We start from the raw sequence: 57,671 nt of genomic DNA on the forward strand, positions 1-57,671 counted from the left end.
GATGAAGCACGCTTTCCAGATCCAGATCAGGCTGCTCGCTGACCAGTTCCAGGTCAAACCGGTAAGGCTGGCTGATGGCCTCGGTGCCGCTGAACTCAAGGACCTTGAGTTCACTGGACACACCGTCGAGGGTCAGGGTGAAAGCACTTTGATTGGCAGGAGCGAACATCCGGTGTTTCTCTGCAAGTAGTGGGCGACCGATTCTGCACCAGCGCTTTGTCGAGCTGAACGCACCGCAGGCAAATCAGTAAATCCCTACGCGACAGGGTCGTTAATCTTCAAACACCCAGCGTCGAACCCACACCCGCACCGTGTTAGCGTAACCGTCATCAATCCCGCCACGAGAATGGAGAACAACATGGCCAGCCGCTACGCAAAAATCACTCTGACCCTTGCGCTGGCGGCCTTCGCCGCGCTCGTTGCCTTCAACAACATCACCGACTACGGCTCCAACTTCGCCTTCGTCAAACACGTGCTAAGCATGGACACCCTCTTTCCCGACAACGCCGCCCTGTACCGTTCAATCACCACGCCGTGGCTGTGGCATGCCGCGTATTGGCTGATTATCGCCGGCGAAACCCTGACCGCTGTGCTCCTGGCACGCGGCGCGTTGGCCTTGTGGCAAGCTCGGCAGGCCACCGCCGGTGAGTTCAACCAGGCTAAAAAATACGCCATCGTCGGCCTCACCCTCGGTTTCGTGGTGTGGTTCTTCGGCTTCATGGTGATTGGCGGCGAGTGGTTTCTGATGTGGCAATCCCACCAGTGGAATGGCCAGGAGGCGGCCTTCAAGTTTTATATGGCGATTCTTGGGGTGCTGATTTTCCTCAACCAATCGGACACTGATCGAGGCTGAATCAGCGCGCAAAAAAAACGGCCCGCCATCCAAAGGATGCGGGCCGTTTTCAATTCAACAGGCCATCAAGGCCCCGCTGATTATTTGTTGAGGTTGTAGTCTTTCTCGGCCGCATCAAAGCGCTCGACCATACCGGCAGTCGGCGCCCCAAGCTTGCTCACGAAGTAGATCGCCAAGCTGGCAAAGATAAAGCCCGGGATGATTTCGTACAGGCCCAGCAGGCTGAAGTGTTTCCACACGATCACGGTGATCGCACCCACCAGGATGCCGGCCAGTGCGCCGTTGCGGGTCATGCCTTTCCACATCACCGAGATCAGCACCACAGGACCGAAGGCGGCGCCGAAACCGGCCCAGGCATAGCTCACAAGGCCCAGCACGCGGTTTTCCGGGTTGGCCGCCATGGCGATGGCAATCAGCGCAACCAGCAGCACCATGGCACGACCGACCCACACCAACTCGATCTGCGAGGCGTTCTTGCGCAGGAAGGTTTTGTAGAAGTCTTCGGTCAGGGCGCTGGAGCACACCAGCAACTGGCAGCTCAAGGTACTCATCACGGCCGCCAGGATCGCCGACAGCAACACACCGGCAATCCATGGGTTGAACAGCAGCTTGGCCAGCTCAATGAACACACGCTCGTGGTTCTCCGTCACGGGACCGGCGACTTCCGGGTGTGCCGAGAAGTAAGCGATACCGAAGAAACCCACTGCCACGGTGCCGCCCAGGCACAGGATCATCCAGGTCATGGAAATACGACGTGCCTTGGCAATCGACTTCACCGAGTCTGCCGCCATGAAACGCGCGAGGATGTGCGGTTGGCCGAAGTAACCCAGGCCCCAGCCCATCAGCGAAATGATGCCGATGAAGGTGGTGTTTTTCAGCATGTTGAAGTTGTCAGGGTTCTTCGCTTCGATCGCCAGGAAGGTGGTGTCGACGCCGCCGGTGGCCAGCAGCACGATGATCGGGGTCAGGATCAGGGCGAAGATCATCAACGTGGCTTGCACGGTGTCGGTCCAGCTCACAGCCAGGAAACCGCCAACGAAGGTGTAGGCAATGGTCGCCGCAGCACCGGCCCACAGTGCGGTCTCGTAGGACATGCCGAAAGTGCTTTCGAACAGACGGGCACCGGCCACGATGCCGGAAGCGCAGTAAATGGTGAAAAACACCAGGATCACTACCGCCGAGATAATCCGCAGCAGGCCGCTTTTGTCTTCAAAGCGGCTGGAGAAGTAATCCGGCAGGGTCAGGGCGTCGCCGTTGTGCTCGGTCTGCACCCGCAGGCGACCGGCCACAAACAACCAGTTGAGGTAAGCACCGACGATCAGGCCGATGGCGATCCAGCTTTCCGAGAGGCCAGACATGTAGATCGCGCCCGGCAAGCCCATCAACAGCCAGCCGCTCATGTCAGAGGCGCCGGCCGAAAGCGCGGTGACCACGCTGCCGAGGCTGCGGCCGCCAAGAATGTAATCGGAGAGGTTGTTGGTGGAGCGATAGGCCATGAAGCCGATCAGCACCATTGCCGCGATATAGATCACAAACGTGATCAGGGTGGGATTACTTACGCTCATTGAGTTACGCCCTGGCTTTGTTTTTATGTAGCGGCGGTCTGTCAGGACGGCCACCCACTGGTGGGTAGACGAAGCTGAATGCCGCGCATTTATGACTGACGTTTCCCCAGGAAAGCCATCAGCCGATGAACCGAACCGGTGGAGGTGGTTGCACCTTGGTGCGCGAATGCTATTCAACAAAGCAAATAAGGTGCAACCAGTTTCTTGAGATTAAGTTGCACCTAGGTGTGTTTTTGGCAAAACAGCCTGTTTTTGCTCCTTTTCGGAGCAAAAACAGCAAAACTCAGAAGTAAATGCATCAACAAGAAGCCGAATCGGTCGAGGGGAATTTTTTTCCTGATGAGCAGCGTTCTTTTCCGGCAAAAAAAGGGTTGCACCCGGTTGCACCTCTTCCAGCGCAAAGCTAATCTTGCCGCCAGCTGATGCCACGCAGTCGTGGCACCCATGAGGATAAAAATATGGCTACGACCACCCTTGGGGTCAAACTCGATGACCCGACCCGCGAACGCCTCAAGGCCGCCGCGACCTCCATTGATCGCACGCCGCACTGGCTGATCAAGCAGGCAATTTTCAATTACCTGGAGAAACTCGAGGGTGGTGCAACCCTGAACGAGCTCAACGGCTCGAGCAGCAAGGACGCAGACGATGCCGGCGAGGTCCAGAACGACCACGCCCACCAATGCTTCCTGGAGTTCGCCGAGAGCATCCTCCCGCAATCGGTCCTGCGTGCGTCGATCACCGCCGCTTACCGTCGCCCTGAGCCGGAAGTGGTGCCGATGCTGATCGAGCAGGCTCGCCTGCCGGCACCAATGGCCGAAGCCACCAACAAGCTGGCCGCCTCGATTGCCGAAAAACTGCGCAACCAGAAGAGCGCCGGCGGCCGTGCCGGTATCGTCCAGGGCCTGCTGCAAGAGTTCTCCCTGTCGTCCCAGGAAGGCGTGGCACTGATGTGCCTGGCCGAAGCGCTGCTGCGCATCCCGGACAAAGGCACCCGTGATGCATTGATCCGCGACAAGATCAGCACCGGCAACTGGCAGCCGCACCTGGGGAACAGCCCGTCGCTGTTCGTCAACGCTGCCACCTGGGGCCTGCTGCTGACCGGCAAATTGGTCGCCACCCACAACGAAGCCGGCCTGACTTCCTCCCTGAGCCGCATCATCGGCAAGAGCGGCGAGCCGATGATCCGCAAGGGTGTCGACATGGCCATGCGCTTGATGGGTGAGCAGTTCGTCACGGGCGAAACCATCGCCGAAGCCCTGGCCAACGCCAGCAAGTTCGAAGCCAAGGGCTTCCGCTATTCCTACGACATGCTCGGTGAAGCCGCCCTGACCGAACACGATGCCCAGAAGTACCTGGCCTCGTACGAACAAGCCATCCATTCGATCGGCAAAGCCTCCCACGGCCGTGGGATTTATGAAGGCCCGGGCATTTCCATCAAGCTCTCAGCGCTGCACCCGCGTTACAGCCGCGCGCAGTACGAGCGCGTCATGGACGAGCTGTACCCGCGCCTGCTGTCCCTGACCCTGCTGGCCAAGCAATACGACATCGGCCTGAACATCGACGCTGAAGAAGCTGACCGTCTGGAGCTGTCGCTGGACCTGCTGGAGCGCCTGTGCTTCGAGCCGCAACTGACCGGCTGGAACGGCATCGGTTTCGTGATTCAGGCTTACCAGAAGCGTTGCCCGTATGTGATCGACTATGTGATCGACCTGGCACGCCGCAGCCGTCACCGCCTGATGATTCGCCTGGTAAAAGGCGCGTACTGGGACAGCGAAATCAAGCGCGCCCAGGTCGAAGGCCTGGAAGGCTACCCGGTCTACACCCGCAAGGTGTACACCGACGTTTCCTATATCGCCTGCGCACGCAAGTTGCTGGCAGTACCGGAAGTTATCTATCCACAATTCGCCACGCATAACGCCCACACCCTGTCGGCGATCTACCACATTGCCGGTCAGAACTATTACCCCGGCCAGTATGAGTTCCAATGCCTGCATGGCATGGGTGAACCGCTGTACGAGCAGGTTGTAGGCAAGGTTTCCGAAGGCAAGCTGAACCGGCCGTGCCGCGTGTACGCACCGGTCGGCACACACGAAACGCTGTTGGCTTACCTGGTGCGTCGCCTGCTGGAAAACGGCGCCAACACCTCGTTCGTCAACCGCATCGCCGACCAATCCATCTCGATCCAGGAGCTGGTGGCCGATCCAGTGGCCAGCATCGAGCAGATGGCCACGCTGGAAGGCGGCTTCGGCCTGCCGCACCCGCGTATCCCGCTGCCCCGTGACCTGTATGGCAGCGAGCGCGCGAACTCCGCCGGCATCGACCTGGCCAACGAACACCGTTTGGCGTCGTTGTCCTGCGCGCTGCTGGCCACCGCTCATAACAACTGGAAAGCCACGCCGATGCTCGGCTGCCCGTCGAGCAACGAAGCGGCTGCGCCGGTGCTGAACCCGTCCGATAATCGTGACGTGGTTGGGCATGTCCAGGAAGCCACCGTCGAAGACGTCGACAACGCCATCCAATGCGCCCTGAACGCCGCACCGATCTGGCAGGCCACCCCACCCGCCGAACGCGCCGCGATCCTTGAGCGCGCAGCCGATTTGATGGAAGGCGAGATCCAGCCGCTGATGGGCCTGCTAGCCCGTGAAGCCGGCAAAACCTTCGCCAACGCCATCGCCGAAGTGCGTGAGGCCGTGGACTTCCTGCGTTACTACGCGGTGCAGGCCCGTAACGATTTCACCAACGACGCCCACCGCCCGCTGGGTCCGGTGGTGTGCATCAGCCCATGGAACTTCCCGCTGGCGATTTTCAGTGGCCAAGTGGCTGCTGCGCTGGCCGCCGGTAACCCGGTGCTGGCCAAGCCGGCAGAGCAAACCCCGCTGGTGGCTGCCCAGGCCGTGCGCCTGCTGCTGGAAGCAGGCATTCCGGAAGGCGTCCTGCAACTGCTGCCAGGCCAAGGCGAAACCGTCGGCGCCCGACTGGTGGGTGATGATCGCGTCAAAGGCGTGATGTTCACCGGCTCCACCGAAGTTGCTCGCCTGCTGCAGCGCAATGTCGCGGGTCGCCTGGATGCCCAAGGTCGTCCGATTCCACTGATCGCCGAAACCGGTGGCCAGAACGCGATGATCGTCGACTCCTCAGCATTGACCGAACAGGTTGTGATCGACGTTGTTTCTTCAGCTTTCGACAGTGCCGGCCAGCGTTGCTCGGCCCTGCGCGTACTGTGCTTGCAGGAAGATTCGGCAGATCGTGTGATCGAAATGCTCAAAGGCGCCATGGCTGAATGCCGTCTCGGCAACCCTGAGCGCCTGTCTGTGGACATCGGCCCAGTGATCGACGCCGAAGCCAAGGCTGGCATCGAGAAACACATCCAGGCCATGCGCGACAAAGGCCGCAACGTGTATCAGGTCGCCATTGCTGATAGTGAAGAAATCAAGCGCGGCACCTTCGTGATGCCAACCCTGATCGAACTGGAAAGCTTCGACGAACTGCAACGCGAGATCTTCGGCCCGGTACTGCACGTGGTGCGCTACAAGCGCAAAGAGATCGACCAGCTCATCGGCCAGATCAACGCCTCCGGCTACGGCCTGACCCTGGGCGTGCACACCCGTATCGACGAGACCATCGCCAAGGTGATCGACAACGTCCATGCCGGTAACGTCTACGTCAACCGCAACATCGTGGGTGCGGTGGTCGGTGTGCAGCCATTCGGCGGCGAAGGCCTGTCGGGCACTGGTCCCAAGGCCGGTGGCCCGCTGTACCTGTACCGCCTGCTGTCGACACGTCCTACCGATGCGATCGAGCAATCCTTCGTTCGTGGTGATGTATTGGCCGCGCCGGATGTACGCCTGCGGGATGCCATGAGCCAGCCACTGACCGCCCTGCAAGCCTGGGCCGACAGCAGCAAACTCAGCGACTTGAGCGCACTGTGCGTGCAGTTCGCCACGCAGTCTCAAAGCGGTATCACCCGCCAACTGGCCGGCCCGACCGGTGAGCGCAACAGCTACGCCATCCTGCCCCGCGAGCACGTGCTGTGCCTGGCGGAAGTAGAAGGCGACCTGCTGGCCCAACTGGCAGCGGTACTCGCCGTGGGCAGTTCGGCGGTGTGGCCGGAGTCTGAATTGACCAAGGCACTGTTCGCACGTCTGCCAAAGGATGTTCAGGCGAAGATCAAGCGCGTTGCCGACTGGACCAAGGACGAGGTGATCTTCGATGCAGTCCTGCATCACGGTGATTCCGACCAACTGCGCGCGGTCTGCCAGCAAGTGGCCCAGCGTGGCGGCGCGATTGTCGGGGTGCATGGCTTGTCGCAAGGTGAAACCGGGATTGCCCTGGAACGCCTGGTGATCGAGCGGGCATTGAGCGTCAACACTGCGGCAGCAGGCGGTAACGCCAGCCTGATGACGATCGGCTAACTGAAGAAACACTGTCAAAAATGTGGGAGCGGGCTTGCCCGCGATAGCGGTGGATCAGCCAATTAATGTATTGGCTGACACTCCGTAATCGCGGGCAAGCCCGCTCCCACACTGATCGTGTTTGCAACTCTCTGCTGTTGTTCTGCCGCTGCATCACCCAAATCAATCTTGCTATCCAGCCTCTATTCCCGCACTTAGACTCAGGCGTATTCCCACACAGGTAAGCCGCCATGTCCGAGACGCTGCTCAGTTCCCGCAATCTGGCTTTCGAGCTGTATGAAGTCCTCGATGCCGAGGGCCTGACCCAGCGCGAGCGGTTTGCCGAACACAACCGCGAAACCTTCGACGCCGCCATCAGCACCGCCCGCAACATTGCCGAAAAATTCTTCGCACCGCACAACCGCAAGGGTGACGAGAACGAGCCGCGCTATGAGAACGGTCAGGCGATTCTGATTCCGGAAGTGAAGCCGGCCGTGGATGCCTTCCTCGAAGCCGGCTTTCTCAATGCCGCCCGCAGCTTCGAAGCCGGTGGCATGCAACTGCCGACCCTGCTGTCCCAAGCCTGCTTCGCCCACTTCCAGTCAGCCAACGCCGCCTCCACGTCCTACCCGTTCCTGACCATGGGCGCCGCCAACCTGATCGAAAGCTTCGGCTCCGAGGAGCAAAAACAGCGCTTCCTGCAACCGATGATCGAAGGCCGCTTCTTCGGCACCATGGCCTTGACCGAACCCCATGCCGGTTCGTCCCTGTCGGATATTCGCACCCGCGCAGAGCCGGCGGCTGACGGCACCTATCGCCTCAAGGGCAACAAAATTTTCATCTCAGGTGGCGATCACCCGCTGTCGGAAAACATCGTGCACATGGTGCTGGCCAAGCTGCCGGATGCGCCTGCCGGGGTGAAGGGCATTTCGCTGTTTATCGTGCCCAAGTTCCTGGTCAATGACGACGGCAGCCTGGGCCAGCGCAACGACGTGCTGCTGGCCGGGCTGTTCCACAAGATGGGCTGGCGCGGCACCACCTCGACGGCACTGAATTTCGGCGATAATGGAGACTGTGTCGGCTATCTGGTAGGCAAGCCTCACCAGGGCCTGAGCTGCATGTTCCAGATGATGAACGAGGCGCGGATCGGTGTCGGCATGGGCGCGGTGATGCTTGGTTACGCCGGTTACCTCTACTCGCTGGAGTACGCCCGGGAACGCCCACAAGGGCGGCTGCCCGACAGCAAGGACCCGAACACCGCGCCGGTATCAATCATCCAGCACGCCGATATCAAGCGCATGCTGCTGACCCAGAAAGCCTATGTGGAGGGTTCGTTCGACCTGGGCCTGTATGCGGCCCGCCTGTTCGACGACACCACGACGCTTGAAACTGAAGCTGAACGCAAACAGGCCCATGAACTGCTCGACCTGCTGACCCCCATCGTCAAATCCTGGCCCTCGGAGTTCTGCCTGAAGGCCAACGAACTGGCGATCCAGATTCTCGGGGGCCATGGCTACACCCGGGAATACCCGGTGGAGCAGTACTACCGCGACAACCGCCTGAACCCGATCCACGAAGGCACCCACGGCATCCAGTCGCTGGATTTGCTGGGCCGCAAACTGGCGCAGAACGGCGGCGCGGGCTTGAAGCAATTGATTCGACTGATCGCCGAGACCGGTGCGCGGGCACAGGCCTATCCATCACTCACGGCACTGCGTGAGCCGCTGGAAACGCTGGTCGCACGCCTGCAAGCCGTCACGCTTGGGCTGTTGACGGATCTTGCCCAAGGCAAGGTCAACAGCAGCCTGGCGAACTCGGCGCTGTACCTGAAAGTGTTTGGGCATACGGTGATTGGCTGGCGCTGGCTGGAGCAGGCGATACGCGCCGAGGAAGGGCTGGCCAAGGGCAATGCTGCCGATGTCGCCTTCTATAAAGGCAAGCTGCAAGCCGCCCGGTACTTCCTCACGTGGGAAATACCGGGCTGCCATCATGAACTGGCGATTCTTGAGGCACGGGACGATACGTGCCTGGGCATGCAGGATGAGTGGTTCTAGTCAGGGCTGACCGATTGCCTTGGAGATCACCTCGACCGTGGCGCTGACTTGCTCTTGGTAACGGTCGAGTTCCTGCTGGTGGCGCTGCTGCATTTCGATCTGTTCGGCACACAGGTTCAGCGCCGCCAGTACCAGCAGTTTGTCACCGATCAATGTCGGGTACTTTTTCTTGGTGATGGCCAGGGACGCCTTCAGCATGGTCACAGCGCTCATCAGCGTAGTGTCTTCCCCAACCGGTGCCTTGATCGAGTAATCCTCACCGAGAATCGAAACGACCTTTACCCCCTCGGTGCCTTGACTCATGCGCTGACAGGACCTGCGCTCACACGCTCAACCAACGCCTGAATACGCGCCGCGGTAGCGCCCTGTTTTTCTTCCTGTTCCATCAGGTTCAATTGCAGACTGTCGTTTTCATCCTTGGCGCGGGCCAGTTCTGCCTTGAGGGATTCGTTGGTGCCCAGCAGTTCCTGATTTTGCTGTACCAGATCGCTGACCAGTTGTTCCAATTGGCTGAGGGATGCTTCTAACATTTTGATTTCTCGGGCATTTTCAAAGGGCGGTGACGATAAAGAAAATTCACCTCGGATGCCAGGGTTATCCTGGCGCGCGGCCTTGATTTTACAGGGCAGGCCGCACTTTAGAGCCTTAGTGACTGCTTTTAGCCCATCTGGTTCCTGACCCCACCCTGATTCGCGTCAACTGCGACAAAAGAGCGCACCCCCTCAAGACTTTAGTCCCATGACCGATAGGTCATGGGACAACCCGTCTCAAAGCCGCACGGATCGCGCTTCTTCCAGGATGACAGCATGTCTCTTCGTAATATGAATATCGCGCCACGGGCATTCCTCGGCTTCGCGCTGATTGGCGCCCTGATGTTGTTTCTCGGTGTGTTCGCCCTGAACCAGATGAGCAAGATCCGCGCGGCCACTGAAGACATCACCCTGAGCAGCGTGCCCAGCATCCGCGCCCTGGACGAGTTCACTCAACTGACCCTGCGTCTGCGGGTGTTGTCCTATCGCTTGCTGACCAACCGCGAGCCGGACGTACAGCAAAAGACCCTGGAGGCCTTTGATGTGCGCAATCAGCAGATCCGCACCGCCCAGGGTATCTACGAAAAGCTGATCACCAGCAGTGAAGAGCGCAGCGCCTACGACGAGTACGTGCGGTTGCTGGGGCAATACCATCAGATTGAAGCGCGCATGAAGAGCCTGTCCCGGGCTAATCAAGTGGATGAGTTGCGGGTCATGCTGAACACCGAGCTGCTGAATAACTCCGAGCAGGTCAACACCGTTCTGAACCGCTTGCTGGATATCAACAACAAAGCGGCCATCGCCACCAACGAACAAGCGGCCAATCAATACGACACAGCGTTCAACCTGGTGGTCGTCCTGTTGGTATTCGCCACGGCGCTGACCCTGCTGTTCGCCTGGCTGCTGACCCGCAGCATTACCCAGCCGATTTCTCAGGCCCTGAGTGCGGCTGAGGAAATCGCCGAAGGCAACCTGACTCGCCCGATCAAGGTTGAGGGTGAGGACGAAGCCGGACGCCTGCTGTTGGCCATGGCGAAGATGCAGGAAAAGCTGCGGGATACCCTGCAACGCATTTCCGGCTCCGCCACCCAGTTGGCTTCGGCCGCTGAAGAGCTGAACGCCGTCACCGACGAAAGCGCCCGTGGCCTGACCCAGCAAAACAACGAAATCGAGCAAGCCGCCACCGCTGTCAACGAGATGACCAGCGCCGTCGAAGAAGTCGCCCGCAATGCCGTGAGCACTTCCGAAGCCTCGAAAAATGCCACCGCCTCTGCCGGTGACGGCCGTGACCTGGTACAGGAAACCGTCGGCGCCATCGAGCGCATGAGCAGTGACGTGCAGGCAACGGCGACACTGATCGGCAACCTGGCGGAAGAATCCCGAGACATCGGCAAAGTGCTGGACGTGATTCGCGGCCTGGCGGACCAGACCAACCTGCTGGCGCTGAACGCGGCCATTGAAGCGGCGCGTGCCGGCGAAGCCGGGCGTGGTTTTGCGGTAGTGGCCGATGAAGTGCGAGCCCTGGCCCATCGTACGCAGCAGTCCACCAGCGAGATCGAGCGGATGATCGGCAGTATCCAGGCCGGTACCGAACACGCAGTGGATTCGATGCGCAACAGCACCGAGCGCGCAGAGTCGACGCTGAATATTGCCAAGGGCGCGGGGATGTCGCTGGACACCATCAATACCGCGATTGTCGAGATCAACGAGCGCAATCTGGTGATCGCCAGTGCCGCCGAAGAGCAGGCGCAAGTGGCGCGGGAAGTGGATCGCAACCTGGTGAACATTCGCGACCTGTCGGTGCAATCGGCGACCGGTGCCAGCCAGACCAGTGCGGCCAGTAATGAGCTGTCGCGGTTGGCGGTGGACTTGAATGGGATGGTGGGGCGGTTCCGCCTCTAACTGACACCGCATCACGTTGTAGCCGCTGCCGAGGCACGAGGCTGCGATGCGGGCCGCAGGACCGCCCTCGGGGCCGCTTCGTCGGAATGCCGCACCAAACCCATCGCAGCCTCGTACCTCGGCAGCGGCTTGCCTGTTCGCGAGCAAGTCGAATCGTCGCACCGCCGCTCCCACATTGGCTCTGCGCTCGCCCCGCAAAAGCTTTTTGACAGCGCAGCATTTCAACAGGTTAGAATCGCTGGCACGCAGACTGCATGGTCAGTTTGCGCCCGTCTTTCCTGCTCGTGGAGTACTGCCTTTGAATGCGACGACCATCAACAGCCTGTTCTTGATCGGCGCGTTGCTGGTAGGTGCGAGCATTCTGGTGAGTTCTCTTTCGTCCCGCCTGGGCATCCCGATTCTGGTGATCATCCTGGCCGTGGGCATGGCCGCCGGTGTCGATGGCGGCGGCATCATCTTCGATAATTACCCGACCGCCTATCTCGTAGGCAACCTGGCACTGGCCGTGATCCTGCTCGATGGTGGCTTGCGAACACGGGTGGCGAGTTTTCGCGTGGCACTGTGGCCAGCCTTGTCGCTGGCAACCGTGGGGGTGTTGATCACCACCGGCCTCACGGGTATGGCCGCGGCCTGGCTGTTCGACCTCAACATTATCCAAGGCCTGCTGATCGGCGCCATCGTCGGCTCCACGGACGCCGCAGCGGTGTTCTCACTCCTGGGCGGCAAGGGCCTGAACGAACGGGTCAGCGCCAGCCTGGAAATCGAATCCGGCAGCAACGACCCGATGGCGGTGTTCCTCACCGTGACCCTGATCGACATGCTCGCCAGCGGCCAGACCGGCCTGCACTGGAGCCTGTTGGGCCACTTGATCCGCGAGTTCGGCATCGGCGGCTTCATCGGCCTGGGCGGCGGCTGGTTGATGCTGCAAATGGTCAACCGCATCAATCTGGCCAACGGCCTGTACCCGATCCTGGTGATTGCTGGCGGCCTGGTGGTGTTTGCCCTGACCAACGCCTTGCACGGCAGCGGCTTCCTCGCGGTGTACCTGTGCGGCCTGGTGATCGGCAACCGCCCTGTACGCAGCCGCCACGGCATCCTGCACATGCTCGACGGCATGGCGTGGCTGGCACAGATCGGCATGTTCCTGGTGCTGGGCCTGCTGGTCACGCCCCATGATTTGCTGCCTATCGCGCTGCCGGCCCTGGGCCTGGCGTTGTGGATGATTCTGTTCGCCCGGCCACTGTCGGTGATGGTTGGCCTGCTGCCCTTCAAGGCCTTCCACGGCCGGGAAAAAGCCTTTATCGCCTGGGTCGGCCTGCGCGGCGCGGTACCGATCATTCTTGCGGTATTCCCGCTGATGGCCGGCCTGCCCCACGCCCAGCTGTATTTCAACCTGGCGTTCTTTATCGTGCTGGTCTCATTGCTGGTCCAGGGCACCAGCCTGCCGTGGGTCGCCAAATTGCTGAAGGTGACGGTACCGCCGGAGCCCGCACCGATTTCCCGGGCGGCCCTGGAAGTGCATGTCACCAGCGAGTGGGAGCTGTTCGTCTACCGACTCGGCGCGGAGAAATGGTGCATCGGCGCGGCCCTTCGCGAGCTGAAAATGCCCGAAGGCACGCGCATCGCCGCGCTGTTTCGTGGCCAGCAACTGCTCCACCCGTCGGGTAGTACCGTGCTGGAGGTCGACGATTTGCTCTGCGTCATCGGCCATGAACACAACCTGCCAGCCCTCGGCAAGCTGTTCAGCCAGGCACCTCAACGGGGCCTCGACCTGCGCTTCTTCGGCGACTTCGTTCTCGAAGGCGACGCCCAGCTGGGCGCGGTTTCGGCGCTGTACGGGCTCAAGCTCGAGGGTATCGATCCGGACATGCCATTGAGCCGTTTCATCACCCAGAAAGTCGGTGGTGCACCGGTGGTGGGCGACCAGGTGGAGTGGAACAACACCATCTGGACCGTCGCAGTCATGGACGGGAACAAGATTGGCAAAGTCGGCGTCAGATTCCCCGAAGGAAGTCGCCCGGGCCCCGGACTCTTCCTCTAAACTGCGGGGCGATGACGCGCCATTCGACGTCAGGCCGCCCCCTCTATTCCATCTTGCTCGACCGGTCTCTATGACAACCCTGCGCATTTTTCTAGCTACTGCCCTGCTGGGCCTGAGTCTCTGTGTCGGCACCGTGCAAGCGGCCGATCCGCCCAGCGCCGAGTCCGTCCAGCAAACCCTGGACAAGCTGCCCGACCGCAAACTGCCGGATGCGGACATGAAGGCCCTGCAGAGCATCCTGCAGCAGACCTTGACCTTCCTGGGTAACCAGCAGGACTACCAGCAGCGCCTGGTCGATCTCAAGCGCCAACTGGAAGACGCGCCACGCCGGACCATAGACAACCAGCGCGAGCTAAGCCGTCTCAAGGCCACCAAGGTCATTCCGGTCACCCAACGCTACGCCAGCCTGCCGGTGCCGCAGCTTGAACAACTGCTGGTGCAGCGCAGCACCCAGCAAGGCGACCTGCAAAAGGACCTGGCCGACGCCAACAGCCTGACCATCGCTGCCCAGACCCGCCCCGAGCGCGCCCAGACCGAAATCAGCAGCAGTCAGACGCGCATTCAGCAGATCAACGCCATCCTCAAACTGGGCAAAGACAATGGCAAGACCCTCAGCGGCGACCAGCGCAATCAGTTGAACGCCGAACTGGCATCCCTTAATGCCCTGATTCCCCTGCGTCGCCAGGAGCTGGCGAGCAACAGCCAACTGCAAGACTTGGGCAACAGCCAGCATGATCTGGCGCTGGAAAAAACCAGCCGCCTGGAGCAGGAAATCCAGGACCTGCAAACCCTGATCAACCAGAAACGCCTGGCCCAGTCCCAGGAAACGGTGACCCAGCAATCCATCGAGGCGCAGAAAACCGGCGGTAGCAGCTTGCTGGCCACCGAAAGTGCCGACAACCTCAAGCTGTCCGATTACCTGCTCAAAAGCACTGACCGGCTCAATGAACTGACCCAGAAGAACCTGCAAACCAAACAACAACTGGACACCGTGACGCAAAGCGACTCGGCGCTGGATGAGCAGATCAACGTGCTCAAGGGCAGCCTGTTGCTGTCGAAGATTCTTTATAAGCAGAAACAGGCGCTACCGCGCCTGACCGTAGATCGCAACCTGGCGGACGACATTGCCAACATTCGCCTGTACCAATTTGAAGTCAACCAACAGCGCGAACTGATCAATCCACCCAGCACCTACGTCGACAACTTGCTGGCCACCCAGCCGGCGGACCAGGTCACCCCACAACTGCGCCGTACCCTGCTGGAGCTGGCTGACACCCGTAGCGATTTGCTGGAGCGACTGAGCCGCGAGCTGAGCGCGCTGCTCAACGAATCCATCACCCTGCAACTGAACCAGAAGCAACTGTTGAGCACCGCGACCAACCTGCGGGCGACGCTTGATGAACAGATGTTCTGGATTCCCAGCAACAAGCCGCTGGACGCCGAATGGCTGGAAACCGTGCCCTCGCGCTTGAGCAAACAGGTCACCACCCTGCCCTGGGCCTCCAGTGTCAGCGAGCTGTACGACGGCTTGACTCAGCGTCCCCTGCTGTTCCTGCCTCTGCTGCTGTTGATTGGCGCCCTGCTGTGGCGGCGTAGTTACCTGTACGCCCGACTGAAGAAAATCCACCTGGACATCGGCCATTTCAAGCGCGATAGCCAGTGGCACACGCCCGTAGCGATCCTGGTGAATATCCTGCTGGCGATGCCAGTGGCCCTGGGCCTGGCCCTGTGTGGCTATGCACTGCAAATCGACGCACGCGGACAAAACGCCAACCTGGGCGCAGCTCTGTTGCAAATTGCCCAGGCATGGATGGTGTTCTACACCGCCTATCGGATCCTCGCGCCGGGTGGCGTGGCCGAACTGCACTTCCGCTGGGAGAAGCCCCAGGTCGAATTCCTCCAGGGCTGGATCCGAAAGCTGGGGCTGGTGGTACTGGCACTGGTGGCCGTGGTGGCCATTGCAGAGCACCAACCCGCAGCCTTGGCCGACGACGTACTGGGTATCGGCGTGGTATTGGCCTGCTATGCACTGATGGCATGGCTGCTCAGTCGCCTGCTCCTCAACAGCCCGACCCATGAAAAAGCCTCGCTGTTTCGCAAAGCCGTGGGCCTGCTCTTCACCGCGCTGCCCATCGCTCTGTTTATCGCGGTGTGCTTTGGCTACTACTACACCGCCCTCAAACTCAGCGACCGCCTGATCAACACCCTGTACCTGCTGATGTTCTGGCTGGTGATCGAAGCCACCTTCGTCCGCGGCCTGGGGGTTGCGGCCCGGCGCCTGGCCTATTCCCGCGCCCTGGCCAAACGCCAGGCCGCCAAGGAAGCCGGCGACGGCGAAGCGGTGATCGAAGAACCCACCCTGGACATCGAACAGGTCAACGAACAGTCCATGCGCCTGATTCGCCTGGCCCTGCTCGGTGGTTTTATCGCGGCGTTGTACTGGGTCTGGAAAGACCTGATCACCGTATTCTCCTACCTGGACAACGTCACCCTCTACGAATACACCAGCGGCACCGGTGCCAACATCAGCATGGTGCCCATCAGCATCGGCGACCTGCTGGGTGCATCGATCATCGTCGGCATCACCTTTGCCCTGGCGCGCAACCTGCCCGGTCTGCTGGAGGTCCTGGTGCTGTCAAAGCTGGACCTGGCCCAGGGCAGCGCCTACGCCACCACCACGCTGTTGTCGTATGTGATCGCCGGTATCGGCTTTGTCACCACCCTCTCCACCCTCGGCGTGAGCTGGGACAAGTTGCAATGGCTGGTGGCGGCGCTATCGGTGGGGTTGGGTTTTGGTATGCAGGAGATTTTCGCCAACTTCATCTCCGGCATCATGATCCTGTTCGAACGCCCGGTGCGGATCGGCGACACCATCACCATCGGCAACCTGTCGGGCACAGTCAGCAAGATCCGCATCCGCGCCACCACCATCACCGACTTCGACCGCAAGGACATCATTGTCCCGAACAAGACGTTCATTACCGGACAACTGATCAACTGGTCGCTGACCGACACCATCACCCGGGTCACCCTGAAGCTCGGTGTGGACTATGGCTCCGACCTGGACCTGGTGAAAGCATTGCTGCTGCAGGCCGCCCGGGAAAACCCGCGGGTGCTGAAAGAGCCGGAACCCCACGTGTACTTCCTCAACTTCGGCGAAAGCACCCTCGACCACGAACTGCGCATGCATGTACGCGACCTGGGCGATCGCAACCCGGTGATCGATGAGGTCAACCGCTTCATCAACCGTGAGTTCAAGAATCACCACATCAACATCTCGTTCCGGCAGATGGAGGTTTACCTGAAAAACCTCCACGGCCAGGAATACAAGCTGGTGGAAGTAGACCCGCCCAACAAGCCTGCAAACGACGCCTCGGGGCCTGCCACACCGCCGACCAAACTCGACTAAACGCGTTATCCCCAGCAGAATGTTCGGACATTCTGCTGGGAGATGGCCGTTGAAAGCCCTCGACGAACTGACCTTCGACAACCGCTTCGCACGCCTGGGCGATGCGTTCTCAACCCACGTGCTGCCCGAGCCCATCGACGAGCCGCGCCTGGTGGTTGCGAGCGAAGCTGCCATGGCGCTGCTCGACCTCGACCCAGCCGTTGCCGAAACACCGGTATTTGCCGAACTGTTTGGCGGGCACAAACTCTGGGCCGAGGCCGAGCCGCGGGCGATGATCTATTCCGGGCATCAATTCGGCTCCTACAACCCGCAGTTGGGTGATGGTCGAGGGTTGTTGCTGGGCGAGGTCTACAACCAGGCCGGCGAGCATTGGGACCTGCACCTCAAGGGCGCCGGGCAAACCCCGTACTCGCGCATGGGCGATGGTCGCGCGGTGCTGCGTTCCTCGATTCGCGAATTTCTGGCCTCTGAAGCCCTGCATGCCCTGGGCATTCCCAGCAGCCGCGCACTGTGCGTGATTGGCTCGACCACACCGGTGTGGCGCGAGAAACAGGAGCGCGCCGCTATGGTCTTGCGCCTGGCACCGAGCCATGTGCGGTTTGGCCACTTCGAATACTTCTACTACACCAAGAAACCCGAACAACAGAAGCAACTGGCTGAGCACGTTTTGTCGCTGCACTTCCCTGAGTGCCTGGAACAACCCGAACCGTATCTGGCGATGTTCCGCGAAATCGTCGAGCGCAACGCCGAGCTGATCGCCAAATGGCAGGCCTATGGTTTCTGCCATGGGGTGATGAACACCGACAATATGTCGATCCTCGGTATTACCTTCGACTTCGGGCCGTTTGCCTTCCTCGACGACTTCGATGCTCAGTTCATCTGCAACCATTCCGATGACCAAGGGCGTTATTCGTTCAGCAACCAGGTACCGATTGGCCAGTGGAACCTCAGTGCGTTGGCTCAGGCGTTGACACCCTTCATCAGCGTTGAAGCCCTGCGCGAAACCCTCGGCCTGTACCTGCCGCTGTTCCAGGCTCACTACCTGGACCTGATGCGTCGCCGCTTGGGTTTTACCACTGCCGAAGACGATGACCAGAAACTGGTGGAGCGACTGCTGCAACTGATGCAAAACAGCGGCGTTGACTACACCTTGTTCTTCCGCCGACTGGGGGATGAATCGGCAGCACTAGCTGTGGCTCGGTTGCGCGATGACTTTGTCGACCTCAAGGGGTTTGATGCCTGGGCTGACCTGTACAAAGCCCGTGTCGAGCGGGAAGCCAATGGCAGCGAAGAACTGCGGCGTGAGCGGATGCACGCGGTTAACCCGCTTTATATCCTGCGTAATTACCTGGCTCAGAACGCTATTCAGGCGGCTGAGTTGGGGGATTACAGCGAAGTGCGCCGGCTGCATGAGGTACTGACAAAGCCGTTTGAAGAACAGGTTGGAATGGAGCAATACGCGCAGCGGCCGCCGGATTGGGGCAAGCATTTGGAGATCAGTTGTTCCTCTTAAAGACGATCAGGCACCATCGCCGGGCATGGGCCAGTGCTCAAGATCATAGGCTTCGATCCAATCACCGATGATGTCCACCAGACTCATCAGCGGGTTGGACTCATCTTCTCCAATCAGGTCCAGTAACTCATCAAGAGCCTGGGCCAGAACATCATAATCACTCTCGGTTTTAGGTTTGCACAAAAGGGGCGAAACAAAAGGCCAATGCTTGATGGCTTGTTTGACGAGTTCGCTCATGATTAATCCTCTTTCGGTTGTTCCTTGATAAATCGCGGCGCTGGCTCCAAATAGATCCCATTGCCCATTTAAGCGGAGCCCACCATGTCCGATCCTCTGGTAATTCCCTGCCCCCACTGCAACGGTCTTAACCGCATCCCTGCCGAGCGCTTGGGCGATGCGCCTAAATGCGGGCGCTGCAAGCAGCCGGTATTGCTGAGCAAACCTTTTGAGCTGAAACAAGGCGACTACGCCAGCCAGATCAAAGGTGATCTGCCGCTGTTGGTCGATGTGTGGGCCGAGTGGTGCGGGCCGTGCAAGTCATTTGCACCGGTGTTTGAACAGGCGGCCGGGCAACTGACGGGAAAATGCCGATTGGCCAAGCTCGATAGCGAGGCCAACCAGCAACTTTCCGCGCAACTGGGTATTCGGTCGATTCCTAGCCTGATTCTGTTCAAGAATGGCCGGGAAGTCGCGCGCCAGAGCGGGGCGTTTCCGTTGCCGCAGTTGATGAGCTGGTTGCGTAGTCAGGGCGTTTGAACCACAGGCGCTTCGCGGTCCATCATTTGGCCCACCAGCAATACGCCCAGCTCGCTCAATTGATGAATAGCCAGAGCTACATCGCGGTGTTCACCAGCGAGGTCGTTAGAAAGATTGAGCAACAGGGTGCGGACCGAGGAGAAGGTTTCGTAACTGTTGAGGATCAGCGTTTCAGTAGGAAGGTTGGGGGTGGCGGTGAAAAGGCTGGGAGTAGTTTTAAACATGAACGATGCTCCAGGATTGAGCCGCCATCACATCGCTACTAAACAAAGGGGTGGCAGCTGTACGCAGGTTAGTAGACCGGGGAACATCGCAAAGACCGGCGCACCCGAAGGTGCCCTACGCACAGCCGCCATCAAACACAGACGAGGCTCATGCACTTTACGACGCTCTGACGGGCTACTAAACCCGATCACTGAGATTTCAGTGACCGAAGAACCTTAGAGACGCCCATCCAGGCGCACAAGCCGGCGGATTCTGGCGTCACTGTAGGCAACGACGCAAGACAGCGATTTCCCTGTAGGAACAAAGACCCAATGTGGGAGCGGGCTTGCCCGCGATGAGCATCGGTATCTACACAACTTCGAAGACTTGGCTTTCTGTAGCCGCTGCCGAGGCACGAGGCTGCGATGCGTGTCCGCAGGACCGCCCTTGGGACTGCTACGCAGCCCATCGCAGCCTCATTCTTCGGCAGCGGCTACAACCGTGATCGCAGCGATGCGGCGACCCGACAAGCCAGCCCCCACATTTGTTATGTGTTGCCCGTAGCGATCACGCGTTTTCCAGCAGGTTATGCAACTCCACAAACTGCTGCGTCAGCTTATGCCGTGGGTCCAGGTGGATCAGCGGCATATTCGCCTGGTGCGACTCACGCATCCGTACCGAACTGCCCAGGTACACCGGCAACACCGGCAAACCTTCGGCGATCAACTCATCCAGCATCTGTTGCGGCAGGCTCGCCCGGGCCTGGAACTGGTTGACCACGATGCCTTCCACCTCAAGACCTTCGTTGTGGTCTTCCTTCAGCTCTTCGATTTCCGCCAGCAGGCCATACAGCGCCTGGCGCGAAAAACTGTCGCAATCGAAGGGGATCAATACACGATCAGCGGCAATCAGCGCAGAAACCGCATAAAAATTCAGCGCTGGCGGCGTATCCAGGTAAATCCGCTCGTAATCCTCGCTCAATTCATCCAGCAGCTTTCGCAGCTTGTTGATCTTGTGCTTGGCCTCAAGCTTGGGCTGCAAGTCCGCCAATTCCGCCGTGGCCGTGATCACATGCAGGTTATCGAACGGGGTTTCGTAGATATCCACCTGGTTTTTCTTCGAAAACGGCCCGGAAGACAGGGTTTGCTTGAAGAAATCGGCAATGCCCATCGGAATGTCATTACCCGTCAGCCCGGTGAGGTACTGGGTCGAGTTGGCCTGGGCATCGAGGTCCACCAACAGGGTTCGATAGCCTTCACTGGCGCTGACCGCCGCTAGGTTGCAGGCAATGCTGGACTTGCCGACACCGCCTTTCTGATTGAACACCACGCGCCGCATGGAAAAACCTCCGTGTATCAATGAATGATCGAGTGTAGAGGGCAAAAGCGCCCGTTAGCTACCTTGTTCATCCATGTACTACAAAGGCACCCGTTTGATTCCGCGCAACAGCAGTGCGCGAACACGGTGCGAACCGGAAAAGACCGACAACTCAGGCCATCCCTCATAGATGACAATCGGCAATCAATTCCAGCACTTTGTAATGACCTGTGAACAATTTTTTACCAAAATTTGCTAGAACCCAGTCGCACCGGGATAATGCGCCCCACTCGGCCATTGCTCCCTGTCCCGTTAATCCGGGCCAACCGCCGCACAAGGAAGCCCGCAGGGGCGGGAAATCTTCTCAGTGATCAATTTCAACATCGCCCAATGGCGCGCCTGGGCCCCCGGGCTCGAAAGCGCGGACGACTGGCGCGCCTGGTGTCAGGCCCCGGTGTTGCTGGCCAGCAGCGAAGCCGCCCCCGATGTGTCATTCCTGCCTGCCATGCAACGCAGGCGCCTGAGTCGCCTGGCGCGGATGGCGTTCAGTGTCGGCTGGCCGCTGGCCGAAGGCCTGCAGCACCTGCCACTGGTGTTTATTTCCCGCCACGGCGAAACCCCACGCACCCTGGAGATTCTCAGCGACCTGGCCAACGACCAGCCGCTGTCGCCCACACAGTTCAGCTTGTCGGTGCATAACGCGGTGATTGGCCTGTGGTCGATCCTGCGCAATGAAACCAGTGAAATGACCGCCCTCGCCGCTGCGGGCGATGGCCTGGAGCACGGCATGCTGGAAGCCGCCGCCCTGCTCAACGAAGGCGCACCCGCCGTATTGCTGGTGATCAGCGAAGAAAAGCCCCCTGAGGCTTACGCCAGCTGGATCGACGACGTGCCATTCCCCTACGCCCTTGGGCTGCTACTGACACCGGGCGACGAATGGCAGCTGGAACTCACCGCCGCCACTGTCCAACCCTCCACCACAGCCCAGTGGCCCCATGCCCTGAACCTGCTGCGCACCCTGCTCAATGAGCAGAATGCCTGCCAACATGCCTGGAAGAACCGAGTATGGAACTGGCAACGCAAGCCCTGACCGACAAGCCTCGGCACGCCTACTACTGGCGTCTGTTCGCCACCGCCGCCAGCTTCACCGTGTTTGGCGTCGGCAGCCTGTGCCTGCGCTTGCTGGTATTTCCGCTGCTCAGTTGCTTGCCGGGTGGCGCCAGTCAGCATCAAAAGCGCGCCCGCCACACCATCAGTTGGCTGTTCTGGTGCTTTATTCGCATGATGCAGCGTTTGGGCATTCTCACTTACAACGTCGAAGGCGCCGAGAATCTTGGCCGCCCTGGCCAGATGATCGTCGCCAACCACCCGTCGCTGATCGACGTGGTGTTTCTGATCGGCCTGATGCGCCAGACCAACTGCGTGGTCAAGCAGAGCCTGTGGCAAAACCCGTTCACGCGCGGACCGGTGAGCGACGCCGGCTACATCAGCAATGACGGCAGCGCGGACATGCTCGATGCCGCTGCGAATGCCCTGCGGGAAGGCCAGACCCTGATCATATTTCCCGAAGGCACCCGTACCTCACCGGGCCAGATGCCGGCCTTTCATCGCGGGGGCGCCGCCATTGCCCTGCGGGGTGCGACAATCATCACCCCCGTGGTGATCACGGTCAGCCCCACCACTCTGACCAAGGCCGAACCCTGGTACCGCATCCCAAAACGTCGTTTTCACTTCAGTTTGCGAGTCGGTGCCGATATAGAACCACAGGCGTTTGCAGCACTGGGGCCCGCGCCCCAGGCTTCACGCAAGCTCAACGATTACCTGCACCAGTATTTTATTAAGGAGCTCGCCGAAGATGAGCGACCAACACCGCCTTGAGCACGACATAAAAGCGCTGATCATTGAGGCCCTGGGCCTTGAAGACATCAGCGTGGACGACATCGGCAACGAGCAAACCCTGTTCGGCGAAGGCCTGGGCCTGGATTCCGTCGATGCCCTGGAATTGGGCCTGGCCATCCAGAAAAAGTACGGCATCAAGATAGATGCCGACGCCAAGGACACTCGCAATCACTTCACCAACGTGGCCAGCCTCGCGGCGTTCGTCACGGCCCGACAGGCAGCTTGAGACCGTACCATGCAAACTCGTGACGATATTTTCAACACCCTGCGCGACGCCTTGGTGGAACTGTTTGAACTGGAACCTGAACGCGTCACCCTCGACGCCAACCTGTATCAGGACCTGGAAATCGACAGCATCGATGCGGTCGACCTGATCGACCACATCAAGCGCCAGACCGGCAAGAAAATCGCCGCCGAAGAGTTCAAGGCCGTGCGCACCGTGAACGACGTGGTCGAGGCGGTCTACCGTCTGGTCCAGCCGGCCGCATGAGCCGGCTGATCGGCCTTGGCCTGTTGCTGGCGGGGCTGCTGTACCCCTTTGCGGTGTATTTCGGTACGGAGCATTTTGCACCGTGGCAATTTGGCCTGCTGCTGGCCTGCCTCTGGCTACTGCGGGCGCTGACCGGTGCCCGCAACCCAGGCGCCCGCTGGATGGCGGTGGTGGCCGTTGTGTTTTGCCTGCTGCTGGCCTGGTTCGATAACCCGCAACTGTTGCGCTGGTACCCAAGCCTGGTCAGCGGCTTCATGCTGGCGTTGTTCGGCCTGAGCCTCAAGTATGGCCCGCCGATGGTCGAGCGCCTGGCACGCATGACCGAGCCGCAACTGCCCGACGTGGCGATTCGATATACCCGTCAGGTCACCGTGGTCTGGAGTGTATTTTTTCTGTGTAACGGCCTGTTCGCTGCCGCCCTCACACTGTGGGCGCCGCTGAGCTGGTGGACGTTGTACAACGGCCTGATCGCCTACGGGTTGATGGGGCTGTTGTTTGCCGTGGAATGGCTGGTACGACAAAGGATTCGAGGCCGCGTATGAATTGGTTGAATCTTGAGCACTTGCTGCTTGAGCCTGTGGCGCAGCGCCCAGTTACCCGTGCGCCGGCGTTGAATCATGCGCAACTGTGGGAACAATCCCTGAGCCTGGCGGCCGGGCTGCAAGCTCGTGGCATCCAGCGGCTGGCGGTGCATCTGGAAGATGCCGGCGTGTTGGCGACTGCCCTCCTGGGCGCCTGGCGCGCCGGAGTCAGTGTGCTGTTGCCGGCCGACCTGCAACCCCAAACCCGTCAACGCTGGGCGGACGACGTGGACGGTTGGCTGACAGAAGCCGCCGATCTCGACGCGCTCTACCAGGCACCATTGGCCGCCGCCGCCCTCGACCTGGATCATTGCCAATTAAGCCTGTGCACCTCCGGCTCCAGTGGCGAACCCAAGCGCATCGATAAAACCCTGCGGCAACTGGCCAATGAGGTTCAGGCGCTGGAAACCCTATGGGGCGCTGAGCTCGGTGAAGCCTGCATCATCGGCAGCGTTGCCACTCAACACATCTACGGCTTGCTGTTCCGGGTGCTGTGGCCGCTGTGTGCCGGGCGGACCTTTGTGCGCCAGCAACTGGCCTTTCCGGAAGACCTGCAGCGGGCCAGCCGCGAACAGCCGCACTTCGCCTGGATCGCCAGCCCGGCGCTGCTCAAGCGCATGGGCGACAACCTCGACTGGCCGGCATTGAGTGCGGTCAAGCGCGTGTTCTCCTCCGGTGGCGCCTTGCCAATGGAAGCCGCCAGTAGCCTGCAGCAACGCTTGCAGCAATGGCCGACGGAAATCCTCGGCAGCTCGGAAACCGGCGGCATCGCCTGGCGCCAGGGCGAGCAGCCCTGGCAGCCGTTTGCCGATGTGCAGATAAGCCAGAACGCTGACGGTGCCTTGCGCATCGCCTCGCCGTACTTGCCCGCCGGGCACATCGAGCAGACCGCCGACGCCGCGAAGATCCACGCCGATGGTCGCTTCGAGCTGTTGGGCCGCCTGGACCGGATCGTCAAGCTGGAAGAAAAACGCATCTCCCTGCCGATGCTGGAACAGGCACTGATGGATCACCCTTGGGTCGCGGAAACCCGCCTCGGGGTGGTGCAGGAAAACCGCGCCTCCCTCGGCGCCCTGGTGGTGCTCAAAGCGCCCGGCCTGCATGCCCTGCGTAATCAAGGCCGACGCACCGTCACCCAAACCCTGCGCCAGCACCTGAGCCAACACTGCGAAGCCCTGGCATTGCCGCGCCGCTGGCGCCTGCTGCGTCAGTTACCGCTTAATACCCAAGGCAAGTTGCCCCAGGCCGACGTCGAAGCGCTGCTGCTCGCGCCTCGGCCCAAGGCCCCAGAAGTGCTGGAGCAAGTGGAAACCAACGGCGAATGGACCCTGCAACTGGCGATCCCGCCGGACCTGGCCTACTTCAGCGGCCACTTCCCGCAAACCCCGGTACTGCCGGGTGTCGTGCAAGTGGACTGGGCGTTGAGCCTGGGCCAGCAGTTGCTCGACCTGCCGGGCAAATTCGCCGGAATGGAAGTGCTCAAGTTCCAGCAGTTGGTACGCCCCGACGACCGGATTGAACTGCACCTGCGCTTCGACCGCGAACGCAGCAAGTTGTACTTCTCCTACCGCAACGACACGGCCGCCTGCTCCAGTGGCCGGATAGTGCTGGAGGCAGACCATGTATAAGCCTGGTGAGTGCTACGCACTCAATCGCGGGCAAGCCCGCTCCCACTTTGGGTCGGTGTGGGAGCTGGCTTGCCTGCGATGCAGGCGACTCGGTACATCAGGGACGCCCGATCATGCATAACCCCTGCGCCGTGATCCCGGTCTACAACCACGAAGCTGCCGTGCCTGCCGTGGTCCGCAGCCTGCTGGACAGTGGCTTGCCGTGCCTGTTGGTGGACGACGGTAGCAGCCTGGCTTGCGCGGCGGTCCTGGCGCAGCTTGCGACCCTCAACAATGTCTCGCTGGTCACCCTGCCCACCAACCAGGGCAAAGGCGGCGCCGTGATGATCGGTTTTCGCGAGGCCGCACGCCTGGGCTTCACCCATGCCCTGCAAGTGGACGCGGACGGCCAGCACGACCTGCGGGCAGTCAGCACCTTCCTTGACGCCTCGCGCACCCATCCCGAGGCGCTGATCTGCGGCTACCCGGAGTACGACCACAGCGTGCCCAAGGGCCGCTTGTATGGCCGCTACCTGACCCACGTGTGGGTGTGGATCAATAGCCTCTCATTGCAGATTCGTGATTCGATGTGTGGCTTTCGCATCTACCCGCTGCGACCAGTATTGGCGTTGATGGACTCGGCCAACATCGGCAAACGCATGGATTTCGACTCGGACATTATCGTGCGCCTGTCGTGGCGCAACCAGCCGATGCTCTGGCTGCCCACCAAAGTGCATTACCCCGCCGACGGCCTGTCGCACTTTCGGATGGTCCACGACAACGCCCTGATCTCTTCCATGCACACCCGCCTGTTCTTCGGCATGCTGCTGCGTGCGCCGATGATCCTCTGGCGAAGGTGGCAGGCATGAGTGACAGCACCCGGCATTGGGCCGACCGCCAGGAGCGCGGCAGTTTCTGGCTGATGAAGCTCACCGCATTCGGCGCCAAGTTCCTCGGCCGTCGGGTGTTGAGCCCGCTCCTGTATGGCATCGTTTTCTACTTCTTCCTGTTCGGCCGCACCGCCCGACAGAGCGCCTGGCAGTACCAGCAGCGGCTGGCCGAGTGGAGTGGTCGCGACGATCTACGCCCCACCCATAAAAGAGTCTTCGGCCAGTTCATGGCCTTCGGCGATGCCTTGCTGGACAAGCTCGACGTATGGAACGGCAAGCTGCGCCTGGAACAGATCGAAATCGTCGACCCGGCGAAACTGCGCGACCAACTGCGCGGCGAACGCGGGCAGATGCTGGTGGGCGCACATCTGGGCAACCTGGAAGTGTGCCGCGCGCTGGCGGAGCTGGGTGAGAAAGTCACCATGAACGTGTTGGTGCACACCAAGCACGCCGAGCGTTTCAATCGCCTGCTGGGCGAAGCCGGCGCCAGCAATCTACGACTGATCCAGGTCAGCGAACTGGACCCGGCGACCATGCTGCTGCTCAGCCAACGCCTGGACGACGGCGAGTGGTTGGCGATCGCCGGTGACCGCGTACCGCTGCATGGCGGGCGTACGGTTCGGGTGGATTTTCTCGGCCACGACGCGGCGTTTCCACAAGGCCCATGGCTGCTGGCAGGCCTGCTGAAATGCCCGGTCAACCTGTTGATGTGCCTGAAGCACGAAGGCCGTTATCGCTTGATCATCGAGCCCTTCACCCAACTGATCGAATGGAAGCGCAGCAACCGCCAGCAGGTGATCGCCCAATGGACCGCCCGCTACGCCGAGCGCCTGGGCCAGTTCTGCCTGCAAGCGCCCCAACAATGGTTCAACTTTTACCCTTTCTGGAAGACCGATGACGACGCATCTTGAGCCGGTAACCTTCGGCGAACTCCCTCTGCGCATCGAAGACGTGCTGGCCCTGGCCAACCGCCAAGTGCCGACTCAGTTGCAAAGCGATGCCGAGTATCGCCAACGCATCGCCAAGGGCGCGCAGTTCCTTGATTCGCTGCTGGACAAGGAAGGCGTGATCTACGGTGTCACCACCGGCTATGGCGACTCCTGCGTGGTGGCCGTGCCATTGCAGCACGTCGAAGCGCTGCCGCGTCATCTCTACACCTTTCACGGCTGCGGCCTGGGCAAGCTGCTGGATGCACAAGCGACCCGGGCAGTACTCGCCGCGCGTTTGCAGTCGCTGTGCCATGGCGTGTCCGGTGTGCGCGTGGAACTGCTGGAACGCCTGCACGCGTTCCTCGAATTCGACGTGCTGCCACTGATCCCGGAAGAAGGCTCGGTGGGCGCCAGCGGTGACCTGACGCCGCTGTCCTATGTGGCCGCGACCCTGTCCGGCGAGCGCGAAGTAATGTTCCGTGGCGAGCGTCGCCAGGCCGCCGATGTACACCGCGAACTGGGCTGGGACCCGCTGGTACTGCGCCCGAAAGAAGCCCTGGCGTTGATGAATGGCACCGCCGTGATGACCGGCCTGGCCTGCCTGGCCTTTGCCCGCGCCGATTATCTGCTGCAATTGGCCACGCGCATCACCGCACTGAACGTGGTGGCGCTGCAAGGTAATCCGGAGCACTTCGACGAACGCCTGTTCGCCGCCAAGCCGCATCCAGGGCAGATGCAAGTCGCCGCCTGGCTGCGCAAGGACCTGGCCATCGACGCGCCAACCGCGCCGTTGCATCGCCTGCAAGATCGCTACTCCCTGCGCTGCGCACCCCACGTCCTGGGGGTGCTGGCCGACAGCCTGAACTGGCTGCGCTCGTTCATCGAGATCGAACTCAACAGCGCCAATGACAACCCGATCATCGACGCCGAAGCCGAACGCGTACTGCACGGCGGGCATTTCTACGGTGGGCATATCGCCTTTGCCATGGACAGCCTCAAGACCCTGGTGGCCAACGTCGCCGACCTATTGGACCGGCAACTGGCGCTGCTGGTGGACGTGCGTTACAACCACGGTTTGCCGAGCAACCTGTCGGGCGCCCCCGCCGACCGGGCGATGATCAACCATGGCTTCAAGGCCGTGCAGATCGGCACCAGCGCCTGGACCGCCGAAGCCCTGAAAAACACGATGCCCGCCAGCGTGTTTTCACGCTCCACCGAGTGCCATAACCAGGACAAGGTGAGCATGGGCACCATCGCCGCCCGTGACGCCATCCGTGTGCTGGAGCTGACCGAACAGGTCGCCGCCGCCACCTTGCTCGCCGCCAATCAGGGTGTGTGGCTGCGAGGCCAAGTCGCAGACGCGCGTCCTCTGCCACCGGCCCTGGCCGCGATGCATGAAGCACTCGCCAAGGACTTCCCGCCAGTCATCGAAGACCGCGCCCTGGAAGGCGAACTGCGCCTGTGCCTGCAACGCATCGCCGAGCAACACTGGAGGCTGCATGCGTAGCAAGGGCGTGCTGCACAGCGACACCGAAATCCTGGTGCCGTTTTTCGACATCGACACCATGAATGTGGTGTGGCACGGCCATTACGTGAAGTACCTGGAAGTGGCCCGCTGCGCCTTGCTGGACAAGATCGGCCATAACTACACGACGATGCTCGAATCGGGCTACGCCTGGCCGGTGATCGATATGCAGCTGCGTTATGTGCGCGGCGCAACCTTCGGCCAAACCCTCAACGTGCGCGCCAGCCTGGTGGAGTGGGAGAGCCGCTTGAAGGTCAATTACCTGATTACTGACCTTGCCAGCGGCGAGCGCCTGACCCGCGCCAGCACCGTGCAAGTAGCGGTGGAGATTGCCAGCCGCGAAATGCAGTTGGCCTCGCCCAAGGTATTTACAGACGCTGTCGAAAGGGCTTTGAAATGAGATCCAATGTGGGAGCGACGGTGCGACGATTCGACTTGCTCGCGAAGGTCGTCAACGATAACGCAGGCCGCCTGACACTGCGCGGCGCCCTCGGGTTTTTCGCGAGCAAGCTCGCTCCTACACTGTTCGCACTGTTTGGTTTTACAGGCCTGGCTCAGGCCTTCGACCTGCAACAACTTAGCGATCAGTTGGCCAAACCGTCGGTGATTCACGGCAACTTCATCCAGGAAAAACACCTGCGTGCCCTGCCGCAACCACTGACCAGCAAGGGCACTTTTGTTCTGGCAAAGGACCACGGCCTGCTCTGGCTGCTCAAAACCCCACTGCAACAGGACTACCGCATCAGCGCCCAAGGCATTGCCCGCCGGGACGCCAACGGCTGGCAATTGCTCCCGAACAAGAGCGCCGGTGCCGAGCAGAACCGCCTGTTCCTCGCCGTCTTGCAAGGCGACAGCAGCGGCTTGCAGCGCGACTTCGAACTGCAACTGCAAGGCGAGGCCAAACAATGGAAGTTGACCTTGATCCCGCGCTCGCTGCTGCTCAAGCAAGTGTTCACCCAGATCAATATCGACGGCGGTGAATTGGTGCAAAAAATCGAACTGCTGGAAACCCAGGGCGACAGCACCGTACTGCGCATGCAGGACAGCACCGGCAGCCAACCGTTGAGCGACGCGGAGCAACATGATTTTGCCGAGTGAACGCTGGTTGCCGCGCCTGTTCCTGATCCTGCTGGTGGCTGTTTTGGCCCTGGCAGGCTGGCAATGGCGCCATGGCGCGCCGCTGTCTGCCAACCTGATGGAGTTGGTGCCAGGCACCGCGCCGGATGCCCTGGAGCTACGTGCCGAACAGCGCATGCAGGAGCCGTTGAACCGCGAGATGCTGGTGCTGGTGGGGCACACCGATCGCCAACAGGCGGTGGCCATGGCTCAGCAGTTGGGCGAACGCTGGCAAGCCAGCGGCCTGTTTGAAAAGGTCCAGTGGAACCTGCAAGCCGACCTGCCCGCCCTGCGTCAGCAGTTGCTGCAAGGGCGGCTGGCGATGCTCTCGGCCAAGGACCGCGAGCAGTTGATCGAACACCCACAAGCCTTCATTCAGCAACGGGTGCAGGCGCTGTTCGATCCCTTTACCGGGTTCAGCCTGGTGCCGAGCCAGGATGATTGGCTGGGCCTGACTGGACGTATCCAGAACAGCCAGCCGCAGCACGGTTCGGTGCAACTGGACATCGGCAGCGGCGCCTTGATCGCCGATGCCGACGGCAAGCGCTGGGTACTGCTGCGCGCGCGCACCACCGGCAATGCCTTCGATATGAAACTGCCGCTGCAAGTGGCCGACTTACTCAAAACCAGCCGGGAACAGGCCAGCCAGCAAGGTGTGCAATTACTCGCAGCCAGCGGCTTGTTGTACGCCGCCAATGGTCAGCAGCAGGCCACCCGGGAAATCACCTGGGTCGGCGGCGGCGCGACGGCCGGGATTCTGTTGCTGCTGTTACTGGCCTTCCGTCGTTGGCGGGTGTTGCTGGCGTTTGTGCCGGTGTTGGTGGGCATGTTGTTCGGTGCAGTGGCGTGTGTCGCGCTGTTCGGGCATATGCATGTGATGACCCTGGTGCTGGGCTCCAGCCTGATCGGGGTGGCCGTCGATTACCCACTGCACTATCTGTCCAAGAGCTGGAGCATGAGCCCCTGGCGCAGTTGGCCGGCCTTGCGCCTGACCTTGCCGGGTTTGAGCCTGAGCCTGGCCACCAGTTGCATCGGTTATCTGGCATTGGCCTGGACACCGTTCCCGGCCCTGACCCAGATTGCCGTGTTCTCCGCCGCAGGTTTGGTGGGCGCGTATCTGTCGGCGGTGTGCTTGCTGCCGGCGTTGCTCAAGGGCGTCGAGCTGCGTCCGGCCCAGTGGCCGCTACGGATCGCCGAGTTTTTGCTGAGCGTGCGCGAGTCCCTGCTCAAGCGTTTGCCGAGCCCGGTGTTGCTGGTGTTGGTATTGCTGTTTTGCGCCGGTGGTTTGTGGCACCTGAACAGCAAAAACGATATCCGCCAGTGGATCGGCGCACCACCGCAATTGCTGCAGGAAGCCCAGGCCATTGCGCGCATTACCGGCTATCAACCCACCAGCCAATTCTTTCTGGTGCGGGCTGACAATCAACAACAGTTGCTGGAGCGTCAGGCAGCCTTGGGCCAGCGCCTGGATCAACTGGTGAACATGGACAAGCTCCAGGGTTATCTGGCGCTGAACCAATTGGTCAGTCAACCCAGCGAACAGCAGCAAGTACGCGAAGCCCTGAGCAAACTGCCGCAATTCTGGCAACCGCTGCTGGACCTCGGCGTACCGGCCAGCGCCCTGCAAGCCGAACTGGCGCACCTGCAAGCCCTGCCCACCGAAGACATCGACGCCGCCTTGAGCGGCCCGCTGGCCGAACCTTGGCGCCTGCTGTGGCTCGGCCCGACCGACACCGGCGTGGCGGCGATGGTCAGCCTGCAAGGGTTGAATAACCCGGCGCTGCTGCGAGTCCAGGCCCTGGATCTTCCGGGCGTGCAATTGGTGGATCGCCTGGGTGACTTGAACCGGGTATTCGCCGCCACCCAGATCAGCGCAGCCGAGTTGAAGCTGATGTCCTGCGTGCTGATCGTGCTGCTGTTGATCCTGCCTTTCGGCTTCGGTGGCGCCCTGCGTATTGTTGCCCTGCCGTTGCTCGCAGCCCTGTGCAGCCTGGCCAGCCTCGGCTGGCTGGGACAGCCGCTGACCCTGTTCAGCCTGTTCGGCCTGCTACTGGTGACCGCCATCAGCGTCGATTACGCGATCCTGATGCGCGAGCAAATCGGCGGTGCCGCCGTGAGTCTGCTGGGCACCTTGCTGGCGGCCGTGACGACGTGGTTGTCGTTCGGCCTGCTGGCGATTTCCAGCACGCCGGCGGTGAGTAATTTTGGCCTGTCGGTGAGCCTCGGACTGGCCTTCAGTTTTATCCTCGCGCCATGGGCTGGCCGTCAGGGACACACCCCATGAATTCGATTATCGCCAACGCGGCAAGGAGCCCTCGTGTCCACAGTTGAAATAGAGCGTCGCCAGGTGGTGGTGATTGGGGCCGGCCCGTCCGGCGCCATTGCTGCCGCCTTGCTCAAACGTAACGGGCATGACGTCTTGATCATCGAGCGCCAGCACTTCCCGCGCTTTTCCATCGGTGAAAGCCTGCTGTCGCACTGCATCGACTTCATCGAAGAGGCCGGGATGCTGGAGGCCGTCAACGCAGCGGGTTTTCAGGTAAAAACCGGTGCTGCGTTTGCCTGGGGCGAGCGCTACAGCGCCTTCGACTTCGGCGACACCTTCAGCAACGGCAAGCCCACCACTTTCCAGGTGCAGCGTGCTGACTTCGACAAGCTGCTGGCTGATCAGGCCGCGCGGCAAGGGGTGGAAATCCGCTACGGCGAGACGATCGTCGGTGTCGACTTCGCTGCGGGCAGCCGCTATCTGCATGTCCGTCGGGAGAACGGCAGCGAGTATCACCTCAAGGCCGGCTTCGTCCTCGACGCCAGCGGCTATGGCCGCGTGTTACCGCGTCTGCTGGACTTGGAAGCACCTTCGAATTTCCCGTTGCGCCAAGCAGTGTTTACCCACATCGAAGACCGCATCGAGCACCCAGGCTTCGACCGCACCAAGATCCTCGTCACCACTCACCCGACAAAGCGCGATATCTGGTTCTGGACCATCCCGTTCAGCAACGGCCGCTGTTCGGTGGGTGTGGTCGCCGCCAAGGAGCATTTCGACGGTCGCGATACCGACCTCGATGCCTGCTTGCGTAGTTTTATCAATGAAACGCCAAGCCTCTCTACAGTGCTGAAAAATGCCGTCTGGGATACTCCGGCGCGCACCATCGGTGGCTACTCGGCCAACGTCAAAACCTTGCACGGCCCGGGCTTCGCGCTGCTGGGCAATGCCGCTGAGTTTCTGGACCCGGTGTTCTCCTCTGGTGTGACCATTGCCATGCGTTCGGCGAGTATGGCCGCTGGCCTGTTGCATCGTCAGTTGCAGGGCGAACCTGTCGACTGGCAAACCCAGTTCGCCGAACCGTTGAAGCGCGGTGTCGACACCTTTCGCTGCTACGTCGAAGGCTGGTATGCCGGGACCTTCCAGGATGTGATTTTCCATCCCGGCAGTTCCCCGGCGATTCGCGGGATGATCAGTTCGATCCTCGCCGGTTACGCCTGGGATGAACGTAATCCGTTTGTCAGCGAACCCAAACGGCGGTTACGGATGTTGTCGGAAATTTGTGCAGGGGATGCGGTATGAGCAGTTCTTCTTATCAAAAAGGGTACTTGAGCAAAAACTACGTCGAGGAAACCAAGTTCGGTTTCTGGTTTCTGCGCAGCCACACCTGGCAGCACCATGTGTTGCGGGTAGCCATCAATGACCTGCGCGGCCTGTTCAGCGATCCACTGCCGGCGGCGCCGGTGCTGCTGGATGCCGGCTGCGGCCAGGGCAAGTCGTTCCAGTATTTGCAGCAGGTGTTTGCGCCTGAACGCTTGATTGGCCTGGACGCCGACCCCCACAGCCTGGAACTGAGCCGCGCCGAAGCCGCACGTCAGAACTTGGCCATCGAATTGATCGGCAGCGACTGCGCCACCCTCAAAGTAGCCGACGACAGTGTCGATATCCTGTTCTGCCACCAGACCTTCCATCATCTGGTAGAACAGCAGCGAGCGTTGACGGAGTTCTACCGAGTGCTCAAGCCCGGCGGCTATCTGCTGTTTGCCGAGTCCACCGAGGCCTATATCGACACCTGGGTGATTCGCTGGCTGTTCCGCCATCCCATGCACGTACAAAAAAGCGCAGAAGAGTACCTGGAGATGATTCGCGAACAGGGCTTCGAATTCGGTCCGCAGAATGTTTCGTACCCGTACTTGTGGTGGAGCCGCTCCACGGATTTCGGCTTGCTGGAACGCTGGGGCCTGCGTCGTCCGAAACCCTTCGGTGAGCGGGAAGAAACCCTGGTCAACGTGGTCGCCCGCAAACCCCTGGCAGGTGCCGGGCAATGATCCGCAGGCTGCTGATGGGTTGTCTGTTGCTGCTGAGCGCCTGCGCCAGCCAGCCACCGTTGCCGACCCATAACCCAAGCCTGGCCTTGCCGCTGCAATTGCACGTGGTGCGCGAGCAGGACGCCCAGCGCCAGGATTGGCTGCTGGTGATCCAACGGGAAGGCGGCGGTATTCGCTGGTCGATGATGGACCCGCTGGGCATCCCCCTGGCCCGGCAGAAGTTGATCAACGGTGCGTGGCAAGCTGACGGCTTGTTGCCCCCAAACCCTCAGGCTCGAGAGCTGTTTGCTGCCTTACTGTTTGCCCTGACGTCGGCGGATGAAGTCTCCACGCTGTATCCTGGCACTCAGGAAATGGACCTGACACGCACCCTCCCGTCCCGCTGGCAGGTCATTTATCACTCCTCCCTGGTGTTTCGCGTGAGCCTGCCGGGGCAACACCTGATCTACCACATCAGCCCGCTTGAGACCGCCCGATGACCGCCTACCTGAATGCGCTCGGCGTCATCTGTGCCCTGGGCCGCGACAAGCGTGAAGTCAGCCGCAACCTGTTTGCCGGTGACTGTTCAGGCATGCGCGATGAAGGCGGCTGGGTGCCGGAACGCGTGTTGCCGGTGGCTGGTGTGCATGGCGAACTGGCGGCAATCCCACTTGGGCTGGAGCCACAAAGCAGTCGCAATAACCAACTGTTGCTGGAAGCGGCGTTGCAGATCCAGGACGAGATCCAACACGCGATCAAGACCTTTGGTGCGTCGCGCATCGGTATCATCCTCGGTACCAGCACCTCGGGGATCGATGAAGCCAGTCGCGGTATCGCCCATTACCTGAGCAACCAGCAGTTCCCCAGCGACTACAACTATCAGCAACAAGAGCTCAGCGCCCCGGCCACGTTTCTCGCCGACTGGTTGCAAACCAGCGGCCCGGCCTATGTGATTTCCACCGCCTGCACCTCCGGCGCCCGCGCGTTGATGAGCGCCCAGCGCCTGCTGGATCTTGGCATCTGCGACGTGGTGCTGTGCGGCGGTGTCGACAGCCTGTGCAAACTGACCCTCAATGGATTCACCTCCCTGGAGGCGGTCAGCGGGCAGCGCTGCAATCCGTTTTCGGTCAATCGCAATGGCATCAACATCGGTGAAGCTGCTGCGCTGTTTCTCATGAGCAAAGTGCCGGGCCCCATCGCCCTGCTGGGCAGTGGCGCCAGCTGCGACGCCCACCATATTTCCGCCCCGGACCCGAGCGGCAAAGGCGCACTGTTGGCAATGGGCAAGGCCTTGGCCAGCGCCCTCCTGAAGCCTGAACAGATCGGCTACCTGAACCTGCACGGCACCGCGACCCAGCACAACGACGCCATGGAAAGCCTGGCGGTGGCCAGCCTGTTCCCAAACGGCGTGGCCTGCTCCTCGACCAAACCCATGACCGGTCACACCCTGGGCGCAGCCGGAGCGCTGGAGGCCGCGTTCTGCTGGCTGAGCCTGTCTGCCGACAACAGCGCCCATGCCTTGCCGCCTCATGTCTGGGACGGCCAAGCCGACCCTGCGCTGCCGGCCTTGCAGTGGGTCACACCCGCCGACCTCCTGGAAAAGCGCTGCCTGATGAGCAATTCCTTCGCCTTTGGCGGCAACAACGTCAGCCTGATTATCGGAGACGCCCCATGATCGATTGGCCGCTCGCCGAACTGCTGCCCCACGCCGGTGACATGATCCTGATCGATCAAGTCCTGGCGTTTGATGAAGAGCAGATTCATACCCGTCTCACCGTCAAGCCCGACGGCCTGTTCAACCGCCCCGACGGCAGCTTGCCGGCCTGGGTTGGCGTAGAGTTGATGGCACAAAGTGTCGCCGCCTACGCCGGTTGCCGTGCCCGCCAGCAGGGTGACCCAGTGGAGCTGGGGTTCCTGCTGGGCACCCGTAAATATGAATGCAACGTCGAGTACTTTCCCGCCGGCACCGAACTGACCATCCACGGTCTGCGCTCCCTGGAAGACGACAACGGCATGGGTGTGTTCGAATGCCACCTCACCGGGGACGGCATCCAGGCCAGTGCACGCTTGAACGTATTTCGACCGCCTCAGGTGGCCAATTATTTAGATGAATCGAAGGACACAACACCATGACTGAATCCGTTCTGGTTACCGGCTCCAGCCGTGGTATCGGTCGCGCCATTGCCCTGCGCCTGGCCCAGGCCGGCCATGACATCGTGCTGCATTGCCGCAGCGGTCGTGCCGAAGCGGATGCCGTACAGGCTGAGGTTGAAGCGCTGGGCCGTAAGGCCCGGGTGCTGCAATTCGACGTTTCGGATCGCGCCGCCTGCAAGCAAATCCTCGAAGCCGACGTGGAAACACACGGCGCTTACTACGGCGTGGTGCTCAATGCCGGGCTGACCCGCGACGGCGCGTTTCCCGCACTGTCGGAAGAAGACTGGGACGTGGTGATGCGCACCAATCTCGATGGTTTCTACAACGTGCTGCACCCGGTGATGATGCCGATGATTCGTCGTCGCGCTGCCGGGCGGATCGTATGTATTACCTCCGTGTCCGGGCTGATCGGCAATCGTGGCCAGGTCAACTACAGCGCGTCCAAGGCCGGCTTGATCGGCGCCGCCAAGGCCTTGGCTATCGAGCTGGGCAAACGCAAGATCACCGTCAACTGCGTAGCGCCCGGGTTGATCGACACGGCGATGCTGGATGAAAACGTGCCGGTGGAAGAACTGATGAAGATGATCCCGGCCCAACGCATGGGCACCCCGGAGGAAGTCGCCGGTGCAGTGAATTTCCTGATGTCGGCAGAAGCCGGCTATATCACTCGCCAGGTGCTGGCCGTTAATGGAGGCCTGTGCTGATGAAACGCGTGGTTGTCACCGGCATGGCCGGCATCACTTCCTTGGGCCGCGATTGGGACAGTATCGCCGCCAACTTTCGCGCCAATCGCAGCGGCATCCGGCGCATGGATGAGTGGGATCGTTTCAGTGAATTGAATACACGGCTGGCCGGGCCAATCGACGATTTCGTCGTGCCGGCCCACTGGACCCGCAAGCAGCTGCGCAGCATGGGTCGGGTCTCACGCCTGGCGGTGTGGGCAGCGGAACAGGCGTTGCAGGATGCCGGTTTACTGGGCGACGAATCGATCAAGGACGGGCGCATGGGCGTTGCGTGTGGCTCGTCCACCGGCAGCACCGACGAGATCAAGGCGTTCGGCAACATGCTGCTGAACTCGGTGGCCGAGGGGCTGAATGCCAACTCCTACGTGCGGATGATGCCCCACACCACGGCTGCCAATATCAGCATCTTCTTCGGCCTCACCGGGCGCCTGATCCCAACGTCCAGCGCCTGCACCAGCGGCAGCCAGGGCATCGGCTACGCCTATGAAGCCATCAAGTTCGGCCGCCTGCCGCTGATGCTCGCCGGTGGTGCCGAGGAGCTGTGTCCCACCGAGGCCATGGTGTTCGATGCGCTGTACGCCACCAGCCTGAAAAACGACGCCCCGCAAACCAGCCCGCGCCCCTACGACAGTGGCCGCGACGGTCTGGTGATCGGTGAAGGCGGCGGCATGCTGGTACTCGAAGAACTGGAACACGCCCTGGCCCGTGGTGCACATATCCACGCCGAGATCGTCGGCTTCGGCAGCAACGCCGACGGCCAGCACACCACCCGCCCCGAACAGAGCACCATGCGCCGGGCCATGGAACTGGCCCTGGAAGACGCAGGCCTGGCGCCTGCCGCCATCGGCTACGTCAACGGTCACGGCACGGCCACGGAACAGGGCGACATCGCTGAAACCTTGGCCACCAGCAGCCTGTTCGGCAGCCGCATGCCCATCAGTTCGCAGAAGAGCTTCCTCGGCCATACCTTGGGCGCCTGTGGCGCGTTGGAGTCCTGGTTCAGCATCGAGATGATGAACAGCGACCAATACGTGCACACCTTCAACCTCGACGAAGTTGACCCGCGCTGCGGCGAACTGGATTACCTGCGCAGCGCGTTCCGCGAGCTGCACAACGACTACGTGATGAACAACAACTTTGCCTTTGGCGGCGTCAACACTTCGCTGATCTTTCGCCGCTGGCCGTAAGCTTTTTTATTGATTGGAGAAAACGGAATGTCTTCCTTGCTACGCGCAACACTGATCACCCTGGCCCTGCTGACCACCGCCGGCTGCACCAACAAACCGGTGCTCAACACCCAGCACGACCTGCCGGCGCAGGTCAGTGACGAAAAGATGAAACAGACCATCGTCGCAGCACTGGAAAAGCGCGAATGGACGGTGCAGCGCTTCAGCCCGCAACTGATCCAGGCCGAGATCACCGTGCGCAATCAATTCCACGCTGAAATCGACATCCGCTACACCCGCAACAGCTACGCCATCACCTACCGCGACAGCCGTGACCTGGGCTACAAGGACGGCAAGATTCATCGCAACTACAACCGCTGGATCAGCATGCTGGACCGGGACATCTTGGCGGGGTTGCGTTCCACGGGTGCGAGTGAGGCAGGTTCGGCGGTACAGGTGTTCCCGCAGACCGGGACCGCCCAGTAACAGCGAAGATCAAAGGTGGGAGCTGTCGAGTCCCGGCGAGGCTGCGATAGCGGTGGGTCAGCCTGCATCAATGTTTGTAGTGCAGACGCCATCGCAGCCTCGCCGGGGCTCGACAGCTCCCACACTGGACTCACTTCGCTTGATGGATCTGTATTTCTTAGTGTACCGACATCAAGGCTTGTCCTCTCGCCACCAGCAACTCGACAAACGCCTTGGCCATTGGCGATCGCTGGTCCTTGCGCTGCACCAGCCACACCGCCGTCACCGCTTCCGGGTCCAGTAACGTCCGGTAGACCACGCCATCAATGCGCATTCGCTGATACGACGCCGGCAATACCGAAACGCCAAGTCCCGCTGCCACCAAGCCAATAATCGTCATCGCCTCCCCCGCTTCCTGGGCAAAATGCGGGCTGAAGCCGGCGTCACGGGCCAGGTTGAGCAACTGCGCATACAAGCCGCTGCCGTAGGTTCGTGGGAAAAACACAAAAGGCTCTTCGGCCAGTTGCGCCAAGTACAAACCGCGCTCGCTGCCTTCTACCAACGGATGGCCTGCGCTCAGCACGGCCACCAACGGCTCGCGCATCAACTCCACCACGCTCAACGAATCAGATAACGGTAACGGCCGCATCAGTCCCACCTGAATCGACTCATCCACCAACGACTCGGCCACTTGAGTGCTACTCATCTCCTGCAAATTGAGTTGCACCGCAGGGAACGCCTGGCGAAAGGCAAAGATCGCTTGTGGAATACTGGAGTTGAACGGCGCAGAAGACGTGAAGCCGATCTTCAATTCCCCCAGTTCACCTAACTGTGCCCGACGCGCCACATCGGCTGCTTTATCAACCTGGGCCAGTACCAACCGCGCTTCTTGCAGGAACAGCCTGCCTGCCTCGCTCAGCTCAACCCGACGGTTGGTACGCTCAAATAACCGTGCGCCGACCTCCAGCTCCAGCGCCTGAATCTGCTGGCTCAGCGGCGGCTGGGAAATACCCAGCACCTGCGCGGCGCGGCCAAAATGCAGCTCTTCAGCCACGGCGATGAAGTAACGCAGATGGCGCAATTCCATACAAATCCCATTAGGTCGTAAAAGCTATCAAACAGGTCGAACAATATATTGGAAAGAATCATTAGGGAGCTATATTCTTTTTTTCATTGCCAGCCCTGGCAGTCTTTCCTCCCCGAGGTCCCGCGTGAAATCTGCTGTCGCTCCAGTTGCTCAAGAACGCCCACCCACTGCCCTGGACGAGGTGGTGGCACAGCTCAATGAGCCGTACATCGAAAAAGGCACGCCGATGTTCATGCGCACGGTGCTGGCGCTGTTTTCCGGTGGTTTCGCTACGTTTGCCCTGCTCTATTGCGTGCAACCAATGATGCCGGCACTGTCCGACGAGTTCTCCATCAATGCGGCGCAGAGCAGCCTGATTCTCTCGGTCGCGACCGCGATGCTTGCCTTTGGGCTGCTGATCACCGGACCGATTTCCGACCGCCTTGGGCGCAAGCCGGTCATGGTAGCGGCGTTGTTCTGTGCTGCGCTGTGCACCATCGCCAGCGGCCTGATGCCGACCTGGGAAGGTATCCTGCTGATGCGGGCGCTGGTAGGCCTGTCCCTCAGTGGTCTGGCGGCGGTGGCGATGACTTACCTGAGCGAAGAGATCCACCCGCAACATATCGGCCTGGCGATGGGTTTGTACATCGGGGGTAATGCCATTGGCGGGATGAGCGGACGCTTGATCATTGGTGTGCTGATCGACTTCGTCAGTTGGCACACGGCGATGCTGATCATCGGTGCCCTGGCGCTGATCGCGGCCACGGTGTTCTGGAAAATCCTCCCCGAATCGCGCAACTTCCGCGCCAGCAGCCTCAAGCCCCGTAGCCTGCTGGACGGCTTCGTCATGCACTTCAAGGACGCCGGCCTGCCGTGGCTGTTCCTGGAAGCCTTCCTGCTGATGGGCAGCTTCGTCACCCTGTTCAACTACATCGGTTATCGCTTGCTGGCCGCCCCGTACGACCTGAGCCAAGCCGTCGTCGGTTTGCTTTCGCTGGTGTACCTCTCGGGCATCTACAGCTCGGCAAAGATTGGCTCCCTGGCTGATCGCCTCGGCCGCCGACGCGTGCTGTGGGCCACCATCGTACTGATGCTCGCGGGCATCGCCCTGACGTTGTTCACGCCGCTGGTGCTAGTGGTCGTCGGCATGTTGATGTTCACGTTTGGCTTCTTCGGCGCCCACTCGGTGGCCAGTAGCTGGATTGGCCGTCGGGCGCTGAAGGCCAAGGGGCAGGCGTCGTCCCTGTACCTGTTCAGCTACTACGCCGGGTCGAGTATTGCGGGCACGGCGGGCGGGTTCTTCTGGCACTTTGCCGGGTGGAACGGGATTGGCGGGTTTATCGTGGCGTTGTTGATTGGCGCGCTGTTGGTGGCGCTGAAGCTGGCGAAGTTGCCACCGCTGGGACAAGTGCGGGCCTGACGCGATTTGCTTTATGTGGGAGCTGGCTTGCCTGCTCCCACAGTTGTTTTGCGTGTTACTCGTGATACTGCGCCGACAACTCATGCACCGCCCGCAGGAACGCGCCTGCGTGCTCCGGATCCACTTCCGGGGTAATGCCGTGGCCAAGGTTGAACACGTGGCCGCTGCCCTTGCCATAGCTGGCGAGGATACGGCCAACTTCAGTGCGGATAGCTTCTGGCTTGGCGTAGAGCACAGTCGGGTCCATGTTGCCTTGCAGCGCAACCTTGTTACCCACCCGGCGGCGGGCTTCGCCGAGGTCGCAGGTCCAGTCCAGGCCCAATGCATCAGCACCCGCATCGGCGATGCTTTCCAGCCACAGGCCACCGCCCTTGGTGAACATGATGACCGGCACCTTGCGGCCTTCGTGTTCGCGGATCAGGCCGCTGATGATCTTGCGCATGTAGGCCAGGGAGAACTCCTGGTACGCCGCCGCCGACAGGTTGCCGCCCCAGGTGTCGAAGATCTGCACGGCCTGGGCGCCCGCCATGATCTGGCCATTGAGGTAGGAGGTGACCGATTGCGCCAGCTTGTCCAGCAGCAGGTGCATGGCTTGCGGGTTGTCGTAGAGCATGGCCTTGGTCTTGCGGAAGTCTTTCGACGAACCGCCTTCGACCATATAGGTGGCCAGGGTCCATGGGCTGCCGGAGAAGCCGATCAGCGGCACGCGGCCATTGAGTTCGCGGCGGATGGTGCTGACGGCATCCATCACGTAGCCCAGATCCTTGTGGGGATCAGGAATCGGCAGGGCTTCGATGTCGGCCAGGGTGCTGACGACTTTCCTGAACCGCGGGCCTTCGCCGGTTTCGAAGTACAGGCCTTGGCCCATGGCGTCAGGGATGGTCAGGATATCGGAGAAGAGGATGGCCGCATCCAGCTGTGGGTAGCGGTCCAGCGGTTGCATCGTGACTTCGCAGGCGAACGCTGGATTCATGCACAGGCTCATGAAGTCGCCGGCGTGGGCGCGGCTGGCGCGGTATTCCGGCAGGTAGCGACCGGCCTGGCGCATCATCCACACAGGGGTGACGTCCACGGGTTGCTTGAGCAGGGCACGAAGGAAACGGTCGTTCTTGAGGGCAGTCATGTCGGCATCCGCAAAAAAAGTGCGGGCATTTTCTCAGAGCGCGACGCAAAAGGCACGGCAAGAGCCGTGCCTTTTGTCTATCGGGTCAATTTGTCGCGGTGTCTTGCGAACTTGCTGACACCACAACCCCCACTGTGGAATGAGGTTTAGGTGGGAGCTGGCTTGCCTGCGATGCGGGCAACTCGGTCTTTCAGTAGGACCGAGGTGATGCTATCGCAGGCAAGCCAGCTCCCACAGTTGATCGCATTTCAGATTGAAACTTGATCAGACCTGCAGGTAGTCCAGGATACCTTCAGCGGCGTTGCGGCCTTCGAAGATGGCCGTCACCACCAAATCAGAACCACGAACCATGTCGCCACCGGCGAAGATTTTCGGGTTGCTGGTCTGGTGTTTGTACTGGCCTTGTTCCGGGGCTACAACACGGCCCTGACTGTCGGTCTGGATCTCGAACTGCTCGAACCATGGCGCCGGGCTTGGACGGAAACCGAAGGCGATGACCACCGCATCAGCCGGGATGATCTCTTCGGAACCCGGGATCGGCTCTGGGCTGCGACGGCCACGGGCATCCGGTTCACCGAGACGGGTCTCGACCACTTTCACGCCTTCAACGCGATCCTCGCCAACAATGGCAATCGGCTGGCGGTTGTAGAGGAATTTCACGCCTTCTTCCTTGGCGTTCTTCACCTCTTTGCGCGAGCCCGGCATATTGGCTTCGTCACGACGATACGCACAGGTCACCGACTTGGCGCCCTGGCGAATCGAAGTCCGATTGCAGTCCATCGCGGTGTCACCACCGCCCAGCACCACGACCTTCTTGCCTTTCATGTCGACAAAATCTTCCGGCGACTTTTCAAAGCCCAGGTTGCGGTTGACGTTGGCGATCAGGAAGTCCAAAGCGTCATACACGCCAGGCAGGTCCTCGCCGGCAAAACCGCCCTTCATGTAGGTGTAGGTGCCCATGCCCATGAACACGGCATCGTATTCTTCGAGCAGTTGCTCCATGGTCACGTCTTTGCCGATCTCGGTGTTGAGACGGAACTCGATGCCCATACCGGTGAAGACTTCGCGGCGATGGCTCAGCACGGTCTTTTCCAGCTTGAACTCGGGGATACCGAAGGTCAGCAGGCCGCCGATTTCCGGGTTCTTGTCGAACACCACCGGGGTCACGCCGCCACGCACCAGCACGTCGGCACAGCCCAGGCCCGCAGGGCCCGCGCCGATGATCGCCACACGCTTGCCGGTCGGCTTGACCTTGGACATGTCCGGGCGCCAGCCCATGGCGAACGCGGTGTCAGTGATGTACTTCTCCACCGAACCGATGGTCACCGCACCAAAACCGTCGTTAAGGGTGCAAGCACCCTCGCACAGACGATCCTGTGGGCACACCCGGCCGCAGACTTCCGGCAAGGTGTTGGTCTGGTGCGACAGCTCGGCGGCAGCGAGGATGTTGCCCTCGGCCACCAATTTCAGCCAGTTGGGAATGAAGTTGTGCACCGGGCACTTCCATTCGCAATACGGGTTACCGCACCCCAGGCAGCGGTGGGCCTGGTCGGCCGAATGCTGGGGTTTGAAGGGCTCGTAGATTTCCACGAACTCTTTCTTGCGTTGACGCAACAGTTTCTTCTTCGGATCTTTGCGCCCGACATCGATGAACTGGAAGTCGTTATTCAGACGTTCAGCCATGTTAAAACCTCATCAAACTCTTCAGGCGCATATCACTGCGGGTTGGCACGGATGCTGGAAAGCAACGATTTCAGGTTGGCAGCCTTGGGCTTGACCAGCCAGAAACGACGCAGGTAGTCATCGAGGTTTTCAGCGAGGTTACGACCCCATTCGCTGTTGGTTTCCTCGACATATTCGTCCAGCACATGCTGCAAGTGGTTACGGTAGGATTCCATCGCTTCGCCGCTGATCCGCTGGATCTCCACCAACTCGTGGTTGACCTTGTCGACGAAGGTGTTGTCCTGGTCCAGCACGTAGGCGAAACCGCCAGTCATGCCCGAACCGAAGTTGTAGCCCGTCTTGCCCAGCACCGCGACGAAGCCGCCAGTCATGTACTCGCAGCAGTGGTCGCCCGTGCCTTCAACCACGGTGTGAGCACCGGAGTTACGCACCGCGAAACGCTCACCGGCAGTACCGGCCGCAAACAGCTTGCCGCCGGTTGCGCCATACAGGCAGGTGTTGCCGATGATGGCACTGTCTTGAGTCTTGTAGACGCTGCCCACCGGCGGGACGATCACCAGCTTGCCGCCGGTCATGCCCTTGCCCACATAGTCGTTGGCGTCGCCTTCCAGGTACATGCTCAGGCCACCGGCGTTCCACACACCAAAACTCTGGCCCGCAGTGCCCTTGAAGCGGAAGGTGATTGGCGCCTTGGCCATGCCCTGGTTGCCGTGCTTGCGCGCGATTTCGCCGGAGATCCGTGCGCCGATGGAACGGTCGCAGTTGCAGATATCCAGGGCGAACTCACCACCGCTGGCGTCATTGATCGAAGAGATGGCCATCTCAACCATCTTCTCGGCCAGCAAGCCTTTGTCGAACGGCGGGTTGCGCTCCACCTGGCAGAACTGTGGCTTGTCTGCCGGGATGTGATCGCTGCCCAACAGCGGCGTCAGGTCCAGGTGTTGTTGCTTGGCGGTCTGGCCTTCGAGAATGTCCAGCAGATCGGTACGGCCGATCAGCTCTTCGAGGGAACGTACACCCAGTTTGGCCAGCCACTCACGGGTTTCTTCGGCAACATAGGTGAAGAAATTCACCACCATGTCGACGGTGCCGATGTAGTGATCCTTGCGCAGCTTCTCGTTCTGAGTGGCGACGCCGGTGGCGCAGTTGTTCAGGTGGCAGATACGCAGGTATTTGCAGCCCAGGGCGATCATCGGCGCGGTACCGAAGCCGAAGCTCTCAGCGCCGAGGATCGCGGCCTTGATCACGTCGAGACCGGTTTTCAGGCCGCCGTCGGTTTGTACCCGGACTTTGCCGCGCAGGTCGTTGCCGCGCAGGGTCTGATGGGTTTCAGCCAGGCCCAGTTCCCACGGCGCGCCAGCGTATTTGATGGAGGTCAGTGGCGATGCGCCAGTGCCGCCGTCGTAGCCGGAGATGGTGATCAGGTCAGCATAGGCCTTGGCCACACCGGCGGCGATGGTACCGACGCCAGCTTCTGCGACCAGTTTCACTGAAACCAGAGCCTTGGGGTTGACTTGTTTCAGGTCGAAAATCAGCTGCGACAAATCCTCAATGGAGTAGATGTCGTGGTGCGGCGGAGGCGAAATCAGGGTCACACCTGGCACTGCGTAACGCAGCTTGGCGATCAAACCGTTGACCTTGCCGCCTGGCAGTTGGCCGCCTTCACCGGGCTTGGCACCCTGGGCCACCTTGATCTGCAGCACTTCGGCGTTGACCAGGTATTCCGGGGTCACACCAAAGCGGCCAGTGGCGACCTGTTTGATTTTCGAGCTCTTGATGGTGCCGTAACGCGCCGGGTCTTCACCGCCTTCGCCGGAGTTGGAACGCGCACCCAGGCGGTTCATGGCTTCGGCCAGGGCTTCGTGAGCCTCGGGCGACAGAGCGCCCAGGGAAATACCGGCGGAGTCGAAACGCTTGAGGATCGATTCCAGAGGCTCGATCTCACTGATGGCCAGCGGCGTGTCCAGGGTTTTCACCTTGAACAGGTCACGGATCATCGACACCGGGCGGTTATCCACCAGCGCGGTGTACTCCTTGAACTTGGCGTAGTCACCTTGCTGCACAGCGGCTTGCAGGGTGCTGACCACGTCCGGGTTGTAGGCGTGGTATTCGCCACCGTGGACAAACTTCAGCAGGCCGCCTTGCTGGATCGGCTTGCGCGCGCTCCAGGCTTCGGCCGCCAGGGCTTTCTGTTCGGCTTCGATATCGACGAAACGCGCACCCTTGATACGGCTCGGCACACCACGGAAGCTCATGTCGCAGACTTCTTCCGACAGGCCAATGGCTTCGAACAGTTGCGCACCACGGTAGGACGTAACGGTGGAGATGCCCATCTTCGACAGGATCTTCAGCAGGCCCTTGGTGATGCCTTTACGGTAGTTCTTGAACACCTCATAGAGGTCGCCCAGCACTTCGCCGGTACGGATCAGGTCGCCGAGTACTTCGTACGCCAGGAACGGGTACACCGCCGAGGCGCCGAAACCGATCAACACCGCGAAGTGATGCGGGTCACGGGCGGTGGCGGTTTCGACAAGGATGTTGGAGTCGCAACGCAGGCCTTTTTCGGTCAGGCGGTGGTGCACCGCGCCGGTGGCCAGTGAGGCGTGGATCGGCAACTTGCCTGGGGCTATGTGACGATCGGTCAGCACGATCTGGGTACGACCGGCACGCACGGCTTCTTCAGCCTGATCGGCGACGTTACGCACAGCCGCTTCCAGGCCAAGGCTCTCGTCGTAGTTCAGGTCGATGATCTGACGGTCGAAGCCCGGGCGGTCCAGGGTCATCAACGAACGCCACTTGGCCGGGGAAATGACCGGCGAGCTGAGAATCACGCGGGAGGCGTGCTCAGGCGATTCCTGGAAGATGTTGCGCTCGGCACCGAGGCACACTTCCAGCGACATCACGATGGCTTCACGCAGCGGGTCGATCGGCGGGTTGGTCACCTGGGCGAACTGCTGGCGGAAATAGTCGTACGGCGTGCGTACGCGCTGGGACAGCACGGCCATTGGCGTGTCATCGCCCATGGAGCCGACCGCTTCGTAGCCTTGCTCGCCCAGTGGACGCAGCACCTGGTCACGCTCTTCGAAGGTGACCTGGTACATCTTCATGTACTGCTTGAGCTGGTCGACGTCGTAGAAAGCCGAACCGTGGTCGTTGTCTTCCATGGTTGCCTGGATGCGCAGGGCGTTCTTGCGCAGCCATTGCTTGTACGGATGACGGGACTTCAAGCGGTTGTCGATGGCATCGGTGTCGAGGATCTGACCGGTTTCGGTGTCCACGGCCAGGATCTGGCCAGGGCCAACGCGGCCTTTGGCAATCACGTCTTCGGGCTGGTAGTTCCAGACGCCGATTTCCGACGCCAGGGTAATGAAACCGTTGGTGGTAGTGACCCAACGTGCCGGACGCAGACCGTTACGGTCGAGCAGGCACACGGCGTAGCGGCCGTCGGTCATTACCACGCCGGCCGGGCCGTCCCACGGTTCCATGTGCATCGAGTTGTACTCATAGAACGCCCGCAGGTCGGGGTCCATGGTCTCGACGTTCTGCCACGCAGGCGGAATGATCATGCGCACGCCACGGAACAGGTCGATGCCGCCGGTGACCATCAGTTCGAGCATGTTGTCCATGCTGGAAGAGTCGGAACCCACGCGGTTGACCAGTGGGCCGAGCTCTTCCAGGTCCATCAGGTCGTTGGCGAACTTGGTGCGACGGGCTACGGCCCAGTTGCGGTTGCCGGTGATGGTGTTGATCTCGCCGTTGTGGGCGAGGAAGCGGAATGGCTGGGCCAGCGGCCATTTCGGCAGGGTGTTGGTGGAGAAGCGCTGGTGGAACACGCAGATTGCGGTTTGCAGGCGCTCATCGCTCAGGTCTGGATAGAAGGCGGTCAAGTCCGCCGGCATCATCAGGCCTTTATAAATGATGGTCTTGTGGGAAAAGCTGCAGATGTAGTGGTCGGTGTCCAAGGCGTTGGCCACGGACGAGCGACGACGGGAGGTAAACAGCTTGATCGCCATGTCCTGATCGCTCAGGCCATCGCCGGCGATGAACACTTGTTCGATCTGCGGTAGACGCTCCAGGGCCAGTCGGCCGAGCACGCTGGTGTCGATCGGCACTTTGCGCCAGCCGACGAGCGTAAGGCCTGCGGCCAGGATCTCGCGGTTCATGTTCTCGCGAGCGGCTTGGGCTTTGACCGGGTCCTGGTTGAAGAACACCATCCCCACGGCGTACTGCTTGGGCAAATCGGCGCCGAAATGCTCTTTGGCGACGGCGCGCAGGAACTGGTCGGGCTTTTGAATCAGCAAGCCACAACCGTCACCGGTCTTGCCGTCGGCGTTGATCCCACCGCGGTGGGTCATGCAGGTCAGGGCCTCGATGGCCGTTTGCAAAAGGGTATGACTGGGCTCGCCCTGCATATGGGCTATCAGGCCGAAACCACAGTTATCCTTGAATTCATCGGGTTGGTACAGACCTGCTTTCATAGACACTTTCTCACCAGGCTGCCTCTTTTTATGAGGCAAATTTCTTTTCAATTCAACCGGTTACCTTCCACGCCGAACGTACGCCGGCTTAGCGGGGGCAAAAGGGAGGTCATTGTACACACCGACACAGACGCTCACAAATTTAGCGACGAAATGTCGCAAATCTATGTCGCATTTATGAAAGGTTTAAATCGATATGCTGTGCTAGTCAAAACTTTTTTAATTCTGACTGCTACGACTCAAAGGCGACGTGCGCGGACACCACAAAGCGCGCGGCCTTGAGGGCAGCACGCACTTGCGGATTTTTTGAGGTGCCGGGAGAGGCGGCCTGGGTAAGGCCGCCGAATCTTCAGCGAGTTGCTGCCAGTTCCTGTTGGACGCTGGCGACAGTGCGAGGCCAAGGTTTACCAGCCTGAACCTTCGCTGGCAAGGCCTTGATAGCGGTATCGGCTGCTGCACGGCTTGGGAAGTTGCCGTAAGTGATCACGTAAAGCGGCTTGCCGTTGAGGACTTTCTTGAAATAACGGTACTCGCCGCCCTGCTCTTTCACGAAGTTCTGAGCGTTGGTTTCAGAGCTGGTGCCGAGGATCTGCACCACGTAATGCCCAGCAGGCTGGCTGGTGTACCAACTACCGCCGGTAGCGGCTGCTTTTGCAACGGTGACTGGCTTTTCAACCGGCTTGGCCGCTGGAGCTGGCTTGGCCACTGGCGCCGGAGCAGGCTTGGCGACAGGCGCTGGTTTGGCAGTAGCAACCTGGGCAGGTGCCGGGGTCGGCTTGGCTACTGGCGTCGGCGCAGGGCCTGCTGGAATGCCGGCAGGTGGCGCAGTGGTGGTGACGGTCGGTGGTGTGGCGCTGGAGCCTTCCACCGGTACGCCGTCGTCGCCTTCGGAGATACCGCCAGCCGCTTCGGCCAACGGGCCACGCATTACTGGCTGGCCGACCATCGGCAGGTTGGTGGGCTGGCCGGAGTTGGCAAACTCGACGTTAGGGGTTGGCTTGCCCAATGGCAATTGCGCCTGTTCGGTTGGCGCGCCGGTGGCCGGTGCCTTGCTACGACCCGGAATCAACCAGGCGGCGGCAACGGCAACTACGACAACTGCAGAAATCGCCAATACGTGTTTCTTCGGCATGGTGAACCCCATCTTTGGACGCTTCACCGCTGAGCGGCTGGCAATCATGGCTTCGATCATGGCATCCCGGGCGACCTGGTTGATGGTGCCAGGCCAGCCGTCGGAGCTTTCGTGAATATCAGAGATCTGCGCAGCGGAAAAAAGTTCGATACCCTGGCCGGCACCTTCAAGACGCTGGGCCAGGTATTCGCGCGTTTCTTCCTCTTCGTAAGGCTGCAATTCGATGACGTGGAAGCGCTCCTCCTCGCCACTGAGCTGCTCAAGTTCGGCAATCAACGACGATTCGCCGAACAGGAATACGTGCGGGCGACCTTCGGGCGTGCCCGCTGCCAGCGCCAGCAGCGCTTCAAGGGCGGACTCGTCGAGTTGCTCGGCGTCGTCCACCAACAAGTAGACTTCCTGACCGGTCAGGCCCAGTTGCACCACTTGTTTGAGGATCGCGTTCGGCTCGGCATTGGCCACGTCCAGCGCCTGGGCGACCTGACGCAATACGCCCGCTGCATCACCGGCGCCACGTGCCGAGACCACCACGCTTTGTACCGATTGCTTGTTGGTACTGGCGACAAGCGCCTGGCGCAGCAATGTCTTGCCGCTGCCCAGGGGGCCCGTGACTACCAGCAGCAACTGGCTGTAGCGGGCCAGGTGATGCAACTGCCCCAACACCGGCTTGCGTTGCGCAGGGAAGAATTTGAAACCAGGCACCCGTGGAGCAAAAGGGTCATGGCTTAACTGGAAATGGCCGAGGAAGGCCTCGTCGGCATGCAAACTAGTCATCGGGATCTTATTAACCTTTGAGCTGGGCCAGGGCGCGGTAGTCCGCTCCCAGCGTGGCCTGTAAAATCTCTTTCGGATAATCGTCGGTCACTACCGCTTCGCCCATTCGGCGCAGCAGCACCAGTCGCAGTCGACCGTCGATCACTTTCTTGTCTATCGCCATATGTTCGAGAAAATCAGCCTCGGTCATCTCCTCGGGAGGAATGACCGGCAAACCGGCGCGCTGGAACAAGCGGATACCGCGATCCCGCTCCTGAGCGCTGATCCAGCCCAGGCGCTGCGACATGTCCAGCGCCATCACTGTGCCAGCCGCTACGGCCTCCCCATGCAACCACACACCATAGCCCATGTGCGTTTCGATCGCATGGCCGAAGGTGTGGCCCAAGTTCAAGGTGGCGCGTACGCCGGACTCCCGTTCGTCGGCATTGACCACCAGCGCCTTGGCGGCGCAGGAGCGGGAAATGGCTTCGGTCAACGCCACCTGGTCCAGGGCACGCAGGGCATCGACATGCTCTTCCAGCCAGGTAAGGAACGGTTCGTCGCAGATCAGCCCGTACTTGATGACTTCCGCCAAGCCCGCCGACAGTTCGCGAGGCGGCAAAGTATTGAGGGTGGCAGTGTCGATCAGCACCACGTTGGGCTGATAGAACGCACCGACCATGTTCTTGCCCAGCGGATGGTTGATGCCGGTCTTGCCGCCTACCGACGAGTCGACCTGGGACAACAGGGTGGTGGGCACCTGGATAAAGTCCACGCCACGCTGGTAACAGGCCGCCGCGAAACCGGCCATATCGCCAATGACGCCACCGCCGAGCGCAACCACAGTAGTGCGACGGTCGTGACGAGCAGTCAGCAGACCATCAAAGATCAGTTGCAGGGTTTCCCAGTTCTTGAAGGCTTCGCCGTCGGGCAACACCACCGAAATAACGGAAAACGCCTCAAGGCTGCGGCTCAGACGCTCAAGATAAAGCGGCGCTACCGTTTCGTTAGAGATAATCGCCACTTGTCGCCCGGCAATATACGGTGCGAGCAACTCGGGCTGGTCCAACAAACCTTCGCCAATGTGGATCGGGTAGCTGCGCTCGCCTAGATCGACCTTAAGTGTCTGCATGTGTCCCCGCGTTGAAGATGGAAGCAGGTGCCCTGCCCTACATTTACGTTTGTCGGCAACGTCGAGATCTGACGCCGCCTGATGGCTCTACGCCACAACTCTGACGACCATAGTACGACGCCGAGGATAGCGCATTTCGAGCCAGGCTTTAACGGGGGGGCAGCCGCTGCAAGCGCTCCAGAATGTCGAGCACGACCATTCGTGGCGGCCGTTCATCGGTTTCCACCACCAGATCCGCGATTTCCCGATACAGAGGATCCCGCAGCGCCAACAGATCCCGCAGGGTTTTTGCCGGGTCTGCGGTACGCAGTAATGGACGATTGCGGTCGCGAGCCGTACGGCCGACCTGTTGCTCAACCGACGCATGCAGATAGACCACCCGACCGCCGGCATGTAGCGCTCGACGGTTCTCATCGCGCATCACTGCACCGCCACCGGTGGCCAATACCACGCCATCGCAGCCACACAGCTCGGCAATCATTGCCTGCTCACGGTCGCGAAAGCCCAGTTCGCCTTCCTTATCGAAGATCCACGGGATATTGGCGCCCGTGCGCAATTCAATTTCCTTATCGGAATCTTTGAATGGCAGGCGCAGCTCTTTGGCCAGCAAACGGCCGATGGTGCTTTTTCCAGCCCCCATCGGTCCTACAAGAATCAAATTTCGCACAGAATCAACGACTCACAGCAATCGCCTGGTTATTCATAATACGCGGAGTCAGGAACACCAGCAGCTCGGATTTTTTCTCCGAGACCACATCCCGCCGGAAAAGGCGGCCAAGATACGGCAGATCGCCCAAAAATGGCACTTTATCTACCACCTTGCTCTGGGTATTGGAGAAAACCCCGCCGATGACAATAGTCTCGCCATCCTTGACCAGCACCTTGGCGTTGACTTCGTTTTTCTTGATCGGTGGCACGTCATTGAGCTTGTTCAGGTAGTCGGGCTCATCCTTGGTGACCTTGACCTCCATGATCACCCGGTCATCAGGGGTAATTTGTGGCGTGACTTCCAGGGACAACGAAGCCTCCTTGAACGACACGGACGTGGCACCGCTGGCGCTGGACTCCTGGTAGGGAATCTCGGTGCCCTTGAGGATTCGCGCGGTTTCCTTGTCGGAAGTGACCACCTTGGGCTGCGAGACAATTTCGCCGTTGCCGGTTTTCTCCATGGCGGTCAGTTCCAGATCCAGCAGGATGTTGTCGGTGATAAAGGCGATGCCAAGGCCTGAGGTGCCGTTGATGGCGCCCAGATCAACAAAGGGCGAGCTCGGGAGGCTTTCCGGCAGTTCTACACCGTCGGCTACGGGCTTATTGATCCCGCCAGCACTCCAGTTACCCCGATTGGCCCGCCCACCCCAACGCACGCCCAGGCTCTTGTCGTAATCGACATTGGCCTCGACAATCCGCGCCTCGATCATCACCTGACGCACCGGAATATCCAGCTGTGCCACGATCCGCCGCAGTTCGTCCAGGCGCTCTTGGGTCTGGTACGCGATGATATTGTTGGTCCGGTCATCCACCGCGACCGAGCCTCGTTCTTCTGTGGCGCCTTCAACCTCCGTCACCGACTGAAAGAGCCTGGCAAGGTCAGAAGCCTTGGCGTAGTTCACCTGAAGCAACTCACGGCGCAAGGGTGTCAGCTCGGCCACCTGCTTGCGTGACTCCAGAACCAGCAGCTCGCGCGCCGCCAGCTCTTCGGCAGGTGCAACCAGTAACACGTTGGCGGTCACACGCTTGTCCAACCCCTTGGTCTGCAGCACCAGATCCAGGGCCTGGTCCCAAGGCACGTCCTTGAGACGCAACGTAATCGAACCTTGCACCTCATCACTGGCCACCAGGTTCAGGCCGGCAACGTCGGCAATCTGCTGCAAGACGACGCGCACTTCGATGTTCTGGAAATTAAGGCTCAACTTATCGCCAGTGAACGCAGCACGCTCGGCATTGAGTGGCACACCGCCAGGCGGCGGCAGGTGAATCAGGTCGACCCGATTGGGCACAGCCTTGGCCATCGGTGCCATGAACGCTATCCATAGCGCCACACCGAAGGACGAAAAAGTCCGTTTCATTGTTTGATTCCGTTATGAATGCACGTTCAAGGCAAGGGTTCGCGAGCGTTCCAGCCACGCACCCTCGCCATCCGGGAATAGCTCGACAAGCTCGATGTGTGAGTCATGAATGGCCGTCACCTGTCCGTGATCCGACCCCAAGTAATCGCCCACTGCAAGGCGATGCACCGCCGTAGCACCACGCAACAGGGCAAAGGTTTGCCCACCGCGGGACAAGGTACCGACCATTTCGAATTGCTCGATGGCAAAACCTTCCAGAAACCCTCGCAGACGCCCAGGATCAGGCCCGAGAGCCGAGCGCCCTGTAGCACGCTCGACCTGTAGAGACGGCGGCCGAAAAGGATCACGCAGGGACGCCGGATCGTAGACAAAGCGTTGGCGGCTGACAGGTTGCGGCACCACCTCTATAGGCGCCACTGGCCGTTGGCGAATCTCACGCAACTGAGCCTCCAACGCCTGCACATCACCACCACCGCCACAACCGACCAGCGATACCAAGCCAAAGGCCAGGCACACACCCTTGACGCGGCTCATGGCAATAACCCCTGTTCGTTGTAGCGATAGGTCTTGGCCAGCAGCTCAAGCCGTAATAACGGCCCCGCCTGCGGATTGGCCGGCCGGATGGCCAAGTCATGCAAGGTAACAACCCTCGGCAACCCGGCCAGGGCGCTGATGAATGTCGCCAGATCGTGATAGGCGCCGGTAACACCAATCTGCAAGGGCAACTCGATATAGAGCGGCTGAACCCGCTCGTCCAGCAGCCTGATTTCCTCGAATACCAAACCGTTGGCCATGCCCAGACGAGTAATGTCCTCAAGCAGGCCCGGCACTTCAGTATCAGTTGGCAACTGCTGCAACAGCTTGGCGAAAGCCTCCTGCAGGGTCTGGAGCTGGAAGGTGTAGGCCTCAAGATTGGCGGCCTGGGCCGACTTCAGGGAAAAATCCTGCAGCAAGATCGCCTCCTGCGCCTCTTGCTGGCGTAACTTCTCCCGCGAGGTACTCAGGTAGAAGACGTCAGCCAATACCAGCAGCAGACAGAGCAGTCCGAAACCCAACAGCGCCTTTCGGGACAAGGACCAATCAGGGGCATTGCGGTAGAGCGTGGCAAATTCGAGTTCCGCCAGCCTTGGCAGGCTTGCTGACAAACTCATTGCAGTGCCTCGACGGACTCTCTCTGGCGAACCATCAAATGGAAGCCATTGCCATCCTCGTCGTCGGCCTGCACATGCTGCAACCGAGGTGCCTGCAAGTCATTGCTCGCCTCAAGACTACGCAGCAGCCGGGCAATGTCCTGATTCGACTCGGCGCTACCTCGAACCCCGACATTGCCGCCTTCGACAATGACTTCGCGCAGTTGCACCCCGTCCGGCACAGCACGGGCCAGTTGGTCGAACAGCAGGGCGTCAGCCGGGCGATCGGTTTGCAACCCCTGGACGACCTTCATTCGCTCCACAAGCTGCAAGCGCTGCTCGCGCAACTCATCGATAGTCTTGATCTGCGAATCAAGCACCGTCACCGCCCTGCTCAAGTGGCTGCTGCGGGCCACTTGCCGATCAATCGCCCGGTCGATCACACGGTCCGCCAGCCACACCGCCGCCAGCGCCACACCCGTCATCCCGAACAAAAAAGCCAGAAAATATTGGCGTCGACGCTTGGCCTGCTCTTCGCGCCAAGGCAAAAGGTTGATGCGTGTCATCAATCGAAACTCCTCAGGGCCAAGCCGCAGGCAACTCCCATCCCTTGCGCATCGTTGCCCCACTGCACACCATCGACTCGATGGCCTGGCACGATGCTGTCGAAAGCCTGACCGCTGGCGCGGGCCAATGCAAACGCTTCGACATCCACTATCCGTGTCACCAGCCCCGCCAGGGCCAGCACCGCCTCACGTGCCTCGACCTGCTCCTTGAGACAGGCGACGAGCAGCACCTCGACGCGCTGCGGATCACGGGCCGAGACACTCTGGACCTGAAAGTCGATGGCCACCTCATCCAGTGGGTAGGGAATGTACTGGTCCGCCTCCAGATTGACTCGACGCACCATTTCGTCATCGCTGAGCCCTGCTTCCATCTCGATCACACGGGTGATAACCGACGACCCGGCTACCGCAACCGCTGCGGTTTTAAGGGATGTGCGCGCCCGTGACAACGCCTTGGAAAGCGCCAGCCCTACGGCGTCAAGATCAACCAGCGTGCTGTCGATCACGGCATGGGCCGGCAGGTGTTGGATACCATAGGCCCGGACCGTGTAACCAGCGCCCGAGCGCTCCAATTCCACCAGCCTCACTGCGGCATCATTGATGTCGATACCCAGGACGGCATCGGTTTTTTGCCTGAAAAATCCCTTTCTCATAAAACTCCCCAAAACTTTCCCTGTCTTACGGCCTGACTGTCAGTCTGGATTGATGCATTCGGTCGGCTTGTTTGAGAGGCGCGAATGACGCCCCAATCCGAAAAATGCTTTAATGCCCAGCGTTTTTTCCCGCTTTTTATCCGCAGGCCGGGTTGCTCCATCGTTTGTCGTGTATGCCCCGACGCCTAACTCATTCTTTTCTCTGGAAATCCAAAAGCCTTGATTCGTCTGCTGAAGTTTTTCGGGTACTCCATTGTCGCTATCGTCTGCGGGCTAATGCTCGTTCTCAGCGGGGCCTATCTCTACCTTAGTCCGGGATTGCCCTCGGTAGAGGCCCTGAGAAGTATCCAGTTGCAGATTCCTTTGCGGGTCTACAGCAGCGATGAAAAACTGATCGCGGAGTTCGGCGAAATGCGCCGTACCCCGATCCGTTTCGCCGACATTCCACCCAATTTCATCAACGCCCTGTTGTCGGCCGAAGACGACAATTTCGCCAATCACTATGGCGTCGACCCCAGCAGCCTGGTGCGTGCAGCCACTCAGTTGGTAAAAAGCGGACACATTCAATCCGGCGGTAGCACCATCACCATGCAGGTGGCGAAGAATTTCTTCCTCACCAGCGAGCGCAGTTTCTCCCGCAAGGCCACCGAAATCCTCCTGGCGCTGCAGATCGAACGGCAACTGACCAAGGACGAGATCCTGGAGCTGTACGTCAACAAGATCTACCTGGGCAACCGCGCCTACGGGATCGAGGCGGCTTCACAGGTGTACTACGGCAAGTCGATTCGCGACGCCAGCCTGGCGCAGATGGCCATGATTGCCGGCCTGCCTAAAGCCCCTTCACGCTTCAACCCCTTGGCCAACCCGGCGCGCAGCAAAGAGCGTCGCGACTGGATCCTGGGGCGCATGTACAAGCTGGGCAAGATCGACCAAACCGCCTATGAAAGCGCCGTGGCCGAACCTCTGAACGCCAGCTATCACGTGCCGACACCTGAAGTGAACGCACCGTACATCGCCGAAATGGCCCGGGCCGAGATGGTCGGCCGTTATGGCAGCGACGCCTACACCGAAGGTTTCCGCGTTACCACGACCATTCCGAGCAACTTGCAGGAAATCGCCAACCACTCGGTGCATGAAGGCCTGATCACCTATGACCAGCGCCACGGCTACCGCGGCCCCGAATCACGCCTTCCGGGCAAGACCCTGAGCGCCTGGACCGTCGAGCTGGGCAAACAGCGCGCAATCAGTGGCCTTGAGCCGGCTATCGTCACCCAGGTGAAGAAAGATGGCGTGCAGGTGCTGACCCGCACCGGCGAAGAGCATGTGTCGTGGGACAGCATGAAATGGGCCCGCCCATTCCTCAACACCAACAGCATGGGCCCGATGCCCAAGCAGCCGTCGGACGTGGCGCAGGTCGGTGACCTGATCCGCGTGCAGCGCCAGAAGGACGACAGCCTGAAATTCAGCCAGGTGCCTGTGGCACAAGGCGCACTGGTGTCGCTGGATCCACAAAACGGTGCGATTCGCGCCCTGGTGGGTGGTTTTGCCTTCGAGCAGAGCAACTACAACCGCGCCACCCAAGCCAAGCGCCAGCCAGGCTCCAGCTTCAAGCCATTCGTCTATAGCGCAGCCCTGGATAACGGCTACACCGCCGCCAGCCTGGTCAACGATGCACCGATCGTGTTTGTCGACGAGTACCTGGACAAGGTCTGGCGACCAAAGAACGACACCAACACCTTCCTCGGGCCGATCCGAATCCGTGAGGCGCTGTACAAGTCCCGCAACCTGGTGTCGATCCGCCTGCTGCAGGCGATGGGCGTGGGCAAGACCATCGATTACATGACCCGCTTTGGCTTCAACAAGCAGGATCTGCCGCCCAACCTGTCCCTGGCCCTGGGTACCGCGACCCTCACGCCGATGGAAATCGCCACGGGCTGGAGCACCTTTGCCAACGGTGGCTACAAGATTACGCCGTACCTGATCGACAAGATCGAAAGCCGCAACGGGGAGACGCTGTTTACCGCCAACCCACCGCGCGTGCCGGGTGACGTGGTCAACGGCATTGCCGCTACCGATGGC

46 protein-coding genes and 4 pseudogenes (2 of these 50 running past the window's edge) are annotated in these 57,671 nt (G+C 60.7%); 31 read left to right on the forward strand and 19 right to left on the reverse strand.

Annotated features, from left to right (window positions below; translation table 11 throughout):
- Positions 1-169: the beginning of a type VI secretion system Vgr family protein gene (locus GNF76_RS09130; protein WP_155582850.1), read on the reverse strand. 1,778 nt of this gene lie to the left of the window's left edge; 169 of the gene's 1,947 nt are visible here — the first part of the coding sequence; its start codon is at positions 167-169; the stop codon falls past the left edge of the window.
- Between the two features lie 189 nt (positions 170-358).
- Here GNF76_RS09130 and GNF76_RS09135 point away from each other — a divergent pair, with 189 nt between their 5' ends.
- Positions 359-853, forward strand: a complete 495-nt coding sequence (locus GNF76_RS09135) for a DUF2165 family protein (protein ID WP_155582851.1) — start codon at positions 359-361, stop codon at positions 851-853.
- An 80-nt stretch (positions 854-933) separates the two neighbouring features.
- On the opposite strand, the gene putP is transcribed toward GNF76_RS09135, so the two are convergent.
- Complete coding sequence (gene putP / locus GNF76_RS09140; RefSeq protein ID WP_155582852.1) at positions 934-2,418, reverse strand: sodium/proline symporter PutP; 1,485 nt, start codon at positions 2,416-2,418, stop codon at positions 934-936.
- A gap of 458 nt (positions 2,419-2,876) precedes the next feature.
- Here putP and putA point away from each other — a divergent pair, with 458 nt between their 5' ends.
- Together putA and GNF76_RS09150 are read left to right on the forward strand one after the other, a co-directional pair.
- Entirely contained in the window at positions 2,877-6,830 is a 3,954-nt protein-coding gene (gene putA, locus GNF76_RS09145; RefSeq protein ID WP_155582853.1) for a trifunctional transcriptional regulator/proline dehydrogenase/L-glutamate gamma-semialdehyde dehydrogenase, read from the forward strand.
- Positions 6,831-7,060: 230 nt separating this feature from the next.
- On the forward strand, positions 7,061-8,863 hold the full coding sequence (locus tag GNF76_RS09150; RefSeq protein ID WP_155582854.1) for an acyl-CoA dehydrogenase: 1,803 nt from the start codon (positions 7,061-7,063) through the stop codon (positions 8,861-8,863).
- Here GNF76_RS09150 and GNF76_RS09155 read toward each other — a convergent pair whose 3' ends face one another.
- Together GNF76_RS09155 and GNF76_RS09160 are read right to left on the reverse strand one after the other, a co-directional pair.
- On the reverse strand, positions 8,864-9,166 hold the full coding sequence (locus GNF76_RS09155; RefSeq protein WP_155582855.1) for a cell division protein ZapA: 303 nt from the start codon (positions 9,164-9,166) through the stop codon (positions 8,864-8,866).
- The gene (locus tag GNF76_RS09160) at positions 9,163-9,393 is read right to left on the reverse strand and encodes a hypothetical protein (RefSeq protein ID WP_155582856.1); all 231 of its coding nucleotides are present in this window, start codon (positions 9,391-9,393) and stop codon (positions 9,163-9,165) included. Before GNF76_RS09160 ends, GNF76_RS09155 begins: the two co-directional genes overlap by 4 nt.
- 342 nt (positions 9,394-9,735) lie before the next feature.
- Between GNF76_RS09160 and GNF76_RS29895 the strand changes: the two are divergent.
- From GNF76_RS29895 to selO, 5 genes and pseudogenes are all read left to right on the forward strand, one after another.
- A pseudogene (locus GNF76_RS29895) lies at positions 9,736-10,392 on the forward strand (MCP four helix bundle domain-containing protein); the annotation flags it as partial.
- Positions 10,393-10,695: 303 nt separating this feature from the next.
- A pseudogene (locus GNF76_RS29900) lies at positions 10,696-11,295 on the forward strand (methyl-accepting chemotaxis protein); the annotation flags it as partial.
- Positions 11,296-11,593: 298 nt separating this feature from the next.
- Entirely contained in the window at positions 11,594-13,336 is a 1,743-nt protein-coding gene (locus tag GNF76_RS09170; RefSeq protein ID WP_155582858.1) for a potassium/proton antiporter, read from the forward strand.
- Between the two features lie 70 nt (positions 13,337-13,406).
- Positions 13,407-16,745 carry a mechanosensitive channel MscK gene (mscK, locus tag GNF76_RS09175; protein WP_155582859.1) on the forward strand — a complete coding sequence of 1,113 codons (3,339 nt, stop codon included), beginning with the start codon at positions 13,407-13,409 and terminating at the stop codon, positions 16,743-16,745.
- A gap of 49 nt (positions 16,746-16,794) precedes the next feature.
- A complete protein-coding gene (gene selO, locus GNF76_RS09180; protein ID WP_155582860.1) occupies positions 16,795-18,258 on the forward strand; it encodes a protein adenylyltransferase SelO in 1,464 nt (487 codons plus the stop codon).
- 21 nt (positions 18,259-18,279) lie between these two features.
- On the opposite strand, the pseudogene GNF76_RS09185 reads toward selO, so the two are convergent.
- Positions 18,280-18,495, reverse strand: a pseudogene (locus GNF76_RS09185) (transcriptional regulator); the annotation flags it as partial.
- A gap of 84 nt (positions 18,496-18,579) precedes the next feature.
- Between GNF76_RS09185 and trxC the strand changes: the two are divergent.
- Entirely contained in the window at positions 18,580-19,014 is a 435-nt protein-coding gene (gene trxC / locus GNF76_RS09190) for a thioredoxin TrxC (RefSeq protein WP_155582862.1), read from the forward strand.
- On the opposite strand, the gene GNF76_RS09195 is transcribed toward trxC, so the two are convergent.
- Together GNF76_RS09195 and GNF76_RS09200 are read right to left on the reverse strand one after the other, a co-directional pair.
- Positions 19,002-19,238 (reverse strand): DUF6124 family protein, encoded by a 237-nt coding sequence (locus GNF76_RS09195; RefSeq protein WP_155582863.1) that lies wholly within the window; start codon positions 19,236-19,238, stop codon positions 19,002-19,004. The genes trxC and GNF76_RS09195 overlap by 13 nt on opposite strands.
- Before the next feature lie 547 nt (positions 19,239-19,785).
- Positions 19,786-20,556: a ParA family protein gene (locus tag GNF76_RS09200; RefSeq protein ID WP_155582864.1), complete on the reverse strand. Its 771-nt coding sequence runs from the start codon at positions 20,554-20,556 to the stop codon at positions 19,786-19,788.
- 346 nt (positions 20,557-20,902) lie between these two features.
- Between GNF76_RS09200 and GNF76_RS09205 the strand changes: the two genes are divergently transcribed.
- From GNF76_RS09205 to GNF76_RS09300, 20 genes are all read left to right on the forward strand, one after another.
- Positions 20,903-21,625: a beta-ketoacyl synthase chain length factor gene (locus GNF76_RS09205; RefSeq protein ID WP_178123246.1), complete on the forward strand. Its 723-nt coding sequence runs from the start codon at positions 20,903-20,905 to the stop codon at positions 21,623-21,625.
- Positions 21,601-22,413, forward strand: coding sequence for a lysophospholipid acyltransferase family protein (locus GNF76_RS09210; RefSeq protein ID WP_155582865.1), 813 nt, complete (start codon positions 21,601-21,603; stop codon positions 22,411-22,413). Before GNF76_RS09205 ends, GNF76_RS09210 begins: the two co-directional genes overlap by 25 nt.
- Complete coding sequence (locus GNF76_RS09215) at positions 22,391-22,660, forward strand: phosphopantetheine-binding protein (RefSeq protein ID WP_155582866.1); 270 nt, start codon at positions 22,391-22,393, stop codon at positions 22,658-22,660. The genes GNF76_RS09210 and GNF76_RS09215 overlap by 23 nt, the downstream gene beginning before the upstream one ends.
- 9 nt (positions 22,661-22,669) lie before the next feature.
- Entirely contained in the window at positions 22,670-22,924 is a 255-nt protein-coding gene (locus tag GNF76_RS09220) for an acyl carrier protein (RefSeq protein ID WP_003209389.1), read from the forward strand.
- Positions 22,921-23,466: a COG4648 family protein gene (locus GNF76_RS09225; protein ID WP_155582867.1), complete on the forward strand. Its 546-nt coding sequence runs from the start codon at positions 22,921-22,923 to the stop codon at positions 23,464-23,466. The genes GNF76_RS09220 and GNF76_RS09225 overlap by 4 nt, the downstream gene beginning before the upstream one ends.
- Positions 23,463-25,133: an ApeI family dehydratase gene (locus tag GNF76_RS09230; RefSeq protein WP_155582868.1), complete on the forward strand. Its 1,671-nt coding sequence runs from the start codon at positions 23,463-23,465 to the stop codon at positions 25,131-25,133. The genes GNF76_RS09225 and GNF76_RS09230 overlap by 4 nt, the downstream gene beginning before the upstream one ends.
- A 113-nt stretch (positions 25,134-25,246) precedes the next feature.
- Positions 25,247-25,981, forward strand: a complete 735-nt coding sequence (locus tag GNF76_RS09235; RefSeq protein ID WP_155582869.1) for a glycosyltransferase family 2 protein — start codon at positions 25,247-25,249, stop codon at positions 25,979-25,981.
- The gene (locus tag GNF76_RS09240) at positions 25,978-26,913 is read left to right on the forward strand and encodes a lysophospholipid acyltransferase family protein (protein WP_155582870.1); all 936 of its coding nucleotides are present in this window, start codon (positions 25,978-25,980) and stop codon (positions 26,911-26,913) included. Before GNF76_RS09235 ends, GNF76_RS09240 begins: the two co-directional genes overlap by 4 nt.
- On the forward strand, positions 26,897-28,438 hold the full coding sequence (locus GNF76_RS09245) for an HAL/PAL/TAL family ammonia-lyase (protein WP_155582871.1): 1,542 nt from the start codon (positions 26,897-26,899) through the stop codon (positions 28,436-28,438). The genes GNF76_RS09240 and GNF76_RS09245 overlap by 17 nt, the downstream gene beginning before the upstream one ends.
- On the forward strand, positions 28,431-28,856 hold the full coding sequence (locus GNF76_RS09250; protein WP_155582872.1) for an acyl-CoA thioesterase: 426 nt from the start codon (positions 28,431-28,433) through the stop codon (positions 28,854-28,856). Before GNF76_RS09245 ends, GNF76_RS09250 begins: the two co-directional genes overlap by 8 nt.
- The gene (locus GNF76_RS09255) at positions 28,853-29,554 is read left to right on the forward strand and encodes an outer membrane lipoprotein carrier protein LolA (RefSeq protein ID WP_155582873.1); all 702 of its coding nucleotides are present in this window, start codon (positions 28,853-28,855) and stop codon (positions 29,552-29,554) included. The genes GNF76_RS09250 and GNF76_RS09255 overlap by 4 nt, the downstream gene beginning before the upstream one ends.
- Positions 29,544-31,856, forward strand: a complete 2,313-nt coding sequence (locus GNF76_RS09260) for an MMPL family transporter (protein WP_155582981.1) — start codon at positions 29,544-29,546, stop codon at positions 31,854-31,856. The genes GNF76_RS09255 and GNF76_RS09260 overlap by 11 nt, the downstream gene beginning before the upstream one ends.
- A 33-nt stretch (positions 31,857-31,889) precedes the next feature.
- On the forward strand, positions 31,890-33,137 hold the full coding sequence (locus GNF76_RS09265; RefSeq protein WP_178123247.1) for an NAD(P)/FAD-dependent oxidoreductase: 1,248 nt from the start codon (positions 31,890-31,892) through the stop codon (positions 33,135-33,137).
- Entirely contained in the window at positions 33,134-33,883 is a 750-nt protein-coding gene (locus tag GNF76_RS09270) for a class I SAM-dependent methyltransferase (protein ID WP_155582874.1), read from the forward strand. Before GNF76_RS09265 ends, GNF76_RS09270 begins: the two co-directional genes overlap by 4 nt.
- Entirely contained in the window at positions 33,880-34,362 is a 483-nt protein-coding gene (locus GNF76_RS09275; protein ID WP_155582875.1) for a hypothetical protein, read from the forward strand. Before GNF76_RS09270 ends, GNF76_RS09275 begins: the two co-directional genes overlap by 4 nt.
- Positions 34,359-35,537: a beta-ketoacyl-[acyl-carrier-protein] synthase family protein gene (locus GNF76_RS09280; protein WP_155582876.1), complete on the forward strand. Its 1,179-nt coding sequence runs from the start codon at positions 34,359-34,361 to the stop codon at positions 35,535-35,537. The genes GNF76_RS09275 and GNF76_RS09280 overlap by 4 nt, the downstream gene beginning before the upstream one ends.
- Positions 35,534-35,995 (forward strand): hotdog family protein, encoded by a 462-nt coding sequence (locus GNF76_RS09285; RefSeq protein ID WP_155582877.1) that lies wholly within the window; start codon positions 35,534-35,536, stop codon positions 35,993-35,995. Before GNF76_RS09280 ends, GNF76_RS09285 begins: the two co-directional genes overlap by 4 nt.
- Positions 35,992-36,720, forward strand: a complete 729-nt coding sequence (gene fabG, locus GNF76_RS09290; RefSeq protein WP_155582878.1) for a 3-oxoacyl-ACP reductase FabG — start codon at positions 35,992-35,994, stop codon at positions 36,718-36,720. The genes GNF76_RS09285 and fabG overlap by 4 nt, the downstream gene beginning before the upstream one ends.
- The gene (locus GNF76_RS09295) at positions 36,720-37,946 is read left to right on the forward strand and encodes a beta-ketoacyl-ACP synthase (protein ID WP_155582879.1); all 1,227 of its coding nucleotides are present in this window, start codon (positions 36,720-36,722) and stop codon (positions 37,944-37,946) included. Before fabG ends, GNF76_RS09295 begins: the two co-directional genes overlap by 1 nt.
- A gap of 27 nt (positions 37,947-37,973) precedes the next feature.
- Complete coding sequence (locus GNF76_RS09300) at positions 37,974-38,411, forward strand: hypothetical protein (RefSeq protein ID WP_155582880.1); 438 nt, start codon at positions 37,974-37,976, stop codon at positions 38,409-38,411.
- Positions 38,412-38,568: 157 nt separating this feature from the next.
- On the opposite strand, the gene GNF76_RS09305 is transcribed toward GNF76_RS09300, so the two are convergent.
- A complete protein-coding gene (locus tag GNF76_RS09305) occupies positions 38,569-39,477 on the reverse strand; it encodes a LysR family transcriptional regulator (protein ID WP_155582881.1) in 909 nt (302 codons plus the stop codon).
- A 172-nt stretch (positions 39,478-39,649) separates the two neighbouring features.
- On the opposite strand from GNF76_RS09305, the gene GNF76_RS09310 reads away from it, so the two are divergent.
- Positions 39,650-40,876 (forward strand): MFS transporter, encoded by a 1,227-nt coding sequence (locus GNF76_RS09310; RefSeq protein WP_155582982.1) that lies wholly within the window; start codon positions 39,650-39,652, stop codon positions 40,874-40,876.
- A gap of 55 nt (positions 40,877-40,931) precedes the next feature.
- On the opposite strand, the gene hemE is transcribed toward GNF76_RS09310, so the two are convergent.
- From hemE to pilM, 11 genes and pseudogenes are all read right to left on the reverse strand, one after another.
- Positions 40,932-41,999, reverse strand: a complete 1,068-nt coding sequence (gene hemE / locus GNF76_RS09315) for a uroporphyrinogen decarboxylase (RefSeq protein WP_155582882.1) — start codon at positions 41,997-41,999, stop codon at positions 40,932-40,934.
- Positions 42,000-42,263: 264 nt separating this feature from the next.
- Positions 42,264-43,682, reverse strand: coding sequence for an FAD-dependent oxidoreductase (locus tag GNF76_RS09320; protein ID WP_003209353.1), 1,419 nt, complete (start codon positions 43,680-43,682; stop codon positions 42,264-42,266).
- A gap of 32 nt (positions 43,683-43,714) precedes the next feature.
- A complete protein-coding gene (gene gltB / locus GNF76_RS09325; protein ID WP_155582883.1) occupies positions 43,715-48,160 on the reverse strand; it encodes a glutamate synthase large subunit in 4,446 nt (1,481 codons plus the stop codon).
- A gap of 349 nt (positions 48,161-48,509) precedes the next feature.
- Positions 48,510-50,066: an SPOR domain-containing protein gene (locus GNF76_RS09330; RefSeq protein WP_155582884.1), complete on the reverse strand. Its 1,557-nt coding sequence runs from the start codon at positions 50,064-50,066 to the stop codon at positions 48,510-48,512.
- Positions 50,067-50,076: 10 nt separating this feature from the next.
- A complete protein-coding gene (gene aroB, locus GNF76_RS09335) occupies positions 50,077-51,177 on the reverse strand; it encodes a 3-dehydroquinate synthase (RefSeq protein WP_155582885.1) in 1,101 nt (366 codons plus the stop codon).
- A 148-nt stretch (positions 51,178-51,325) separates the two neighbouring features.
- Positions 51,326-51,844, reverse strand: a complete 519-nt coding sequence (aroK, locus tag GNF76_RS09340; protein ID WP_003187914.1) for a shikimate kinase AroK — start codon at positions 51,842-51,844, stop codon at positions 51,326-51,328.
- 4 nt (positions 51,845-51,848) lie between these two features.
- Positions 51,849-53,105 (reverse strand): annotated as a pseudogene (locus tag GNF76_RS09345) (type IV pilus secretin PilQ); the annotation flags it as partial.
- A 150-nt stretch (positions 53,106-53,255) separates the two neighbouring features.
- The gene (locus GNF76_RS09350) at positions 53,256-53,777 is read right to left on the reverse strand and encodes a pilus assembly protein PilP (protein ID WP_155582886.1); all 522 of its coding nucleotides are present in this window, start codon (positions 53,775-53,777) and stop codon (positions 53,256-53,258) included.
- On the reverse strand, positions 53,774-54,394 hold the full coding sequence (locus tag GNF76_RS09355) for a type IV pilus inner membrane component PilO (RefSeq protein WP_155582887.1): 621 nt from the start codon (positions 54,392-54,394) through the stop codon (positions 53,774-53,776). Before GNF76_RS09355 ends, GNF76_RS09350 begins: the two co-directional genes overlap by 4 nt.
- The gene (locus GNF76_RS09360) at positions 54,391-54,939 is read right to left on the reverse strand and encodes a PilN domain-containing protein (protein WP_155582888.1); all 549 of its coding nucleotides are present in this window, start codon (positions 54,937-54,939) and stop codon (positions 54,391-54,393) included. The genes GNF76_RS09355 and GNF76_RS09360 overlap by 4 nt, the downstream gene beginning before the upstream one ends.
- A complete protein-coding gene (gene pilM, locus GNF76_RS09365; protein ID WP_155582889.1) occupies positions 54,939-55,592 on the reverse strand; it encodes a type IV pilus biogenesis protein PilM in 654 nt (217 codons plus the stop codon). The genes GNF76_RS09360 and pilM overlap by 1 nt, the downstream gene beginning before the upstream one ends.
- Before the next feature lie 222 nt (positions 55,593-55,814).
- Here pilM and GNF76_RS09370 point away from each other — a divergent pair, with 222 nt between their 5' ends.
- A protein-coding gene (locus GNF76_RS09370) for a penicillin-binding protein 1A (protein WP_379652615.1) crosses the window boundary here: on the forward strand, positions 55,815-57,671 show its 5' portion. 609 nt of this gene lie beyond the right edge of the window; the window shows 1,857 of its 2,466 coding nt (coding positions 1-1,857); it begins with the start codon at positions 55,815-55,817; its stop codon lies beyond the right edge, outside the window.

The sequence above is a fragment of the Pseudomonas spelaei genome, assembly GCF_009724245.1.
In the GTDB taxonomy this organism is placed as follows: domain Bacteria; phylum Pseudomonadota; class Gammaproteobacteria; order Pseudomonadales; family Pseudomonadaceae; genus Aquipseudomonas; species Aquipseudomonas spelaei.

What these genes read in the sequence shown, in the direction of transcription:
- GNF76_RS09135 (WP_155582851.1), top strand. Translation starts at nt 359, where the DNA reads ATGGCCAGCCGCTACGCAAAAATCACTCTGACCCTTGCGCTGGCGGCC.
- putP (WP_155582852.1), bottom strand. Translation starts at nt 2,418, where the DNA reads ATGAGCGTAAGTAATCCCACCCTGATCACGTTTGTGATCTATATCGCG.
- putA (WP_155582853.1), top strand. Translation starts at nt 2,877, where the DNA reads ATGGCTACGACCACCCTTGGGGTCAAACTCGATGACCCGACCCGCGAA.
- GNF76_RS09150 (WP_155582854.1), top strand. Translation starts at nt 7,061, where the DNA reads ATGTCCGAGACGCTGCTCAGTTCCCGCAATCTGGCTTTCGAGCTGTAT.
- GNF76_RS09155 (WP_155582855.1), bottom strand. Translation starts at nt 9,166, where the DNA reads ATGAGTCAAGGCACCGAGGGGGTAAAGGTCGTTTCGATTCTCGGTGAG.
- GNF76_RS09160 (WP_155582856.1), bottom strand. Translation starts at nt 9,393, where the DNA reads ATGTTAGAAGCATCCCTCAGCCAATTGGAACAACTGGTCAGCGATCTG.
- mscK (WP_155582859.1), top strand. Translation starts at nt 13,407, where the DNA reads ATGACAACCCTGCGCATTTTTCTAGCTACTGCCCTGCTGGGCCTGAGT.
- trxC (WP_155582862.1), top strand. Translation starts at nt 18,580, where the DNA reads ATGTCCGATCCTCTGGTAATTCCCTGCCCCCACTGCAACGGTCTTAAC.
- GNF76_RS09195 (WP_155582863.1), bottom strand. Translation starts at nt 19,238, where the DNA reads ATGTTTAAAACTACTCCCAGCCTTTTCACCGCCACCCCCAACCTTCCT.
- GNF76_RS09200 (WP_155582864.1), bottom strand. Translation starts at nt 20,556, where the DNA reads ATGCGGCGCGTGGTGTTCAATCAGAAAGGCGGTGTCGGCAAGTCCAGC.
- GNF76_RS09210 (WP_155582865.1), top strand. Translation starts at nt 21,601, where the DNA reads ATGGAACTGGCAACGCAAGCCCTGACCGACAAGCCTCGGCACGCCTAC.
- GNF76_RS09215 (WP_155582866.1), top strand. Translation starts at nt 22,391, where the DNA reads ATGAGCGACCAACACCGCCTTGAGCACGACATAAAAGCGCTGATCATT.
- GNF76_RS09220 (WP_003209389.1), top strand. Translation starts at nt 22,670, where the DNA reads ATGCAAACTCGTGACGATATTTTCAACACCCTGCGCGACGCCTTGGTG.
- GNF76_RS09225 (WP_155582867.1), top strand. Translation starts at nt 22,921, where the DNA reads ATGAGCCGGCTGATCGGCCTTGGCCTGTTGCTGGCGGGGCTGCTGTAC.
- GNF76_RS09230 (WP_155582868.1), top strand. Translation starts at nt 23,463, where the DNA reads ATGAATTGGTTGAATCTTGAGCACTTGCTGCTTGAGCCTGTGGCGCAG.
- GNF76_RS09235 (WP_155582869.1), top strand. Translation starts at nt 25,247, where the DNA reads ATGCATAACCCCTGCGCCGTGATCCCGGTCTACAACCACGAAGCTGCC.
- GNF76_RS09240 (WP_155582870.1), top strand. Translation starts at nt 25,978, where the DNA reads ATGAGTGACAGCACCCGGCATTGGGCCGACCGCCAGGAGCGCGGCAGT.
- GNF76_RS09245 (WP_155582871.1), top strand. Translation starts at nt 26,897, where the DNA reads ATGACGACGCATCTTGAGCCGGTAACCTTCGGCGAACTCCCTCTGCGC.
- GNF76_RS09250 (WP_155582872.1), top strand. Translation starts at nt 28,431, where the DNA reads ATGCGTAGCAAGGGCGTGCTGCACAGCGACACCGAAATCCTGGTGCCG.
- GNF76_RS09255 (WP_155582873.1), top strand. Translation starts at nt 28,853, where the DNA reads ATGAGATCCAATGTGGGAGCGACGGTGCGACGATTCGACTTGCTCGCG.
- GNF76_RS09270 (WP_155582874.1), top strand. Translation starts at nt 33,134, where the DNA reads ATGAGCAGTTCTTCTTATCAAAAAGGGTACTTGAGCAAAAACTACGTC.
- GNF76_RS09275 (WP_155582875.1), top strand. Translation starts at nt 33,880, where the DNA reads ATGATCCGCAGGCTGCTGATGGGTTGTCTGTTGCTGCTGAGCGCCTGC.
- GNF76_RS09280 (WP_155582876.1), top strand. Translation starts at nt 34,359, where the DNA reads ATGACCGCCTACCTGAATGCGCTCGGCGTCATCTGTGCCCTGGGCCGC.
- GNF76_RS09285 (WP_155582877.1), top strand. Translation starts at nt 35,534, where the DNA reads ATGATCGATTGGCCGCTCGCCGAACTGCTGCCCCACGCCGGTGACATG.
- fabG (WP_155582878.1), top strand. Translation starts at nt 35,992, where the DNA reads ATGACTGAATCCGTTCTGGTTACCGGCTCCAGCCGTGGTATCGGTCGC.
- GNF76_RS09295 (WP_155582879.1), top strand. Translation starts at nt 36,720, where the DNA reads ATGAAACGCGTGGTTGTCACCGGCATGGCCGGCATCACTTCCTTGGGC.
- GNF76_RS09300 (WP_155582880.1), top strand. Translation starts at nt 37,974, where the DNA reads ATGTCTTCCTTGCTACGCGCAACACTGATCACCCTGGCCCTGCTGACC.
- GNF76_RS09305 (WP_155582881.1), bottom strand. Translation starts at nt 39,477, where the DNA reads ATGGAATTGCGCCATCTGCGTTACTTCATCGCCGTGGCTGAAGAGCTG.
- hemE (WP_155582882.1), bottom strand. Translation starts at nt 41,999, where the DNA reads ATGACTGCCCTCAAGAACGACCGTTTCCTTCGTGCCCTGCTCAAGCAA.
- GNF76_RS09320 (WP_003209353.1), bottom strand. Translation starts at nt 43,682, where the DNA reads ATGGCTGAACGTCTGAATAACGACTTCCAGTTCATCGATGTCGGGCGC.
- gltB (WP_155582883.1), bottom strand. Translation starts at nt 48,160, where the DNA reads ATGAAAGCAGGTCTGTACCAACCCGATGAATTCAAGGATAACTGTGGT.
- GNF76_RS09330 (WP_155582884.1), bottom strand. Translation starts at nt 50,066, where the DNA reads ATGACTAGTTTGCATGCCGACGAGGCCTTCCTCGGCCATTTCCAGTTA.
- aroB (WP_155582885.1), bottom strand. Translation starts at nt 51,177, where the DNA reads ATGCAGACACTTAAGGTCGATCTAGGCGAGCGCAGCTACCCGATCCAC.
- GNF76_RS09350 (WP_155582886.1), bottom strand. Translation starts at nt 53,777, where the DNA reads ATGAGCCGCGTCAAGGGTGTGTGCCTGGCCTTTGGCTTGGTATCGCTG.
- GNF76_RS09355 (WP_155582887.1), bottom strand. Translation starts at nt 54,394, where the DNA reads ATGAGTTTGTCAGCAAGCCTGCCAAGGCTGGCGGAACTCGAATTTGCC.
- GNF76_RS09360 (WP_155582888.1), bottom strand. Translation starts at nt 54,939, where the DNA reads ATGACACGCATCAACCTTTTGCCTTGGCGCGAAGAGCAGGCCAAGCGT.
- pilM (WP_155582889.1), bottom strand. Translation starts at nt 55,592, where the DNA reads ATGAGAAAGGGATTTTTCAGGCAAAAAACCGATGCCGTCCTGGGTATC.